The following is a 57,671-nucleotide window of genomic DNA, read 5'->3' as shown; positions in this document are numbered from 1 at the left end:
CGATCGGGTGCGAATAGATGCTGGGGTTCAGCCCTTGCGCGATCGCCTTGGCCCGCGCGCGCGCCAGGATCGCGTTGCCGCTGTCGCCGACGCGGAACGACGTCGTCAGCGCATCCTGGACGCGGTTGTTGGCGGCCAGGCCGTCGCGCAGCCCCTTGGGCGCCTGCGTCTCGCCGGGCCGCAAGACATACGCGTTTTGCTGGGTATCGGTGTGCAGCCGCAGATATTCGATGCCGAAATCGGTCCAGATCAGGTCGCCCGGCGCGATCACCGTGTCACCGTCGAGCGTATCCTTCACCCCCCGGCGGCTCACCGCGACCGAAGGTTGAAACCAGGTATCGAGCTTGAGCGCGGCGATCCGTTCGCGGAACCACCACACCACGTCGTCGGTGGTGGTGACGCCGGGGGTGATGACCTTGTCCGACAGCCCTTCGCCGATGATCGCATGCGCCAGCGCGACGATCTGCGGATAGCGCGCCATTTCGGCAGCGGTGCGCGTTTCGAGCCAGCGCACCGCCAGCGTCTCGTCGCGAACCACGCGCGAGCGGAGCGATTCGGGCAGCGCCGCCATCATCTCGTCATGCGCGCTGAGCGTCATGCCATCGGCATAGGCGGTGCGGCGCGACGAATTGATCGCGATCCGCTTGGGGTTTCGCACCGCGATGATCTCGGTAAGCCGCTTCCATTGGTCGGGTTGGATGTGAGGATCCCAATCGGCTTCGAACAGATCGCCGAGCGGGTAGCGGCTGACCGTCAGCCGCTCGAACGGCAGTCCCTCACCCGAATCGAAGAACACCAGGATCGTCCGCCGCCGCGCCGCCATGCTCTCGGCATCGAGCATCGAGGCGATCACCGGCTCCTCGAAATTCTCGCGCGCGACCAGTACCCACATGTCGACACCCTGTTCGCGCATGATCGCAGGCAGCACGGTATCGAGACGCTCCCTCAGCCAGCCGTCTATCACCGCGGCCCGCTCGCGCAGCGGCAACACCGGCGGGTAGGCCGGGCGCACCTCCTGCTGCGCGCTCGCGGCCACCGGCACGCTCGTCAGGGCAAGGAACAGCGCCGCGCGCCAAGCCATCGTCATCGCAAACATCGCACCCCCGCAGTCGTCCAGTCGGTTCGCAGGCTACAGCAACGCGCGCATTGCGCCACCGTCAAGCCGCCGGTCCGCCGCATCGCTTTGCCGCCGCGTGGGTGGTGCCCTATAGCCCCGCCGATGATCCGCCCGCTTATTCCGATATTCGCCGCGATCGCCCTGGTGCTCACCGGCGATGCCCTTGCCCAGCAACAGCAAGGCGGGTTCGATCTCGACGGGCCGGTGCTCTCGATCACCGTGACGCGCGACGGCGTGACGCTGCCGATCACCGCGGTGCCGTCGCTGCGCGCGGGCGACCGGCTGTCGGCCAAGGCATTGCTGCCCGATACCAAGTCGGCACGCTATCTGCTGATCGGCACCTTCCTGCGCGGCGCCGCCAATCCGCCGCCCAAGGACTGGTTCGAACATGCGGAAACCTGGAAATCGAAGGGCAATGTCCTCGAACTCACGGTGCCCGAGGGCGCCGAACAGGCATTGATCCTGCTCGCACCGCAGACCGGGGGCGGGTTCGACGCGGTGCGCGACGGGGTGCGCGGCCGCCCCGGCGTGTTCGTGCGCGCGGCCAAGGATCTGCACCAGGCCTCGCTCGACCAGGCACGGCTCGAGACCTTCGTCGCAACCGTCGGGACGATCGCCGACACCCGCCCCGGCGAGCTCGCCACTGCCGCGCCGCTGCTTGCCAAGGCGCTGGGGATCAAGCTCAACACCGAATGCCTCACCCGTCCCCGCGCGCTGCAGGCGAGCTGCCTGACACAGAACAAGGAAACGCTGGTGCTGCAGGCGCAGCGCGGCACCACTTTGGCCGAGACGCTCACCGGCACCCCGGTCGACGTCGCCTATCGCATCGCCGCCACCCCCGAGGCGGGCGCCGGCTATTACAGCCCCTATATCGGGCTGGCGCGCGACGTCGCGCGGCTGTTCGGCGCCTTCCGCACCGCGCAATACCAGTATCTTCCCGCGCTGACCGTCGCGCGCGGCGATGACCTCCAGCTCAAGCTCAACGCCCCGCCGTCGTTCCAGAATCCGCGGTCGGTGCTGCTCGCCCCGCTGCCGCCGATCGGCGTCGCCACGCCGCCGAGCTGGCAGCCCGGCAGCCGGACCCCGATCTGCCTCGCACGATCCGACGTTACGATCCCGCTCGACGATGCGTCTTTGCTGTTCGCCACCAACTATGCGCGCGACCTCGCCATCGCGGTCACCGTCGGCGGCAAGCCTAGCGAGATTCCCGTGCTGGTCGATGTCGCCGCGGGCGGCCTTCGCCCCGCCAGCCTCGACGCGGTCGCCGCGCTGACCGGGATCGAAGGCGGGGTGCTCCAGGGCAAATGGGGGTTCGATCGCTTTTCTGGCCCGCGGTTGCCGCTCGTGCTCGACGCGCCCGACGCCTGGCACGCCGAACCCGACGATATGATCGTGGTCGGGCGCGAGCATGGGCTGACGCTCAAGGGCGGCGCGGCGGCGTGCGTGTCGCAGCTGACGCTTCGCGATTCGAAGGGAAGCGAGCGGCACCCGGCCTGGACGGCGACCGCCGCCGACGCGATCGAGGCCAAACTCCCGCTCGGAACCGCGGCGCCCGGCGCCTTCACGCTGACCATCGCGCGCCACGGCGCCGCGCCGATGCAACGCATCGCGCTCAAGGGCCGCGTCGAGGCGAGCCGGCTCGATCGCTTCGTCGTGCATCTCGGCGACCGGGAGGCGGTGCTGCGCGGCAGCCGGCTCGACCAGGTCGCGCAGCTCGATGTCGGCGAGCACCGCTTCGCCCCCGGCGATGTCAGCCGCGGCGAACAGGGGGATCGGATGACGATGCGCGCCGAGACCGCCCTCACCGGCCTGACGCCGGGGAAAGCCGTCCCCGCGACCGCGACGCTGCGCGACGGACGCAGGCTTCGCGTCACCGCGACGATCGCCCCGCCGCGCCCGTCGGCGACGCTCATCAGCCGCGAGGCGGCGTATCAACCGGCGCAGGGCGTGCTGCCGATCGCCCTGCCCGACGCGCTGCTACCCGAACGGGGCAGGCTCGCCTTCTCGTTCCGCGTGGCCAACGGCCCCTTGCGCGAGGGGATCGAGCTTGCCGCCAAGGACGGCAGCGTCGCGCGACTCGATTTCGCATCGGGCGCGCTGCAGCGTGTCGGCGATGACGTCGTCGTCGCCAGCGCGAGCGCCGACAAGCTGTTCGATCACGACGTATCGGGGCCGCTGCGCTTCCGCCTGCTCAATGGCGACGCGCCAAGTGATTGGCAGCCGCTCGCGCATGTGGTCCGGCTTCCCGAGATCACGGGGGTGGCTTGCGCACCCGGTGAGGCCGAATGCGCGCTGTCGGGACGGAGCCTGTTCCTGATCGCCGCGATCAGCCAGACCGCCGATTTTGCCGACCCCGTCGCGGTGCCGATCGGCTTCGTCGGCGCATCGATCGCGCTCCCTCGCCCCGCCGGCGATACCTTGTTCCTGCGATTGCACGATGCCCCCGACGCGATCGTCGGGTTGACCTTGTCAAAGCCGTCCTAAGCCCATCGCTCGGTGGCGAGCGCGTTGCCTTAGTGGCGGTCGGACCCGGTGCGCAGCCGGCGGTGCAGGTAGTTTTCGTCGAAGCCCGCGATCTGGATCAGCTTCACCGGATCGATGATGTCGAGACTGCCGCGCCGGAGCGCCATTGCTCCCGCGAGGCGCAGCTCCTTCAACACGCGATTGATATGCACCGAGGTCATTCCGAGCGCATCGGCCAGCACCAGCTGCGATAGTGGCAGCGCCACTTCGCCATCGGTCACCAGCCCGATGCTGTAGGCGCGTAGGTACAGCTCGCACATCAGGTGCGCGACTCGCTCGATGCTGCTGCGTCGCCCCATGCTGACGATCCACGATCGCATGATGCTCTCGTCGATCAATTGCGCGGTGTACATCGCGCGCGCGATCGCCGGGTGGTCGGCCATGAGCGATTGCATCGTCGCTTTCGGGATCGTCGCGACCGTCGCGGTGGTGATCGCCTGGATGCTATGATCCATTTCGGGCAACAGATTGACGTGCAAGTCGCAGGAATCGCCGGGTATCATGAACGCCATGATCTGCCGCGCACCCGATGGCAGGATCTTGTACCGACACGCCCACCCTTCGAGGATGACGAACACGGGCCCCGGCTCATCGCCTTCGCGGATCAAGTCCTGCCGCGCGACAAAGGTTCGCGTACGCGAAGTCGCAGACTCCAATGCAGCAATGTCGTCGGTGCTTAGGGCACTGAGTTCACGCAATTTTTGTACGAACCGATTGCCCATATCACTGCACTACACCCATTTAACATTTTAGGACATTGATCCGTGTTATAGTCCGTTGTTAAGCTAAGTTGTGGCAGGGTGTCGGGACGGGGCATATCAACGCTGCAAATGTGCGCCAGGGCAATCGGACAACGGGCGCGTTCGATGCCCATGTTTGTAAAAGGTCGATGCATGCCTGAAAACGACAATACCCCGATCGTTTCGATTACCCCGCCCGCGACGCCCGATGCCCATGGCCAAGCCGCGCTGATACTGGTCGAAAGCCTGATCCACGGTCTGATCGAACAAACCGTCCTGACCACCAGCGACAGCGTCGCCATCGTCGATCGGGCGATCGACGTGCAGACCGACATCGCCGAAGCATCGAACGATGCGCGCGAGATGTGGCGATCGCAGGCGCTGCTGTCATCGATCGCGTCCTCGCTCGAACATGATCTCGACGACGATGAGCGGCGCTGAGTTCTTCGGCATGTCACTGACGGCCACCCGCTACGCCCTTGCTGCAGCGTCCGGCGCTGCGCTCCTCTCGGCTTCCCCGGCCCGGCGCCGCGGTGCAGTATGCTGAAGGTACAGGACATCATACTCGGCATGCTGGCCGCGGACGAGCCGCTGGACGCCATCTTGTCGCGCCTGTGTATCGAGGCCGAAAAGGCGTCTCCTGGCGCGATATGCTCGATCCTTTCGATCGATCCGCTCGGCTTGCTTCGCCCATTGGCGGCGCCAGGCCTTCCCCCCTGCTTGGCGGCGGCGCTCGACGGGCTAGCGATAGGCCCCGATTCGGGATGCTGCGGCTCTGCGGTATATTGGCGACAGGAAGTGGTCGTCACCGATATCGAACACGACGCATGCTGGGCGCAGCACAAGCATCTGGTGCTGCCGCTGGGGCTTCGCGCCTGCTGGTCGAGCCCGATCCTGGGCGCATCGGGGATGCCGGTGGGGGTGTTCGCCTTCTACTTCAAGCAGCCCCGCGGCCCGAGCGCAGCCGAGCGCCGGATCGTCCGCCAGGTCTTGCAGATCTGCCAGATCACGCTCGATCGTCACCGCCGAAGCGAAGAACAGCAAAGGCGGACGTTGGTCGACGAGCTTACCGGGATGCCCAACCGGCTGGCGTTCGAAGCCGCGCTCGCTGAATTGCCGGTCGATGATCCCGGAAGCTGGGCGATCCTGATGGTCGATGTCGACAACCTCAAGATCGTGAACGACACCTTCGGGAATCGCACCGGCGACCATTTGCTCAAGATCGTCGCCGAACGCGTGTCGCTCGCGGTCACCTCCGAGCCGATCTTCCGGATCGGCGGCGACGAGTTCGTCGTCCTGCTTCGGTCGCCTGCGCTGCTGTACGACCTCGAGCAGACCGCCGAGCGGATCTTGTCGGCGATCTCGCAGCCTACCGAATGCGGCGACGACACCGTCGTTCCGCGCGCCACGATCGGCGGCGCGGCGCTGTCGATCGACGAACCTGCCGCAGAACGCGTCCGCCAGAACGCCGCCTTCGCGCTCTACCACGCCAAGGAAACGGGCCGCGGCGGCTTTGTCCGCTACTGGCCGGGTCTGGGCACCCAGATGAATCGCCGGCTGGGCCATCTCAAGGACGTCGATTTGGCGCTTCGCGAAGGCCGTATCGATGCGTTCTACCAGCCGATCTTCCTGCTGGGGACCCGCGAGGTGGTCGGGCTCGAAGCGCTTTGCCGGATGCGGATCGGCAACGAGATCGTTTCGGCCGCCAGCTTTCAGGAAGCGACCAAGGACGCCCATATTTCAGCGGCGTTGACCGCGCGGATGGTGGATATCGTCGCCAAGGATGTACGGTCGTGGCTCGACCTTGGCATTCCGTTCCAGCATGTCGGGATCAACGTGTCGTCGGCCGACATGCACAGCGGCGGCTTGGCGCAACTGATCAGCACCGCCTTCGACCGCTACCGCGTACCGCTCAGCCACATCATTCTGGAGGTGACCGAGACGGTCTACATGAACGATGACGACGACTTCGTGCAAAAGTCGATCGAGGTCCTTCGCGCCGAGGGGCTCAAGGTCGCGCTCGACGATTTCGGTACCGGCTATGCCTCGCTGACGCATCTGCTGAGCGTGCCGGTCGACATCATCAAGATCGACAAGAGCTTCGTCGATCGGCTCGCGGTGAACGATGCGAGCGCGATCATCATCCAGGGACTGATCGGCATCGCCAAGGGGCTCGGCATCCGCGTGGTGGCCGAGGGGGTCGAAACCCAGGGCCAGGCCGAGCATCTCGCCGCGATCGGCTGTAAGCTGGGACAGGGCTATCTGTTGTCGCGCGCGGTCGATCGCCACGCGACCACGCGGCTGCTGCTCGACCATGCACAGGCGCGCGCCGCCTGATCCTTGCGTCAGCGGGTACCTGCCAGCCTATCCCCGCGCAGCGGTGAGTTGATCGGCCGAAACCGGGCGACCGAACAGATAACCCTGCACCTGCGTGCATCCCCAGGCGCAAAGCTGTTCGAACTGCGCCTGGGTTTCGACGCATTCGGCGACCACCGGCACCCCCAGGCTCTTCCCCAGTCCGATCGCCGCGCGCACGATCAGTGCCGACGAGCGATGGTCGAGCATCGCCGCGATGAAGCGGCCGTCGATCTTCATCCCGTCGAACTCGAACGCCTGCAAATTGCTCAGCGACGCGTGGCCCGTCCCGAAATCGTCCATCACCACCTTGGCCCCCCAATGCTGCAGCTGCCTGAGCGACGTCAGCACCGCGTCGCGCTGGTGCCCGAGCAGCGTGACGTTCTCGGTCACTTCGAACTGCACGCGCCCGATCGCGACGCCGTGCTGCCCCGCAAGCGCATACAGCGCGTCGGCCAGGTCGGGCTGGCGGAACTGGACCGGTGAAAGGTTCAGCGCAAGCGTGAGGTCGGGACGCCACCGCGCCGCCTCCGCGAGCGCTTCGCCCGCCATCCAGCGACCGATATTGTCGATGCTGCCGGTCGATTCGGCGATCGGGATGAAGACGCTCGGCGCGACATCGCCGAGGTCGGGGTGCCGCCAGCGAAGCAGCGCCTCGTACCCGATGACTTCGAGCGTATCGCAGGCCGCGATCGGTTGGTAGCAGATGTGGAACTGCCCTGCCTGCGCCGCACCCTGCAGGTCGCGCGAAAGGCGGCGGCGCAACCGCGTTTCCGCCTCCATCCCCTCGTCGAAAAACCGCGCGGTGTTACGCCCGTCGGCCTTGGCGCGGTACAATGCGACGTCGGCGTGGTTGTAGAGCTCTTCGACATCCTGTTCGCCGCGCGCGATCGCGACGCCGATGCTCATGCGCACCGAAAGATTGTCGGTCTGGTTTTCGGTGGCCTTGAACAGCCGCGCCAACAATGCCTGTGCCGCGGCGGGCTGATCGGCGGCCACCTGGATCACCGCGAACTCGTCGCCGCCGATCCGCGCGACCAGATCGTCGGCGCGCGCACATTCGACCAGCATCTTGCCCGCGCGCCGCAGCGCTTCGTCGCCGCCGGCATGCCCCAGTCGGTCATTGATCGCCTTGAAATCGTCGAGGTCGATCGCGAAAACCGCGACGCTGTCGGCGGTGCGACCGGTACGCCGCAATTCCTGCCGCAGCCGGCTTTCGAACACCAGCCGGTTGGGAAGCCCCGTCAGCGCGTCGTGATGCGCCAGGAAATCGATCTGGCGCCGTGCCTTTTCCTGTTCACCCACGTTCAGGCGATATTCGAGCAACCCGCGCGCCAGGTCGCCCACCTCGTCGCTGCGATCGACGAAGGGGGGGCACGCGGTCGCGATCCGGTCGAAGCCGGGGTGACGAAGCCCCTTGGCGATCTCGACCATCGGCTTGATGACGCTGCGGCGGATCCACAGCACCAACACGATCAGGATCAAGAGCGCGACGATCGCGCCGACCACCAGCCGCAGCGTGCTACGCCGGCTGCTGACGATGCTCTTCTGTACCGCCACATCGATTTCGCGGACCAGCACGTCGCGGGTCGCGGTGCGCCGCGCTTCGAGCGCGCGGAGCGTGCGAAGGAAGTCGGGCATCACCGTCGTCACGGCATCGGGTCGATCCTCTGCCACCATCAGCAGCTTCGCCGCGACGCTCACGAAATCGCGCGCCGACGCCAGATCGACCTCGATATGCTCGCGCACCAGGCCGATCTCGGCGCTGTCGAGCAGCGCACGCGACCGAACCGACTTGGCGCGGAAGCGCTGCAGCTGCGCGCGCAGCGCTCCCCAGCGTTCGGCGGACACCGCATCGCCATCTTCGGCGCTGCGGGTCGCTTCGCCGATCGCAAGCCGCAGTGCGCGCTGCGCGCGATCGGTATCCTCCTGATCCTTGAGCAGTCCGGTCAGCGCGCTGATCTGCCGGTCGGCCGCCTGGACTTGCCGGCCGACGTCGATGCTCAATCCGAGCAACAACAGCAGAAACGCCAGCATCGCTGCCGCCGCGACGGTTACGCGCGCGGCGATCGAAAATCGCATGGGTCGCGGGATCGTCATCGGGGCGAACGTTCGTCGGCTATGGCGGGATAGGATTGGTCGTTCATGCGCGGCTGCATGATATCACGTTCAGGCCGCCACGGGTCTGGTTTCCACCATCTCCGAAATGATGTCGGCCATGTAGGCAAGCGTGGTGGGGATCGGCTTGCCAATATAGCGTTGCCTGGTATCGAGCACGCACAGCGCCCCGATCCGCGTCCCGTCGCGAAGCGTGATCGGATGGCCGACATAGGTACGGACAAAGGGTTCACCCACCACCAAACGAGTTTGCGCAAAGCGTCGGTCATTGGCAGCGTTGGTGACGATGAAGGTGCCGTCCTGAACGATCGTATAATTACAAAAGGCATCGCATCGCGGCATGTGCAATTCTTGGAAACCATAGGCCGATTTGAGCCACTGGGTGTCGCGATCGATAAAGGTGATCAGGCACACCGGGAAGCCCAGAATTTCGGCGACATAGCGCGTGATCAAATCGAACTGGCGCTCGGCGGTGGCGTTCGCGAGCTGTTTGCGGTGAAGGATCGCAAGTCGAGCGGCTTCGTCGCGTGGAACAGGGAAGCCCGGCGCCGGTCCCGCAGAAGCCGCGGTCGCGACCGATGCGGCGTCCATATTGGTCGGGGCCTGGATAGCGACCCGCTGCTGCGCCTGGCGGAATGCCTCGGCGCGATCGCAGACTGCGTGGAGCTTGGTGAAAAATCCGCGCCGATCGTCGATCACCTCGCGCGTGCCGAAGCATGCCGAGGCGCCCAGCGCTTCTAATCTCGACTGCATCAGCACGCTTTTGGCGAGCTGGTCCGACACGATGATCTTCGTGCCGCGCACCTTCTCGAGCATCTTCAGCAACGCCGCGCCGTCGATATACGGCATACACAGATCGATCGTGATCAGGTCGGGTCCGACCCGGCATATCAGATCATAGGCCGTCTGCGCGTCGCTCGCTACGCCGACGACCTGGAAATCGGGCGACTCCTCGAACGCCGTTTCCAGCATGGTTTGAATCGTTCGGGAATCGTCGACGATGACGACCCGTCTTACGCGCCGCGAACAAGCCTGCATTACGCCTTACCCTAACTCACATCGGCGAGGCGCTGCACAAAGCCACCAATGTTATAAACGCTTGTTATGACAATTCCCTTACCGATCCGTTACGTCGGGCGATCGCCGGGGCGGCGTTTCGAAAGCCCAGCGTTCAAATTGCCAGATGCGCGCGGCTGATCCGCAGCGTCACGATCAGGCCTTGCGCCGACCAGTCATAATCGATCGTCCCGCCCAACTGGCGGTTGACGCTGCGCCTTATTAACAGGCTGCCGAACCCGTCGGGGGCGTCGGGTTCGACGACGGGGGGCCCGCCGCGCTCGACCCAGGTCAGCACGATATCGTCGCCGTCGGATTCGCTCGAAAGATCGAGCGTGCCGGTCGGCGCCGACAGCGAGCCATATTTCATCGAATTCGTCGCCAGTTCGTGCACCACCAGCGCGACGCCGGTTGCAGCGTTCTCGCCGACGCCGATCCGCTCGACCGCGACGCGAAACCAGCCCTTGAAGGCGCCGAACTCGTCATAGGGCGCCAGCAATATCGACAGCAGATCGCCCAGCAGCGCCGCTTCCCCCTGCCGCGATGGCAGCGGCCGGACCAGATCATGCGCACGACCGAGCGCCGACAGCCGACCGGTGAGTTCGCGTGCCATGTCCTGCTTGCAGCTTGCCGAACGCGACGCGATCGCGGTCAGCCCCGACGCGATCGTCAGCAAGTTCTTGACGCGGTGGCTCATCTCCCCGCGAGCAATTCGTGCCCCTCCTCGGCTTGTTTGCGGCCGGTGACGTCGACGAAGATCCCGAACATCGTTCGGCCTACGATGCCGACATCTGCGCCTTCGCCGCGCGCAGCGATCCAGCGCACCTCGCCGTCGATCAGGATCCGGAAATCGGTCTCATAGGCACCCAGGATCGCGCGGGTGGCGGCGAAGGCAGCGCGGACCCGGTCGCGATCGGCGGGGTGGATTCGCGCCGACAGCGTTTCGAAATCGACCTCGTTGCTCCATTCGAGCCCCCATAGGTCGAAGCCGCGCCGGTCCATCGTCAGCAGGTCGGTCTCGACATTCCACGCCCACAGCGCGACGCCGGCGGCATCGACCGCCAGCCGAAGATGTTCGGGTTTCCACGCATAGGCTTCGGGCAATTCGGTGATCAAGGCGGGTCCCTTTTGCTCGTTCGTTACGCAACGACGGCGGATGCCGAAGCCAGCTCCCGCAGCGATGCGAGCCACCCGCTCAGAAAGATGCGGCCTATTGGGCATCGGCGGCAAGGCTGACATAAATCGCGTTCAACAGGTCGAGCGATTCCTGCATCCTGGCCTTGGATTCACCCGCTAGCTCCGCGACTTCCATCTTCACTTCGCAGGTCGTCTCGACGACCTCTAGCGCGGCCCCCAGCGTAAAGACCCGCGCTTCGACCAGCGCGTGCAGCATGCTTTCGACCAGCAACAGCGCGGCTTGGCCGTGCGCGTCGGGTTCGGCCGCGCCGGGAACCACCGGGAGGAAGGCATCGCGGTTGATATCGTCCATGACACGGTCGATCGAAGGTCAGGCGAGAGCGATACGCATCTCCCGGCCGCCGGCGCCTGGGTCTGGTTGCCGGCAATACCACGATAATGCACCACTTTTGGATAGGAAACATAATCGAGGTTAGTGTTAGCATGCGGTCATCGGATACCTCGTCGGAGGGAGCACACAATGTCCAACGCCTTCACCGACCGTCTGCGCGGCCACGGCCCGCTCAGCGATGACGACGTCCGATTGCTGACTGCAGCCTGCCACAGCATCCGCGGCCATCGCGCGGGCCATCATTTGATCCGCGAAGGCGATCGTCCCGATCCGGTGTTCGTGATGCTCGAAGGCTGGGCGGCGCGGTACAAGATCCTGCCCGATGGCGGGCGCCAGATCATGGCGTTCATGCTGCCGGGCGATTTCTGCGACATCCACATCGCGGTGCTCGAGGCGATGGACCACAGCATCGTGACGCTGACCAAGGCCAAGGTCGCCTCGCTCCCGCGCCAGCAGATGGAGGCGCTGGTAGAAGCGCGCCCCGCGATCACCCGCGCCTTCTGGTGGTCACAGCTGGTCGATCAGGGCGTGCTTCGTGCGTGGATCGTCAGCATGGGACGCCGCAAGGCGCAGGAGCGCGTCGCGCATCTGATGTGCGAGCTGTACATCCGCATGCACAATATCGGGCTCGCGACCGACAATCAGTGCGAGATGCCGCTGACCCAGGTGGTGCTCGCCGACGCGGTCGGCCTCACCCCGGTCCACGTCAACCGCGTGCTCCAAGCGCTGCGCCAGGCCGAAGTGATGGATCTGCGATCGGGTTCGCTGACGATCCTCGACCCCGCCAAGCTCGCGCGGATCGCCGGGTTCGACGCAAACTATCTGCACCGCCGCCTGAAACGCGCCGCGTAAAGGGTAGTTAATCGCCTCCCGGAAAGGGAGGAGGGTCAAGCCGCCGCTACCTCGTCGGCGGCACCCACCCGATCTTCGCATTCGCCCAGCTGAGGAAGCGCTTCATATTGGGTTGATCGGTATGCCCGCCATCATGCTGACGCCAGGCGAGCTCGCCGTCGAGCAACCCGCTATTCACCGGCGGCAGCTGCACGCCTCGCCAGTCGTCGCCCAAGCCGAGATCGCGCGCGCCCAGCAGGCGCCAGACGCGCCCCGCCGCCACCGCCGCCATCAACGACCCCCGCTGGTCGAGCCATTTGGCGTCGCCCGCTTCGGGAACGCCATAGCTGATGAAGGCGAGCCGCGGTGCGACCAGCGCGATCAGCTGGTGCGAATCGACCGGGAGGTCGCCGGGGTTCAGCGCGTCTTTCCCCGACTTCGCGTTGTATTTTAGGAAGTTGCCCGCCATCCAATAATGCTGGCCGGTCGCCAGATTCGCCACCCCCTCGCCGAAATTGCGGCGAAGTAAGGTCGCGCCGCCCTTGCCCGACGATCCCACCAGCACCATCGCGAAGCGGTCATCGAACGCCGCGGCGAGCAACGCTGCCTTGCCATAGCGCGACACCCCCTCGATCCCGATCCGGCGCGCATCGATCGTCGGATCGGCCGCCAGCCAATCGAAGCCACGGCTCGCGCCCCAGGCCCAGGCACGAAGCGCACCCCAGTCATCGGGCGCGCGCGCCCTGCCCCGATTGGCCAGCCCGATGATTCCCTGGCGCAGCGCGTCGGCATTGTCGGGCTGGACGCTGGTCGGGTCGAGCAGAGCATAGCCCCATCCCGCGGCGATCAACTGCTCCTCGCGCGGCGGGTCGCCCGGGCCCGGCGGGGTGAACCGCAAGGGCTGTTCGGCTTGGAAAGCGAAGAACGGATGCCGCGCGAAGACCGTCGCCAGCGACGGGTCCTGCCGCAGCAGCAGCGCCTTCATCGCTGCGTCGATCCGCGCGGCTTCGGCGCGATCGGGCTGGGTCGGCGCGGGGGGCACGTCGCGGCCGAACATGATCAGCAACGGTACCGGCTGCGTTGCCCCTGCGGGCGTGACGACGGTCATCCGGATATCGACCGCGGGTGCCGCTGCCTCGGGGCTCGGAACATGACCGACGAGCTGCCGAACCCGAACCGGGCGGAAAAATCCGATCGTCTGCGTCTCTTCGGCAACGACGCGCCATTCGACCGCGGGCAGCCCCTTTGGCACCCGCCCATAGATTTCGCGCGAGAACGCCTCGACGATCTCGGGCCGTCGCACCTTCCACCACGCATCGGCAGTGGCGATCCTGCGCCCGTTCTCCGCCATCAGGACGTCTGGCAGCGCGGGGTACGGATTGGCGCTGGCCTCTTCGTAATTGGCATGGTTGGGCGCCTGCTCGTCGCCGCTCGGCCCGGGGACGAGTGCCGTAATCCCCAATTGCCGCATCATCGCCGCACGATCGGCATCGCCGCTGCCCGAATTTTGCGCGGTCAGGGCTGCGGCGGCCAGCAAGATGCCCGCCATCCGTATCGTCTTGCCAGCCATACGCCGCCTCACCTTCCCGGCCCGATCAGCCGCGCATCCTGCCGTCGGGCGCCAGCTTCACCGTCCGCCCCGCTGCCGCCGATGCATAGATCGCCTCGATCAGCCGGGTATCGCGCAGCCCCATTTCCCCCGGCGTGATGATCGGCGTGTTGTCGCGGATCGCGTCGACGAAGTGGTCGATCTGGCGCGCGAACTGGACGCTCGGGTCGCCCGGCGCGAACTCACGGTCCTCTCCGCCCTCGATCCGCATCTTCTGCCCCGAATAGCTCGTGGCCGGATCCATGATCAGCGCGCCGGTGGTGCCACGGACATGCGCGAAATTGACGCCTGCCGAATCATACGAGGTCACCAATTGCGCCACCGCACCCGAGGGAAAGCGCCATTGCGACGAGACATGCGCGAAGATCTCGGCGAAGCGCGGATCGCCATTGGGGCGGAAGGTGCTGGCGCTAATGCTCTCGGGCATTTCATTCGTCAGATAGAGCGCCGATTGCATGCCGTAGAGGCCGTAATCCTCGAGCGGGCCCCCGCCCGCCAGCGCGCGGCTGGTCCGCCAATTCTCGCTCGGGCTGGTGGGCCCCATCCGATAGGATTGCTCGGTCCGCAGCAGCCGGACGTCGCCGACCGCCTTTTGCCGCATCAGCTTCATCGCCTCGACATTATACGGTTCGAAATGCGAGCGGTACGCGATCATCAGCTTGCGGTTCGCGCGTTTTCCGGCAGCGATCATCCGCGCGCAATCGGCGCTCGTCAGCGCCATCGGCTTCTCGCACAGCACGTGCTTGCCCGCGGCGAAGGCGCGCGTCGCATAGTCGGCATGCAGCCCGGTCGGCAGCACGATGTACACCGCATCGATCCGGTCGTCGGCCGCGATCTTGGCATAGTCGGCGTAGGAATGGCGCGCATCCTGCGGCACGCCATAGGCATCGCCGACGCGGCGCAGCTTCTCGGGGTTGCCCGACACGATCGCGGCGATATGCGCACGCCCGGCCTGTCCGAACCGCGGCATCATCTGGTTGAGCGCATAGCCGCCAAGGCCGACGATCGCGAAGCCGACGCTGTCGGCGCGTTTACGTTTTGGCGGGGTGGTGGGAAGCTTGACGCCGCCGGGCATCGGCTGACCGGCCGCGCGCACCGCGCCGCCCGCCTGCAGCAAGGCGCCGGCAGGACTGGCGGTCAACGCCAGCGATGCCACGCCGCCGCTCGCCCCGATGAACCCGCGCCGCGTAAACTTGTCTACGATCATCGCTTCCCTCCTGTCTTGCCACCCAGCATTGGCAGCCGGTCCAGCGCGGTGTCGCATCTTTTGGCGCGCTGTGCCAACCGATTGCCAGCAACTTGAACGAACCCGACGTCGCGTTTCAAGCCGCGATCAGGTCGATCCCAGCCGCGCGAACCCGACGCCGAGCGAAAGCAGCAGGACGATCATGCTGGCACCCAGCGCGATCGCCGCGTCGCGGCCGCGCGATCGAGCATAGGCGATCGTGATACCCAGCTTCACCGTCATATTGGCGAGCACCGTCCCCCCCAGGGCTAGCGCGGCCAGTTCGGGGGAGATGGCGCCGGGTTGCAGCCCGCCGACGGTGACGATCGCGGCATCGACGTCGAGGCTGCCCATCACCAGCACCAGCGTCGCGATGCCTTGTTCGCCGAACCGCCCCTCGGCCCAGCGCGCGGCGACCGCGGCAAGCGCGACGAAGAGCAGGAAGCCGAGCGCAGGCGCCAGCGCGATCGGGTTTCCCGGCGGCGTGGCGTCATCGCCCGCCGATGCCTTGCGATACAGCCAAACCCCGGCGATCAGCGCGGCGAGCGATGCGGGCAGCAGGACGATCGCGAACGGCGCCAGCACCGACGTCGCCAGCGCCGCCACCAGGATCAGCACCCGCAGGTACATCACCGCGCTGGCCAGCGCGATCCCCGCGCTTTCGGCACCCCCGGGCGAATCCGAACCCAGCCGCTGCGCCAGCGACTGGGTCACCGCGGTCGAGCTATAGGCGCCGCCGATCAGCGCGGTGGCGATCGTCCCGTGGCGCGCGCCGAATATCCGGTTCGCGACATAGCCGGCGAAGGAAAAGCCCGTCACCAGCACCACCACCAGCCACAATTTCTGCGGGTTCCAGGCATCATAGGGCCCATAGTCGCCGCTCGGCAGGAACGGCAGCACCGCCGCAGCGATCACCGCGAAGCGCGCCATAGCCTTGATGTCCTGACCATCGAGCTTGGCGATCAGCGCATGCGCTTCGGTGCGGAGCGCCAGGACGAAGGTGACGAGCGCGGCGCACGCGATGGCGAGCATCGGCTGGCCATGGCCCGCGACGAACCCCAGCGCCAAGGTCAGCAACGCGGCGATCGCGGTAGTCGCGTCGGGCTTCAGGCGCTTTGCAGGGTCCGTGGCATAGCCGATCGCCAGGATGAGCGCGGGCGCGGCGATCAGCAACGCCGCGACCAAGGGTTGCTCGTCGGTGCCGAGCAGGCCGGCGAGACCGCCCAGCAGCCCGAGCAGGACGAAGGTGCGCACCCCGGCGACGCGGGTTCCCTCGCGGGCATCGCGCAGGTTCCATCCGCGTTCGATCCCGATCAGCAACCCGATCGCGATCGCGGCGCCGACTGCCAGATGCTGCGCATTCCAGATCATCCGAGGCTCCCCTTGGCGATCGGGCATATCACATCCAAGGCACATGCAATCGACAAGGATGGATCGAAGAGGGGCTCGCTGCCGTGGCGCGACGCCCGAGCCGCTCGCGAGCGGGTCGCCTCTGGCTGCGCGCGGGCGCTGCCATGGCGGTAAGATGAAGCGGGGGGCGTTTCGCCCCCCGCTCACCGATTAGTTGCTGTCCGAATCGTCGTTGCTGTCGACCACGAGGTAGACACCGCCGGCGATGATTGCTGCTGCCAGCAGCGCCGGGAACAGGCTGACGCCCGCCTGACGGTTGGTCTTGGTTGCGGCAGTGCCGGTGCGGGCCTGCGCGACCGAAAGCTTGGCGGCAGGTGCGGCAGCCGAAGCGGCCGATGCTGCGACCGGTGCAGCGATAAGGGCAGTTGCGGCCAGGCCGGAAAGAAGGCGTGCGATCATATTCGGGTCTCCCTGTGGTGCGCGCGACGGTGCGCTACCCCGTACCAGTAACCGATCGACGCTTAAGTTCCTCCACGATCGACAAAATACGTGGCGAAGGCAGGGTTTTTCACGCGATTGTTGCATTTTGGCAGCACTATCGTGCCACTGCACACTAGTGTTGACGAAGCGTTAAAGACGCTATTGGAAATATGGCGCTGGCGGCTGCGTTGGACTGTCGGCAACTGCGGCGATCCTGGCACACTTCGCGGTGGGAGCCGGGACGACCCGCGGCGAAATCGTTGCGGCTGCTTCCTTCCGGACCTGACCGGGTTGGCGACGACCACGTCCGCCCGACTCCCGAGCGGGCATATGGCGAAGGTTGCGCGGGCGCGCAAGCATTGGCGGCGCGCAGCGCTACCCTACCTCAGGCGAACAGGTCGCCGATCAGCGATCCGACGCGGGCATGCGCTTCGCCGGCCCGAGCGGGGTCTAGGCCGGGGGCGTCGAGATAGCAGGCGATGAAGATCGTCTTGCGCCCCGGCGGGATGGCGACCGCGATGTCGTTGAAATAGCCCTCGCCGCTGGTGCCGGTCTTGTCGCCGACGCGCTAGGTCGCGGGCAAGCCCTTACGCAGCCGCGCGCGACCCGTGGTGCTCGCCACCATCCAGCCGAGCAGCCTGTCGCGCGCGGCCGCCGACAGCGTGCTGGCGGTGAACAGCTGTTCGAGCAACGCCGCCATCGCCTGCGGCGTGGTGGTGTCGCGAACATCGCCGCCGCGTACCTGGTTGAGCGTCGGCTCGTCGCGGTCGAGCCGGGTGACGGTGTCGCGCTGTTCGCGGAAGAAGCGGGTGAGCCCGGTCGGACCGCCCAATTGCGGGAGCAGCAGGTTGGCGGCGGCGTTGTCGCTGACGGTGACCGCGGCTTCGCACAGTTGCTCGATACTGAGGCGCCCGGCGGCGAGATTGGCTTGCACCGTCGGCGAATGGCCGACCAGGTCGCCCTCGCCGAAACGGATCGTCTGCGCGAGATCGAGCCGCCCGGCATCAACGCGCGCGAGGATCGCGGCGGCGAGCGGCGCCTTGAAGGTCGAGCACATCGCAAAGCGGCTGTCGGCATCGAGCGAGAAGCGCCGCCCGGTGCCGCTGTCATGCACCGCGATCCCCAGCCGCCCGCCGGTTTCGGCGCGGATCGCCTCGAACGGGTTGGCGCGCGCCTGCGCGAAGGCGGGTCCGGCGGCGATCGTCGCGGCGGTGCCGATGAGCAGCGAGCGGCGGTCGATCATCTCAGCGCCCCCGCATGTCGCGGCGTTCGGGCGGGATTCGCACCGTCATGCCGTCGAGCGTCTCGTCGAGGTGGATCTGGCACGCCAGCCGGCTGGTGCGGGTGGCGCTGGTGGCGAGATCGAGCATGTCTTCCTCCTCTTCGCTGGCGGGGGGCAGGCGATCAAAATCCTCGGCGGCAATGATGACGTGGCAGGTAGAGCAGGCCATCTGCCCCTCGCACGTTCCCTCGAGCGGCTGGCCGTCATTTTGCGCGACGTCGAGCAGGCGATCCCCCGCGGCGGCGCTGACTTCGCGGACGGCGTCGCCCTCGGCGGCGACGAAGCGGATGCGGATCATGCGGCGATCCGCTGCGCGCGGGCGGCGGCGTCGATCCGGGTAAGCGCGTCGATCAATTCGTCTTCCTTCGTGTAGCGGCCGAAACCGATGCGGATCGATGCCCGCGCCTGCGCCTCGCTCAGGCCGATCGCGCGCAGGACGTGGCTCGACCGCCCCGATCCGCTGGCGCAGGCCGACCCCGCCGAAAAGGCGATGTCGCGACATTCGCTCATCAGGCGCGCGACGTCGAGGCCGGCGCGGTGGAGGTTGAGGTTGCCGGGGTAGCGCGGGGCGGTGGGGGCGTTGGCGTGCCAACCCTCCCCGTGCCCTGGAGCGGGAGCCAAGCCGAGCATTTCGGCCGCCACGCTCGCCAACCGCTCGACATGCGCCGCATCCTCGGCCGCTCGCTCGGCCATCAGCCGCGCCGCGGCGCCGAACCCGGCGCATAATGCCGGCGACAAGGTGCCCGACCGCCCGTCTTCCTGGTTGCCGCCGTGCATCAGCGGCGCCAGCTTGACCCCATCGCGAAGCCACAGCGCGCCGATCCCCTTGGGACCATAAATCTTGTGCGCCGACAGCGCGATCAAGTCGCAGCCCGTCGGCACCGGCACGCGGCCATAGCCCTGCACCGCGTCGCACAGCATCAGCGCGCCGGCGTCGTGCGCCAGCGCGGCCAATTGCGCGATCGGCTGGATCACGCCGATCTCGTTGTTCACCAGCATCGCCGCGACCAACCCGGTGCCCGGAACGATCGCCGCGCGCGCCGCGTCGAGGTCGACCAGCCCGTCGGCGCCGACCGGCAGTACCGTCACCGTCCTGCCGCGCGCCGCCTCTGCCTGTACGGTGTCGAGCACCGCAGCGTGCTCGGTGGCCAACGTCACGATCGGGCCGGTGGTGCCCTTGATCGCCCAGTTGAGCGATTCGGTCGCGCCGCCGGTGAAGGCGACCCGGCCGTCCTCGGGCAGCAGCCCGGCGATCCAGTCGCGCGCGACCTCGACCGCGGCCTTGGCCTTGCGCCCCGGCGCGTGCGGCGAATGCGGGTTGGCGTGCTGCGTCTGGAGCCAGGGCGCCATCGCAGCGAGCGCTTCGGGGGCGAGCGGGGTCGTCGCCTGATAATCGAGGTAGATCACAGCCGCTGATCGGGTGCGGAAGGCTGGGCGCGCAGTTCGCCGGCGATTTCGCGCCAGGCCGCGACGAAGCGCGCAATGTCGTCGGCGCCGGTTTCGCGCCCGAAGCTGACGCGAATCACCTCGCCCGCGTCGGCAGCGGCGATTCCCATCTGCGCCAGCACATGGCTCGGCCGCATCGATCCCGACGAGCATGCCGCCCCCGCCGACACCGCGATCCCCGCAAGGTCGAAGCGGATGAGCTGGGTCGCGGCGGCGACGCCGGGCATCCGATAGGCGCCGATCAGGGGCGTCCGCCGCTCGGCGGTGCTCGCGATCGGATCGCCCCCCGCCTCGGCGATCAGCACGTCGAGATGATCGCGAAGGTCGGCCATGTAGATCAGGTCCTCGGGGGTATCGAGCGCCGCCTGGAACGCCACTGCACCTGGCATATTCTCGGTCCCGCCGCGATAGCCGCGCTCCTGTCCGCCGCTCGGATGCAACGTCGTCAGGTCACGCACCAGCAGCGCGCCGATGCCGATCGGCCCGCCGCGCTTGTGGCCTGAGATCGCGATGAAATCGGCATGGTCCTGCGGCAGGTCATGATCGTCCCAGCCGACGGGCATCTGCGCCGCGTCGGCGAGCAGCAGCCCGCCCGCGGCGTGGACGATCCGCGCGATTTCGGCGAGCGGCTGGAGCACCCCGGTTTCGTTGTTGCCCCATTGCACCGCGACCAGCGCCCGGTCGGGGGTGCGCGCGAGCGCGGCTTCGAGCGCGGCGCGGTCGAGCGTCCCGTCGGCGAGTACCGGCAGCCGTTCGGAATCGGGCACCGCACGCAGCACCGCCTCATGCTCGGTTGCCGACACCAGAACCGCGTCGGCATTGGCACGGGTGCAGGCGATCGCGATCGCCTCCGACGCGCCGCTGGTGAAGATGCACTCGCCCGCCCAGCCATAGGCTGCGGTAATGCGGCCGCGCGCGCGCTCGATCGCCGCGCGCGACGCGCGCCCTTCGGCATGCGGCGACGACGGGTTCGCCCAGCGCGCAAAAGAATCGGCAAGCGCCTGCGCCGCGGCTGGCACCATCGGCGTGGTAGCGGCGTGATCGAGGTTCAGACGGTCGCCCAAGGCGGCTTTCCTTCGATGGCGGCGGATAGATTGCGTGTTCGCAGCAGCCGCCTATATAGCCTGCACGTTTTTATGCGCCACCGCGCCCATCCTTTTGCCGAACAGGTTTGCCGATGCCCGAAGTGATCTTTCCCGGCCCCGAAGGTCGTCTCGAAGGGCGATTCGCCCCCGGCCCGCGTCCGCGCGCACCCGTGGCGATGATCCTGCACCCGCATCCGCAATCGGGCGGCACGATGAACAATCGCATCGTACAGGAACTCTACAAGACCTTCCAGCGCCGTGGCTTCGCCACCCTGCGCTTCAATTTCCGCGGCGTCGGCAAGAGCCAGGGCACCTTCGACAACGGCGTTGGCGAGCTTTCGGATGCGGCGAGCGCGCTCGACTGGGTCCAGAGCTTCCACCCCGAAGCGCAGACGACCTGGATCGCGGGCGTCAGCTTCGGCGCGTGGATCGGGATGCAGTTGCTGATGCGCCGGCCCGAGATTCGCGGCTTCATCTCGGTCGCGCCGCCCGCCAACATGTATGATTTCACCTTCCTGGCGCCCTGCCCGAGTTCGGGAATCATCATCCAGGGTGATGCCGACGAAGTCGTGACGCCGAGCGCGGTGCAGAAGCTGGTCGATAAGCTGCGCACGCAAAAGCACATCACTATCCACCACGACACGATCCCGGGTGCTAACCATTTCTTCGAGCATGAAATGCCGCAGCTGATGGGCAGCGTGGACAAATATCTCGACATGCGGCTCGCGCCCGATTCGCCGATCCGGTGAGGCGTTAGAGCAGCGATATGGCCCGCGCATGCCCGATCAGCCGACGACCCTCGTAAATCTCCCACGTACACCCCGGGGCAATGGGAGGGTCTACGTCGGTTGCGAAATCAACAAGGCAGGTGAATTCTGCGCCAGGTAAGATGAAGCCTTCGCCATCGGGCGTTACTTGACCGATGTGCCTTGGGCCGCTGGCACCGAAGAAGGCATGGTTGGGGCGAAAAGTCTCTCTTAATGGCGTGGTTCGTCCACCCTCTTCGGTAGCCAACAGCTTCACTAGCGCGCGTAGCCGCAACGACATTTCCGTTCACGCCGTCCAGATCAGCACGTTGCCGACCAGCACAAGCGCGACGCCGATCATCAGCGTCCCCTTGAGCCGCTCGGCGCGCTGGATCAGTGCGATGCCGCCGAAGACGAGCGCGAAGGCACCGATCATCGCGATGGTGAGGAGGGTGGTGGCTAGGGTCGAGGTGGGCATTTTCGCGGTATAGCCATTCCTCCCCCGCAGGGGGAGGGGGACCGCGCAGCGGTGGAGGGGGGGCGCCGCATAAGATGCCGGTCGCTTCCTCCCCCTCCACCATGCTCCGCATGGTCCCCCTCCCCCTTGCGGGGGAAGAATTACGCCCCGCCCGCCTACCCCGCCAACACCGCCGCATAGTCCGCCGGATCGGTATTCCCGCCCGACAGCAGCACCAGCGTCCCGGCCTTCGCAGGCAGCTTGCCCGCCAGCAGCGCCGCCAGCGCCACCGCCCCGCCGGGCTCGAGCACCAGCCGCAGCCGCCGCGCCGCAAACCGCTGCGCCACGCGCACCTCTTCCTCGCTCACCGCCACCCCGGTCGCGCCGCGGCGCGACAGCACGTCGAAGGTGCGCTCGGCCACCCGCATCGTCTGCAGCGCGTCGCAGGCGGTGGGCGGCGGGTTCGGCCCGACGGGTTCGATCCAGCCCGCCTCCAGGCTGCGCGTCATGTCATCCCAACCCTCGGGCTCGGCGATCACGATCTCGGCATCGGGGAGCGCCAGCGCGGTGCCTGCCGCCAGCCCACCGCCGCCGCACGGCACGATCGCGCGCAGCGGATCGCCCAAGCCCGCCGCCTGCATCTGCGCCGCCGCTTCGACCGCGGCGCTCCCCTGCCCCTCGATCACCCAGGCATCGTCGAAGCTCGGCACCAGCACCGCGCCGCGCGCATGTGCCAGATGCGCCGCGATCTTGGTGCGATCCTCGGTCATGCGATCATAGCGAACTACTTCTGCACCCAGCGCCAGCGTCGCATCGAGCTTCACCTTGGGCGCATCGGCGGGCATCACGATCACCGCGGGCATGCCCAGCCGCTTCGCCGCCCAGGCGACGCCCTGCGCATGATTGCCCGAGGAGAAGGCGACGACCCCCGCCGCGCGGTCGGCCTCGGCGATCGCGGTGAGCCGGTGCCACGCGCCGCGCAGCTTGAACGCGCCGACCGGCTGCAGGCTTTCGGCCTTGAAGGCGACCTCGACCCCGCCGATTTCGAGCACCAGCAACGGCGATGGCGGAAGGATCGCGGCGATCTTGGCGGCGGCATCGCGGACGCCGGCGCGGGTGGGCTGTCGTAAAAGCGTCACAAATCACCTCGGGCAACGAAAAAACCCCGCAGAATCACTTTACATCCGGGGGGTGCGACCATAGATGCACCCCTCGCTGCCCCATGGGACTTCCAACCGCAAGGCAGTGTTTCTGTACTTATGCCGAAAGGCAATTGGAGGTCCCTTGAATTGGCCAAGCACTATAGCGCGCTGGGGTTAGCTTCTTCCCCGTTCGCCAACGCCATCGGCGTTGCACACGACAATGCACCGGTTCAGCCGGTGACGTTGGTTCGTCCCCACGCGGCTCGTCGCGCGGCTCGGTTCTTCGTCGAGAAGTTTCCGGGCACGTCGATGTATGCGGTGAAGGCGAACCCTTCTCCAGACCTGCTGCAAATCCTGTGGGATAGCGGCATCACGCATTACGACGTCGCGTCGATCGGCGAGGTTCGGCTGGTGGCACGCACGCTGCCCGAGGCGACCTTGTGCTTCATGCACCCGGTCAAGGCCGAGGAAGCGATTGCCGAGGCGTATTTCACGCACGGCGTTCGCACCTTCTCGCTCGACACGATGGAAGAGCTCGACAAGATCGTGCGCGCTACCAAGGCCGCCGAGGATCTGACGCTGTGCGTCCGCATTCGCGTCTCGTCCGAGCTGTCGAAGCTCAGCCTCGCGTCGAAATTCGGCGCGGGCCCCGGCGAGACCAAGGAATTGCTGTTCGCGGCGCGGCAGGCATCGGATGCGCTCGGCATCTGCTTCCATGTCGGCAGCCAGGCGATGTCGCCCGACGCCTATGCCCAGGCGATGGAGCGCGTCCGGCTGGCGATCGTCGAGGCGGCGGTGACGGTCGACGTGATCGACGTCGGCGGCGGGTTTCCCTCGTCCTATCCGGGCATGGAGCCGCCCCCGCTCGAGCGCTATTTCGACGTCATCCACCGCGCGTTCGAAGCCTTGCCGATCTCCTATTCGGCCGAGCTTTGGGCCGAGCCCGGCCGGGCATTGTGCGCCGAATACAGCTCGCTGATCGTGCGCGTCGAACAGCGGCGCGGCGACGAGCTGTACATCAACGACGGCGCCTATGGCGCGTTGTTCGATGCGGCGCATGTCGGCTGGCGTTTCCCGGTCGAGCTGCTTCGCCAGCCCGAGAGCCGCGCCAAGGACATGGCGTTCAGCTTCTATGGCCCGACGTGCGACGACATGGACCATATGGCAGGGCCGTTCATGCTGCCCGCCGACGTGAAGGCGGGCGACTATATCGAGGTCGGGATGCTCGGCGCCTATGGCTGCGCGATGCGGACCGCGTTCAACGGCTTCGGTGTCGATGCCGTGGTCGAGGTAAGCGACATGCCGATGGCGACCTTGTACGACGATGTCGACGAGGATGCCGGGCGCAGCAACGTGGTGCGACTGGGCGCGCGCGGCTGAACGCGGCGAGGGTTGAAGAAAAAGGCGGCGGGAGCAAAAGCTTCCGCCGCCTTTTTTTGTTTGGCTCCCCTCCGTTCTTCTTGCCCCCTCCCTGGAAGGGAGGGGCTGGGGGTGGGTAGGGTCCGGGGGTACGGCTTCCGCGCGCTTCGACGCCACCGTGACGCGAGCACTCGACCCACCCCCTACCCCTCCCTTTCAGGGAGGGGCGATCACGACAATCGGTCGCGGAAGCTTTCCCAGCCGAATTCGCGCACGATCTCCAGGCTGTCGTCGCGGCTGTCCCACAGCGCGATCGCAGGCAGCGGCACGCCGTTGAAGGTCGTCGTCTTTACCATCGAATAATGCGCCTGGTCGAGGAACGCGACGCGGTCGCCGGGCACCGGCATCGCGCCGAAGCGATAGTCGCCGACGATGTCGCCCGCCAGGCACGACGGCCCGCCCAGCCGGACGGTGACGCCCTCCCCCGCCAAGGGCTCGCCGAGCAACGCCGGACGGTAAGGTGCCTCGATCACGTCGGGCATGTGGCAGGTCGCCGAGATGTCCAGAATGCCGATCGGCATGCCGTTATCGAACCGGTCGAGCAGCTCGCCCACCAGGATGCCAGCATCGAGCGCGATCGCCTCGCCGGGCTCGAGGATCACTTCCAGACCAGTGGCTTGCCGTACGTCCTTCAGGAACGCCACCAAATCGTCGCGCTGGTAATCGGCGCGCGTGATATGATGCCCGCCGCCGAAATTGAGCCATTTGAGCTGGCCGAAATAGGGCGCGATCCGAGGGCGCAGCGCTTCCCAGGTGCGGCGAAGCGGCGGGAAATCCTGCTCACACAGCGAATGGATATGGAGGCCGTCAATACCCTCTAGATCGGCGGCGGTGAGCTGGTCGGCGGGGTGGCCGAGGCGCGAATGCGGTTGCGCCGGGTCATATTTCGCGACCTCGCCCTCGGCATGCATCGGGTTGAGGCGAAGCCCGACATCGAACACCGCCCCCGCCTCGCGCGTGGCGGCAATTTCGGCGGCGAAGCGCTTGTGCTGGCTGGGGGAATTGAAGATCACATGGTCGGACAGCCGGCAAACCTCCGCGATGTCGCCGGCCTTATACCCGGCGCAGAAGGTCGCGATCTCGCCGGTATAATGCTCGGCCGCCAGCCGAGCCTCCCACAGCCCCGAGGTCGCGGTGCCGTCGAGATAGCGGCCGACCAGGTCGCCCAGCGACCACATCGAGAACGCCTTCATCGCCAGCAACACCTTGATACCCGCGCGATCGCGGACATCGGCGAGGATCGCGAGGTTGCGCTCGATCGCCGCCTTGTCGACGACGAAGCAGGGGCTCGGCACGCGCGCGAGATCGAAGCGCGCGAAGGCGCCGGGATCGCCGGCCTTGGTGGTCATTGCTTGCATAGCACGTCACCCCAGCGAAAGCTGGGGTCTCCCCGTAACGAAGCGCCGCGATTGCGGCACGAGACCCCAGCTTTCGCTGGGGTGACGATCCTCCCGATCGTCAGAACCGCAGCGGTTCGGGCAGTTCCTTGACCTGCCACGGCAGGCCATGCGCGTTGAGCATGTCCATGAAGGGATCGGGATCGAGCTGTTCGATGTTGAACACGCCCTCGCCCTTCCAAATGCCGCCCAGCATCAACGCCGCCCCGATCATCGCAGGCACGCCGGTGGTGTAGCTCACCGCCTGGTTGCCCGTCTCGGCATAGGCGTCCTCATGGTCGCAGACGTTATAGACATAGACGGTCTTCTGCTTGCCATCCTTCTCGCCGGTGGCGATGTCGCCGATATTGGTCTTGCCCTTGGTCGTTTCGCCCAGCGTCGAGGGTTCGGGCAGCACCGCCTTGAGGAACTGCAGCGGCACGATCTCGCGGCCTTCGAACATCACCGGCTCGATCGAGGTCATGCCGACATTTTCAAGCACGCGCAGATGCGTCAGATATTGCTCGCCGAAGGTCATCCAGAAGCGGATCCGCTTGATCTCGGGCAGGTGCTTGGCGAGGCTTTCGAGCTCCTCGTGGTACATCAGATACATGTTCTTCGCGCCGACCTGGTCGAAGATGAACACCTGACGCTCGCTCAGCGCCGGGGTTTCGACCCATTCGCCGTTTTCATAATGACGCGCGGGCGCGGTCACCTCGCGAATGTTGATCTCGGGGTTGAAGTTGGTCGCGAAATGCTGGCCGTGATCGCCGCCGTTGCAATCGAGAATGTCGAGCGTGTCGATCCGGTCGAGCAGATGCTTCTTGATATAGGTCGCGAACACGCTGGTGACGCCCGGATCGAACCCCGACCCCAGCAGCGCCATCAGCCCGGCTTCCTTGAAGCGCTGCTGATACGCCCATTGCCAGCTATATTCGAACTTCGCCTGGTCGCGCGGCTCGTAATTGGCGGTGTCGAGATAATGGGTGCCAGTCTTGAGGCACGCCTCCATCAGGTTGAGATCCTGATAGGGCAAAGCCAGGTTCACCAGCAGCGCGGGCTTGACCTGTTCGATCAGCCGCGCGGTCGCCTCGACATCGTCGGCATCGACTTCGGCGGTGGCGATCTCGACGCCGTAGCGCTCCATCACCGACTTGGCGATCGCATCGCATTTGAAGCGGCGGCGGCTCGCCAGCGTGATCTTCCCGAACAAATCGGGGTTCTTCGCCATCTTGTGGACTGCAACCGACGATACGCCGCCCGCACCGATCACCAGAACGTCTTTCACAGATGAGCCTTTCGGATAGAAACCAGTTGCGCTGCCCATATGGGAGCGTGTCGAAGGATGCAAAGATTAGGCGCGCGGGGTGACGCCGCGGTGACAGGTGAGACAGCGATGATCGACCGGCGAACGATATTGGGCGCGAGCGCGGCGATGGCGGTGACCGGTGCCGCCGCGGGTGTCGCGCGCGCCACGCCGCTGCAGCGCACGACGCTGCAATGGCCGACGCGCGAGCATTTCAAGCTTTGGCCGGGCGGGGCGCCGGGGGCGCCCGCGACGCTGCCGGTGCCCAAGCGCGACGGCCCCGAGGATGGCCGCGAACTATGGATGCGCGGCGTGGCCGAGCCGACAGTGTCGGTCTATCGCCCCGCCAAGCCCAACGGCATCGGCGTGCTGTCGATCCCCGGCGGCGGTTACAGCTTCGTGTCGGTCGAGAATGAGGGCGCGGGCGTGGCGCGGGTGCTCAATCCGCTGGGCTATACAGTGTTCGTGCTCACCTATCGCCTGCCCGGCGAAGGCTGGAGCCAGCGCGCCGACGTACCGCTGCAGGACGCGCAGCGCGCAATGCGGCTGATCCGCGCGCGCGCGGGCTCGCTCGGCATCGATCCGGCGAAGCTCGGCATCCTCGGTTTTTCGGCGGGCGGGCATCTGGCGGCGTCGCTGACCGTGGGGCATGCCGACCCGGTATACACAGCGGTCGACGCAGCCGATCGCGGCGATGCGCGCCCGGCATTTTCGGGGCTGGTCTATCCGGTGACCGCACTGACCTATGACGACAAGCTCAACGGGTCGGGCCGCAACCTGGTGGGCGACGTCGCCGATCCGGCGATTCTGGCGCGCTACGACACCGTCGCGCGGGTGACCGCGCAGACGCCGCCGATCTTCCTGCTGCACGCCGCCGATGACGGACTGGTGCCGCTCGAGATGGGGCTGTCGATGCTGACCGCAGCGCGCGCCGCGAAAGTGCCGGTCGAAGGGCATTTCTACGAAAAGGGCGGGCATGGCTTCGGGATGGCGGCGGATCCGGCGCACCCGGCGCACGGCTGGGGCGCGCTGTTCGCAACCTGGGTCGCACGGCATATGGCAACCTAAAACCCCTCTCCCGCAAGCAGGAGAGGGTTTTAAGCGAACAACCGCGCGACGCTCTTCTCCAGCATCAGCAATTGCCACAGCGTCCGGCCATGCTCGGCCCTCCCCGCCTTGTGCTCGCTTGCCAGCCGTTCGATCGCCGCCGGCTCGAACCACGTCGCGAGCACCGCCGACCGTGCCAGGTTCGCGGCATCATCGGCCAGCGGCCCACGGAACCACGCGCTGATCGGCGTCACGAACCCCATCTTGGGCCGATACAGGATTTCGCGCGGCAGATACGGCTCCATCGCCTTCTTCATCAGCCACTTGCCCTCGCTGCCTCGTATCCGGAGCGAAGTTGGCAGCGTCGCGGCGAATTCGATCAGCCGGTGGTCGAGCAACGGTTCGCGCGCTTCGAGGCTCACCGCCATGCTGGTGCGATCGACCTTGGTGAGAATGTCGCCGGGCAGCCAATGCTTGAAATCGGCATATTGCGCGGCGTCGAGCCCGTCGCGGGCCGGCGCGGCGCGCATCGTTTCGATATAGCGCCTTTCGGCGCGATGGCCCCCAAGCGCGCGGCGGGTGGCGGCATTGTACAGCCCCTCGCGGATCGCGGGCAACGTCACCCCGACCGACTTGGCATAGGCAGTCGGACCATCTTCGGCGAGCGCGAGCAAGGTCGTCCTGGCGCGCAGCGGACGCGGTGCCCAATCGGCCTTGGGGTAGATCGCCCCGAGCGCGCCGGCACCACGGCGAAGCGCCGCCGGCAACAGCCCGCGCACCCGCTCCTCGGCGGCGTGGAAGCGATAGCGGCGATAGCCCGCCATCGCCTCGTCGGCACCGTCGCCCGACAGCGCCACCGTCACCCGCTCGCGCGCCAGTTCGCAGACGCGATAGGTGGCGAGCGCCGAGGCATCGGCAAAGGGTTCGTCGAACGCCGCCACCAGCGTGTCGATCAACGCGAAATCGTCCGAAGCGACGGTGCGGACTCGGTGATCGGTGGCGAAGCGATCGGCGATCGCCTGTGCGTGCGCGCGTTCGTCATGCCCCGCCTCGTCGAAGCCGATCGTGCAGGTCTGCACCGCGCGCGGGCTCGCCTCGGCCATCAGCGCCACCACCGCCGAGCTATCGACCCCGCCCGACAGGAATGCGCCCAGCGGCACGTCGGCGACCATCCGCGATCGCACCGCGGCGCGCAGGTGATCGGTGAGTTCGGCCTGCAGGTCGCGGGCGCTGCCCTTGGCACGCTGCGAGAAATCGACGTCCCACCATTTGCGTGGTTGCGGCACCGGATGCCCGCGTTCGACCAGCAGGAAGTGGCCGGCGGGGAGCTTCTTCGCTCCGGCGATCAGGCAGGCATCGTCGGGGACATAGCCAAGCCCCATGAAATCCTCGATCGCGCGCACGTCGAGTTCGCGCCGCAGCAAAGGATGCGCGAGCAATCCCTTCAGTTCGGACGCGAATGCAAGCGCGCCGTCGGCAAGTTCGACATAATGGAGCGGCTTCACCCCCATCCGGTCGCGCGCGAGAAACAGGGATTGGCGGCGGCTGTCGTGCAGCGCGAAGGCGAACATGCCGTTGAGCCGATCGAGCAGCTCAGGCCCCCATGCGCGCCAGCCGTGCAGCAGTACCTCGGTATCGCCCGCGGTGCGGAAGTGCGCGCCCTTCGCCTCGAGTTCGGCGCGGACTTCAGCGAAATTGTAGATCTCGCCATTATAGGTGACGGTGATCTCGCCATCGTCGGTCGCCATCGGCTGCCGCCCGCCCGCCAGGTCGATGATGGACAAGCGGCGGTGGCCGAAGCCCACGCCGGGCGCGGTCCAGATTCCCGACCCGTCAGGCCCGCGATGCGCGAGCGCGTCGGTCATCGCGGCGATGCGCGCGGGTTCGACGGGCTTGGGGGTGCCGGGGTAGAACAGGCCTGCAATGCCGCACATTCAGCGCGTGTCCCCTGCCCCGGCACCCACGCTCGTCATCCCCGCAACGGCGGGGATCCAGTGTTGCCGGACCATCCGCCGCGGTTGCAGATATCGATCCCCGCCCGCCCGGGAATGACGATGGATAGCTCTCATCTGCGCCCCGAGGCGCGATCGGCCATCCGTTCGATCGGCCCCGCCGCCGCGACGAAGCGTTCCAGCACCGCGCGGCTGTCCTGCCCCGGCACCCGCACCGTCGATGCCAGCACCGCCACCGCGCGGCTGTCGTCGCCCGTCAATTTCACCCGCAGCGTCTCCAGCTTCACGCGCCTTGCGTCGCCGGTGAGCGTAGCGCCGATGCGGTGCCACGTCACCGTCTCGCGCTCGATCGGGCCGGCATGCGTCATGCGAAGCGCCGCGCCGCCCGCCAGATCGGGCAGGTCGTGAACGCGGATCCAGCGATCATTCTCCCGAATCGCGCCAATGCCGAAGCCGACGAGCTCCTTGCCCTCATGCTGGTTGGCATAGACCGCGATCGCGAGATCGACCGTCGCGCCCGATCCATCGCCATAGCGCGCCATCGCGAAACGGTCGGCGCCGGGGTAATTCGGTACCCAGGGCGCGGCGGTCGCGGTGGGAACGCGGGTCCAGCCTGGAACTTCTGGCAGCGCGATCCGATCGGGCAGCGGCGCGGCGCGCGCGTCGATCGCGTGCGCCCAGCCCGCGGCGGCCACCGCAATCGCGATGACAAAGCCAGTCGCGCGGAAAACGTCGGTGGTACGGCGGGGAATCGCCTGCAGCCGGCTCGCATCGAACCACGCCGCATCGGGATCGCGATCGAACCAGCGCCAGCCGATCGCCAGCACCGCGACCATCACGAAGGCGAAGAACACCCAGCCATAGACGATATGGTCGAACCCCGTCGCCGCCTCGACCGAGGTCAGTTCGGCGGCATAGATCGTCCCCCAGGCGCGCACACCGTTGGCCAGGATCGGCACGACGATCGCGACGACCATGAACGCCGCGCGGCGCGGCCACGACACGAAGCAGACATTGGCGACGAGCACGCCGTAAGCGAGCATCGCGATGAGGAACTTCGCCCCCGAACACGCCTCGGCCACCTCGAAATAGCCCTTGGGGGTGGTGATGAGCACACCGTCGACCACCGCGGGCACCCCCGCGGCGTGGAGCATCGGCATCAGCAGCGCGACGGTGACGTCCTGCAGCGGCGCCTCGAACGCCTCGCCGAAGGGCACGAGGAAGAGCAGATACGCGATCGGGAACAGCAGCGCGCACGCGACCTGCGGTCCCAGGATTGTCACGACCGCGCCCTGGAGCATCAGCACCAGCCCGAGATGCCGTGCGAGCGCGACCCCGGCGATCTCGCCGACGAACCAGCCGAGCGCCCCCAGCGCCACCAGCGCGAGCGCGGGCCACCAGGCGGCCACCGGCACCGCGGGCAGCGCTTCCTTGCGCTGCCACACCAGCCAGCCGACCACCGGCAGGATGAACAGACAATGCCCGAAGGTGGTCGAGTTCCAGTAGATGTCGGCCAAATCGGCGACGTCGCGCGCGAAGATCAGCAGGATCGCCGCCCAGGCGAAGGCCAGGAACGCGGCGTGGCGACGCCAGCGCACGTCGAAGCCGCCGGCGCGGGCGAAATCCGCCGCCGAAATCGCGATCGTCACGCCGCGGCCCTGGTTTCGAGCCCGAGCAACGCATCGAGCGGCCCGAGCCGTGCCGGCCAGCCATAGCGCCGCTCGACCTGCCGCCGCGCCGCGGGGCCGAGGTCGCCGGGGCCGGCGATCAGCGCATCGATCGCCGAGACATAGCCGGCGGGGGTGTCGGCGACGGTGATCGTGCCGGCATGATCAATCCCCTCGGCGGCGGCGGCGCTGGCGAGCACCGGGCGCGCCATCGCCATCGCCTCGAGCACCTTGTTCTGGATGCCGCGCGCGATCTTGAGCGGTGCGACCACCACCGCAGCGGCAGCGAGCCAGCCGCGCACATCGGCGACTTCGCCGGTCACCAGCACGCTCTCGCTGGCCAGCCGCGATACCTCCGGCACGGGCGCCCGCCCGACGATCGCGAAGCGCGCGGTCGGGTGGCTTCGGCGGACCAGCGGCATCACTTCACGCGCGAACCAGATGACCGCATCCACATTCGGGCGATAATCCATCTGCCCGGTGAAGACGATCAACGGGCCGGCTTCCCCTGCCCCCGCAAACCCTGCGGCGGGGTCGAAGAAGCCGGTATCGATGCCGTTCTCGATCACCTGCACCCGCGCGGCGCCGGTGCGCGACCGGAACAACGCAGCTTCGGCCTCGCTGACGAACAGGCTGGCATCGGCACGCGCCGCGACCTGCGCCTCGAACCGCGCGAGCAGGCGATCCTCGCGGCGCATCATTATCGCCATCGGCAGCGACGCGCCCTCGGCATAATCGGCGAACTTGGCCGAATCGACGTCGCAGAAATCCATCACGATGCGCCCGGCAAAGGCGGCGGGGACATATTGCGCCATCTGCCCCGAATAGACGAAGATCGTGTCGATCGGATGCGCCGCCAGCGTGCGCTGCACCGCCCGGGCATATTCGGGATGCGCGAAGGCGGCGATCGAGATCGGCTGGCGGCGCAGCAGTGCAGTCGCAGCAGCCTGCGCGCGCCCCATCGACCGCCAGATCACGGCATGGCTCGCGCAATGCTCGGCGAGCACCGCATCATGGTGCAGGTCGGCCTCGACATCGGCCATCGCGACCAGATGGACGCGCGCGTGCTTCGCCAGATGCTTGAGCACGTGATGCGCGCGGATCTTGTCGCCGCGATCGGGGGGAAAGGGCACGCGATGCGCCAGGAACAGGATGTCGCGCATCAGCCCAGCCCCCGCGCGATCCACGGCCCCAGCCGGTTGGCGATCGGCAGCGGCAGCTTTGACCACGCCCGAACCTGCAGCCGGTATTTGGGGCTAAGCGGATTGATCTCGCGCGGTGCGCTGCCATCGGCGGTGCGGGTATAATAGGTGCGCGGGATCGCCTCGAACCCCCAATTCTTCTTGAACGCGGCCGCGCCGGTGCCGGTCTTCGAGCGTCCGAAATCGAAGCGGGTGCAGCCCCGCGCGCGGGCATGCCCCATCAGCGCGAAATACATCCGGTCATTGGCGCGCAGCGCGCGCGCTTCGGCCGTGCCGCCGCCCCAATAGGGATAGACGGTGCCGCGCCAATACAGGCTCAGCACGCTGGCGACCGCCCTGCCCTGATGCCGAACCGTCAGAATGTCGGCAGCGTCACCGAACGCCACGAGGACCGCGCGGAAAAGGCTCGCCGGAAACACCGGGGTGCCGAGGTTGCGCACCGACTGCGCATAAACGGTATAATGATCGCGCGGATCGGCATCGATCGTCACCTCGAGGTCGAAGCCGAGCGCGCGGCGGACCTCGGCGCGCTGCTTGCGCGGGATCGCGAGCAGTTCGGCATCGTCATCGGGAGCAAGGTCGCGCGCGAAGCCGACATAGCTCGCGGTGTTGCGCACGAACCCCTCGCCCGGATCGCCGCCGCCGCGTAGTTCGAGCGTAGGGCAGCTAAGCTGCTCGGCGAGCCGCCACGCCGCCTGCGCCAACGCAGCGTCCCCCTCCCCCAATATCCCGCCATCGACACCGAAGCCGGTTGAGACGAGCGCCCGCCCGAACAGCGGCGAATGAACCTCGGTAAGCGGCAGCACCCCAACGATCCCGGCATCGCCGCGGTCGGCCACCAGATACTGCGCGACCTGGCCGCAGCCCTTCGCGGTGGCGATGCTCCATTGCGGCAGATGAAAGGGCGTCGCATCGGGCTGCGCCTCGACGAAGGCGATGATGCGCGCGCACTCGCCGGCGTCACGCAGATCAGCCGTGCGGACGGTGGCCGGGGGAAGCGCACGCGCGTTCACGCGATCAGCGGGGCTTGCGCGCCGACCACCGCATCGACCCGGCCCCAGGCATGCCCCCGCGCCAGCCGGCGCAGCTTGCCCGCCATCGCGCCCAGCCGGCTATAGTGGCGAACGCGCGACTTGAGCGGCGCGGCCCTCACGCGCGGCTGCGCAGGGTCGATCTCCCAAGGGTGGAAATAGAACACCGCCGGGCGCTGGTCGTCGGCATTCGAGCGCAGGATCGCGCGTTCGACGACGCGCGACGGCAGCAAGCGGAAGAAGCCGCCGCCCGCAGTCACTTCCTTGCCCAGCACCCGCGCGATCGTCACCGGGAACTCGATCAGCGGCGAATCGGCCAGCGGGCGGTACAGCCCGCGCGGCGCATCGGGCCAGCCATAATGATCATGAGAAATCGGCGCGATGCTCGAGGAATAGGCATAGCCTTCCTCGGCGAGCACCTGATGCGCCCATGGGGTGCGGGTGTCGAACGAGAAGCTCGGCGCACGATAGCCCGTGACAAGCTGCCCGCTGGCATCTTCGAGCGCGGCGCGCGCGCGCGCGAGGTCGGCGCGGAACTGCTCGGCGGTGAGCGTGAACACCCGCGCATGGTCCCAGCCGTGGCTGGCAACCTCATGGCCTTCGCCCACGATCCGGCGCATCAGCGCGGGATTGCGCTGCGCGACCCAGCCTAGCGTGAAGAAGGTGCCCTTCATGCCCGTCTCGGCAAACAGGTCGAGCACCGCATTGGTATTGGCATCGACCCGCTGGTCGAGCGTCGGCCAGCTCGCCTTGTCGATGACCTTTTCGAACGCGCCGACCTGGAACCAGTCCTCGACATCGACCGACATGGCGTTGCGCATCGACATGCGTCCGTTCAGGCGGCGGTGCCGCGAAGCACCGTCTGCTCGGGGCGGCCACCATCACCCTCGACCCACTCGACCAGCAGCGTCAGCACCCGGCGAAGCGCCGCATCCTGTTCCTCGAGCCGCTGTTCGAGCTCGGCGATCCGCGCTTCAAGCGCGCCGTCGCGCGTCGGTGCAGGCGGCGGCGTGGGAGGCGGCGGCACGATGTCGGCGCGGATCGGGCGCGGCGCGGCGCCGGGGCGGCCCGGGCGGTCGGCCATGTCGCAGTCGATATCGGTGGTCACGGTCGCGACGTCGTCGGCGGTGAATCGGTCGATCCCCTCGATCGCGCCGTACAGCATCACCCGGCCCGCAAGCTGGTTGAGCAACCGCGGCACGCCGCCCGACCAGCGGTGCAGCGCGGTGATCGCATCGGCATCGAAGTCGGGGCGCCCTTCCCAGCCGACCACCTGCAAGCGGTGGATCAGATAGGGCTCGACCTCCTCGGCCTCCATCGGCTCGAGGTGGTGCATCGCGATCACCCGCTGGCGCAACTGCTCGAGGCTGCCCGCGCTCTGCAAAACGTCGCGAAACTCGGGCTGGCCGAGCAGGAAGATCTGCAGCAGCGGATAACCGCCCGTCTGGAAGTTCGACAGCATCCGCAGTTCTTCGAGACTGCCGACCGGCAACGACTGCGCTTCGTCGATAACCAGCAGCGTGCGCTTGCCCGAACGCGCTATCGCGTGGAGCGCGCGCTCGATGCTGGCGAGCACATGCGCCTTCGACAATCGCGCGGTATCGACGTTGAGCCCGGCGGCGACGAGATGCAGCAGCTCGGCGGCGTCGATCTGGGTCGACACGATCTTGATGACGTGGAGCCGCTCGCGATCGATCTGGTCCATCAGATGGCCGACCAACGTGGTCTTGCCCGCGCCCGGATCGCCGGTGATGACGATGAAGCCTTCGCCCTGGCTCAGGCCATAGCCGAGATACGCCATCGCCTTGCGGTGGGTGGCGGTCTCGAACCAGAATTTTGGATCGGGGGTCAGCTGGAAGGGCCGTCCGCTCAGTCCGTAATGTTCATCGTACATCGTCGAATCCTCGAAGAAGCCTCTTGCTCCCGTTCAGAACCTGTAGCCCAGGCCGAGCAGACCTTGCGCCGAAACGTCGCTCTGCCCGCCACCTTCCTGGTCGAAGGTATAAATGCCACCTGTCACCACCGCGTTAAGCCTGCCGATCTGGCGGAAATAGGCAGCGGTCGCGCCGGCGCCCCAGATATCTGTGCCCAAACCGACGCCGCTGTCGAAGTAATTGACATAGATATCGGCAGTAACGCCGCTGTTGGGTCCCAGCGCGCGGCTAGCGAAGGTCTGGAGGTAATAGCTCTGATCGTTCAGCCCGTCGATGGTGAAGCCGGCATCGGGCCCCGGATCGGCGGCGAAGAAGCGGCGATTGGTATAGCCTGCCCCCGCCCCCAGCCGAGTCGCGCCGAAGCTGCCGGCATAGACCGCGTCGATCCCGCGCGCGCGGAAGGTGGCGGTCGAGATCGACTGGAACACGTTGTTGAGGCAGCCGCCGACCGCGCCGCCCTGGGTGCCGAAGATGCAGCCATTATACTGGTCGCCAAAGCCGTCGAACGGGGTGTTGAAGCTGGTCGGCAGCGCCGCCAGCCCGTCGGTGAGCTGGCGCCCGAAGGTCTGGACGCTGTCGTAGATATTGACCTGGATGCCTTCGTTCGCCGACATCTGGTGGCTCGCGGTGCCGGTGAAGCTCAGCGATCCATAGCGTTCGCCAACGCGGAACTGGACGCTGGTGCGCGGACTCGGGCGCCACAGGACGCCGGCGTCGTAGAAGATACCATCGATGTCGTAGCCCAGCCGCCGCGGGCTGCTCGCGTCGGTGACGAAGCGACCGTTGCTGTCGAGCACCGGGGTGCCATTGGCGTTGCGCAGCGGGTCGCGCTGGCCCGACTCGATCGATTCATAGCCGACGCCTGCGGTGAGAGCGAGCGTGCGGCTGACCGGCAGCAGCGCCTCGACGCGGCCGAAATAGCCTTCGTAGCGCTGGTCGAGCTGGCCGGCATCCTCGCGGGTATAGGCGCCGCTCAGCGTCAGCCCGACGGGCAGCACGGTGCCCGGCCGCGTGCCGATGCTGCCGGTGACCAGATGGTTGAGCGAATCGTCGTACAGGTCGAACGCGGGCTCGCCGGGCAGCAGCCCGGTGCCGAAGGTCGGCGTCTCGACCTTGGTATAGCCGATCCGATAGGCGGCATTCACCCCGAGATCGCCGAAATTATTGGCGTAGGTCGGCCCGGCATAGGCCGAATAGAGCTGGCTGATATTGGCGACGTTGCCCGCCAGGATTCCCGGCGCGGCGCCGCGGATGTCCGATCGGGTGCGCGTCGCGAGCGCGCCGGCCTCAAGGCTCAGCCCCGGCGCCAGCGCGACGGCGGCACGCGCGATGCCGCTATGGATGTCGTCGTCGCCGATATCGTCGTCCCACGAAAAGCGATGCTCATACTGATAGCTCGCCTGCACCTGGACCCGCCGGGTGTTCACCGTGGCGTCGACCCCCGCCGAGACGGTCGAATAGGTCAGCACGTCGCCGTCGCGCAGATCGGCGGTGAGGACCTGGCCGACCTGGATATAGGGCGAGACATTGACGGTTCGCTGGCGTTCCTGCGCCACCGCGGGGACAGCCACGCAGCCGAGCATGCTGCCGGCGGCACAGAGGATGCGAATACTCATTCGGTGGCTCCATAGCCATAGTAATCGCCAAGGCGCGGACCGCCGGGGCGCAGGGTGACGCCATTCAGGATCAACTGGACATGCTCGCACCCGTCGAGCGCGGCGACCGCGTCGCGCAGGTCGGCCTCGCTGGTGCGATCGGCGCGGACGACGACCACCACCTGCCCCACCAGGGTCGCGAGCACCCCGGCGGGCGAGGCGGCGAGCGCGGGCGGCGAATCGAACACGACGATGCGCCGCGGATCGGCGGCGACCAGCCCCTCGATCAGCGTCCGTGCGCGCGCACTGGCGAGCAGTTCGGTGTCGGCATGGCCGCGCGTGCCCGCGGGCAGTACGGTGAGGTTGGCCACGTCGGTTTCGACGATGCAGCCTTCTATCGCCACCTGGGGATCGCCGATCGCGTCGAGCAGCCCAGGGCCTTCGTCGATCCCCAGCGTCTGGAGCACGTCGGGCTTGGCGATGTCGGCATCGACCAGCAGGATCTCGACGTCCTTTTCGGCGGCGAGCGACAGCGCGAGGTTGATCGCGGTAAACGTCTTGCCGTCGCCGGGCTTGGCCGAGCACACCAGGATCGCGCGCGCCTGATCGCCCGCGATGCCGCGCGCATTGGCGAGCAGCTGGCGCTTCACGAGCCGATATTCCTCGGCGAGCGGCGTGACGGGCGCGCCGGGGACGAGCAGCCCCTTGTCGCCCAGCGCCACCGGATCGATCGCGGCGAAGCGCCGATCGGGGACGAAGGCAGGATAGTGTTCGGCTTCGGTGAAGCCCGAAGGCTCAGGATCGAAGGCTGGCGCGGGCGGCATTTCGGCGCGGCGCGGTGGCGCGGTCGCGGGCTCGAGCGGTGGCAGCGGCGCATAATCGTACAGCTTCGCCGCGCGTTCGAGCAGCGTGCCCTTGAAGCGGCCGGGGGTCTGGTCGTTCATCGTTCGATCCTCATGCCACCAGGCCGCGTTGCAGGAATTCGACCCCGATCAGCACGACGAAGGCGACGACGAGCCCGCCGACCCCGCCCGCGAACATCCGCAGCTGGCGCTTGCGGATCGCGGTCTGCGCCGCGGTCACGACCTCGCCGATCGAGCCGATCACCGGCAGGCCGCTCGCCTTTTCGAGCCGCGCGGCGGTGGGATAGGTGGTCCGCAGCTTGCTCATCGCGAACGCCGCCGCCGCGCCGCCGCCCAGCCCCAGGATCAGGATCGCGGTGAGGAACAGCGGGCGGTTGGGCGCAGCGGGCGCCTGCGGGCGCGTCGGCGGGTCGATTACCGCGAACTTCACCGCATCGGTCTCGGTCTGCACCTGGCTGCGCAGCCGCACTTGTTCGCGGCTGGTGAGCAGCTTGTCATACTGGTCCTTGAGCACCAGATAATCGCGGTCGATCGCCGCCAGCTCGCCCGCGACACCGGGTTCGTTCGCCATCGTATCGCTCAGGCGCCCAAGGTCGCCCTCGAGCTGCGCCTTGCGCTGGCTGAGCGAGGCAACCTGCGCCGCGCGATCGGCCTGCATCGCCTGCAGGCTCAAATATAGCGGGTTCGATGCCCCGCCGCCGCCGCCATAAAGCGGTTCGTTGCCCGCCGCGGCCTGCGCCTGTGCAAGCTGGCTGTTGAGCGCGATCACGTCGGGATGGCTGTCGGTCCAGCCGCGCCCGCGTGCCTCGGCAAGCTGGCCCTGGATCGCCGCCAACCGCGCGCGCGCCGGCCCCGAAACGCCGGCAGCGCCCGGGGTCGATCGCGGGGTGCCCGCCATCTGGCCGTTGACCGCGCCGAGGCTCGATTGCGCCGCGGCGAGGTCGGCATTGACCTGCGCCAATTGGGTGCGCGCCTGCCCTACCCGATCGGCGATCGTCCCCGTGCCGGGCAGCGAGCCGAGGAAGCGCGTCTGGAAATCGGCCTTCTTGGTTTCGGCGGCCTGCAATGCCTGCTGCCGCTGGTCGAGCTGCTGGTCGAGGAAGCGCAGCGACTGGCTGGTCTGGCCACGGTTATTGGCGAGGTTATCCTCGACGAAAATGTCGATCAGCTTCTGCACCACGTCGCGCGCCAGCTTGGCATTGGTCGCGTCCGAGGCACCGGCATTGGCGATCGTCGCCGAAATCTCGAAGATATTGTCCTGCTGCGGGGTGATCTTGATAGCCTTTTGCAGCGCCGCCACGCGGTTGGCGATGTCCTGGTCGCTCGACACGGTGTTGGCGAGGTCGGTCGACAGCACCACCTTCTTGAGGTTCACCGCCGAGGTCAGCGTCTGGCGGACGCGCTCGATATCCTTTTCCTGCTCGTTGCGCGCAACCGACCCGTCCTGCGCGGGCAGGATCGAGCGCAGCTGGACGTCGATCCGCGCGGTCGAGACATATTGGTTGGGGATCTGCGACACCACCAGCCAGCCCGCCAGGCACAGCCCCCAGGCGATGCCCAGCGCCAGCCAGCGGCGCTGCCACACCGCATGAATGCCGGCGCGTACCTCGTCGTACAGCCCGTCCATCAGAACATGCTCTGCGGGATGATGATGACGTCGCCGGGGGCAAGCCGCACGTTCGCGCTGGTATCGCCGTCCTTGAGCAGGCTGTTGAGCCGCACGGTGAACTCGTTCTGCTTGCCGGTATTCTTGTCGAAGCGGATGAGCCGCGCGCGGTTGCCCGATGCGAATTCGGAAAGCCCGCCCACCGCGATCATCGCGTCGAGCAGCGTCATGTTCGCGCGATAGGGTAGCGACGCGGGCTTCTCGGTCGCGCCGACGATGCGGATCTGCTGGCTGAAGGTCCCCGAGAAATTCTCGACGATCACCGAGACGATCGGGTCCTTGATATATTCGCGCAGCGCGATCTTCATGTCGTCGGCGAGCATCGACGGGGTCTTGCCGGTGGCAGGCATGTCGGCGATCAGCGGCGTGGTGATGCGGCCGTCGGGGCGCACCTGCACCTTCGCCGACAATTCGGGATTGCGCCAGACGAAGATCTGCAGCGAATCGAGCGGTCCGATGACATATTCCTCGCCCGGGCCTTCGGTCGCGCCGACGAATTGCGCGGGCGGCAGCTCGGGGCGTCCGCCGCCACCGGCGCAGCCCGCCAGCAACATGCCCAGCACCACCGACGCGGTCGCGCCCCTTGCCCCATAGCCCAAACGCATCGTCCCTCGCTCCCCGTTCGCGCGCGCCGTGCAGGCGGTGCGACCGCCTCCAAATCGCGCAGGATCGCCAGCGCTATGGGACCGGAGAGGTTAAATTACCGTTCAGCGTCAGGGAGGTTGACGAACCGCTCGCGTGCGCTGGGGTGTCCCAGGAACAGCGATGGGCTCGCGGTGAAGCCATACGCACCCGCCAGGAAGATCGCGACGACATCGCCGACATCGGCGTGCGGCAGCGCCACGCGATCGGCAAGGCGATCGAGCGGGGTACACAGGCTACCGACCACCGAGACGGTCTCGGTCTCCTCGGCCCCCATCCGGCGCGCGATCACGACGGGATAGTTGCGGCGGACGACGGTGCCGAAATTGCCGCTGGCGGCGAGCTGGTGGTGCAGTCCGCCATCGACGATCAGGAAGGTTTCGCCCTGGCTCTGTTTGCGATCGACGATCCGCGTCAAATAGACGCCGCACTCGCCCGCGAGCCAGCGCCCGAGCTCGATCGCATACTGCGTGTCGGGATCGCCATCGCGTTCGAAGCATTCGCCGAGCGCCGCGCCGACTGCCTCGACATCGACCGGCTGGTCGCCCGAAAAATAGGGGATACCGAACCCGCCGCCCAAATTCACGTGCGCCGCGCGTGCGCCGGCTTCGTCGGCAAGCCGCCGCGCGAGCGCGACCGTAGCCGCTTGGGTATCGATGATCGCCGCCGCCGACAGCGCCTGCGACCCGGCATAGATATGGAAGCCGCGCCAGTCGGCGCCCGCCGACACCAGCGCGCGCACCAACGCGGGCACCCGCTCGGCATCGATGCCGAAGGGCGAGGCGCGGCCGCCCATCTTCATCCCCGATCCCTTGAGGTCGAAATCGGGGTTCACCCGGATCGCCAGCCGGGGGGTGATCCCGAGGGCGTCGCCGATCGCGAGCGCCCGCGCCGCCTCGCCCTCGGATTCGAGGTTGAGCGTTGCCCCCGATCGCACCGCCAGCTCGAGTTCGTCGTCGCGCTTGCCGGGTCCGGCGAAGCTGACGACCCCCGCGGGCTTCACGACCAGCGCCTTTTCGAGCTCGCCCCCCGACGCGACGTCGAGCCCGTCGACCAGCGGCGCGATCGCCGCGAGCATCACCGGGTGGGGGTTGGCCTTGATCGCATAATGCAGGTGCAGCCGATCGGGCATCGCCGCGCGCAGCCGCGCCACCCGCGCCGCGACGATCGCGAAATCGTACACGAACAACGGGGTGTCGCCCGCCTGCGCGATCCAATGCTCGGCGTCGTGGCCGGCGATCGTCAACGCATCGGCCCCGGCGAATTCGGGCGGGATCGGTCCCATCGGCTTCAAGGCGTCATCTCCTGCTTGAGCGCGGCGCGGTCGAGCTTGCCATTGGCGTTGCGCGGCATCGCCTCGCGCCAGACATAGGCGGCGGGCTGCATGAAGCTCGGCAATTCGCGCCGCATCCGGTCGCGCAGCGCGGCTTCGGCAGCGCGAGCATCGCCATTGGCACGCGCGACGACGGTGATCGCCTGCCCCAGCCGCGGATCGGGCACCCCCAGCGCCACCGCCTCGGCCGCCTCGCCCCCCGACAGCACCGCTTCCTCGATCTCGGTCGGGCTGATCCGGTTGCCCGCCGATTTGATCATCTCGTCGTCGCGCCCGACGAAGTACAACAGCCCCTCGTCATCGGCGCGGACGGTGTCGCCCGACCATACCGCCATCCCGCCCAAGCGCGACCAGGCGGGCGCGGGCTTGAAGCGCTGCGCGGTTCGCTCGGCATCCTGCCAATAGCCCTGCGCGACCAAAGGCCCGGCATGGACCAGCTCGCCCGGCTCATCGGGTGCGGCTTGGCTGCCGTCGGGGCGCACCACCATGATCTCGGCAAAGGGAATCGCGCGGCCCATCGAATCAGGATGCGTGTCGACAAGCTCGGGCGCGAGATAGGTCGAGCGAAAGGCTTCGGTCAGCCCGTACATCGGATAGACGTCAGCCGCGGGGAACCGCGCGCGGAGCTCGCGCACCAGTTTGGGCGTCAGCGCGCCGCCCGAATTGGTGAGCCGCTTCAGGCTCGCGGCGGCAGCGTCGGGCCACTTGGCTTCGAGCAATTGCACCCAAAGCGGCGGCACTCCCGCCAGCCCGGTGATCGCATGCCGCTCGACCGCGCGCACCACGTCGCGCGCGGTGAGGTAATCGAGCGGCACGACGCACCCGCCCCCCGCCCAGGTCGAGAACAGCTGGTTCTGGCCGTAATCGAAGCTGAGCGGCAGCACGCCGAGGACGCGGTCGTGCGACGTGACCTTCAGATACCGCGCGACGCTGACCGCCCCCAGCCACATATTCGCGTGGCTGAGCATCACCCCCTTGGGCCGCCCGGTCGAGCCCGAGGTGTAGAGGATCGCCGCAAGCGTCTGCGGATCGGCCGACGACGGCGGCAGATGACCGCCACCCTGCGCCTCCTCCTCGGTCACGATCCGGCAAGCAGCCGGAACGTCGCCCGGCTCGAGCGCCGCCAACCGCGCGCCTTGCGTCAGCAACAGCGCCGCCCCGCTATCGCCAAGGATATGCGCCACCTGTGCCCGCTTGAGGACCGGATTGACCGGCACATGGACGAGCCCCGCCCTGGCGGCCGCCAGCGGCATCAGGCAGGCGGTACGCGTCTTGGGCGACCACGTCGCCACCCGCGCGCCGGACACCAGCCTTTGCCCCGCCAGCCAATGCGCGAGCGCCCCCACCGCAGCTTCGAGCGCGGCATAATCGAGCGTGCCGTCGCGCGTCACCAGCGCGGGCGCATCGGCGGCACCGCGCAGCGCGACATGGTCGATCGGCAAGGGTTCGGGAATATCGAGCAGCATCGTTCGCCTTTTTCGCGCCGCTGTCCCGCACCGGCAAGGGGCGCGGGGTTGGCAGCGCCCATTTGCGCCTCTAACGCCCGGGGGTAAGCAAATCGTGACGTTGGGGAACAAACTTGCTGCCCGAAAGACATGCCGAAGTCGAAAACGCGGTCCGCGCGGTGTTGCGCGACGTGCTGGGGCTGAGCGACGACCGCGTCGCCGCCTTTGACGACCACACCGCGTTGTTCGGCGCGCTCCCCGAGCTCGATTCGATGGCGGTCGCCGGCGTGCTGACCGAACTCGAGGATCGGCTGGGCATCACGATCGACGATGACGATATCGACGGCGAGACGCTCGAAAGCTTCGGCGCGCTGGTCCGCTTCGCGCAGGACAAATCGCTGACGTGACGGCGGCGGCATGATCGACCGTTATGATTGGACCGGCGGCAGCGAGCCGATGCTGCGCTTCGGCCCCGCGACCGGCCCGATCGTGCTGGCGGCGATGCCGCTGTTCGAGGAAGCCAACCGGCTGCGCGCGTTCATCGTCACGCTGCTGCGTGCGCTCGGCACCCACGGGATCGGCGGGGCGCTGCCCGATCTGCCTGGTACCGGCGAAAGCCTGATGCCGACCGAGGCCGCGATGCTCGACGACTGGCGCCAGGCCTTCGCCGCTGCCGAGGAACGGCTGACGCGGCAGGGCGCGCGCGTGCATGTGCTGGCGATGCGTGGGGGCGCGCTGATCGACACACGCGCCAATTGCAACGGCCGCTGGCATTTCGCGCCCGTCACCGGCGCCGCGCTGGTGCGCGACCTGATCCGCGCTAAGCAGGCCGCGGTGAAGGAGAGCGGCGAGAGCTTTTCGGCCAAGGCGATCCACGAGGATGGCCCGCCGATCGAGCTCGCGGGCAATCTGCTCTCGCGCGGCCTGCTCGCCGAATTGCAGGGTGCGGTGCCGACGGTCGCGCCGCCGCTGCGCACGCTTCGGCTCGACACCGATGCCGGCGAGGCCGACCGCAAGATCGTCGCGCGACCCCTGTGGCGGCGCGCCGAGCCCGACAACAACCCCGCACTCGCGCGCGAACTGGCCGCCGATGTCGCCGATTGGGTGAAGCAATGCGGGAGCTGATCGCCTTTCCCTGCGTGGGCGATACGCTGGTGGGCACGCTCGATGCGGCCGAGGGCGGCACCGGGCTGCTGATCGTATCGGGCGGCAACGAGATCCGCATCGGCGCGCATCGCGGGATGGCGCTGCTCGCCGCCGACATTGCCGCCGTCGGGCACCCGGTGTTCCGTTTCGACCGGCGCGGGATCGGCGATTCGACCGGCGCCAATCGCGGGTTCGAAGCGAGCGGCGACGATATCGCGGCAGCGGTGGCGGCGTTCCGGCGCGCGGCCCCCGGCGTGACGCGGGTCGTCGCGTTCGGCAATTGCGATGCCGCCAGCGCGCTGGCGTTGCACGGCGTGGGCGGCATCGACGCCTTCGTGCTCGCCAACCCCTGGGTGATCGAAACCGCCGACGCACTTCCCCCGGCAGCCGCGATCCGCGCGCGCTATGCCGAGCGGCTCCGCGATCCCAAGGCCTGGCTGCGACTGGTGACCGGCGGGGTGAATATGGGCAAGCTGGCGCAAGGGCTGTCGAAAGTGTCGAAGGCCCCTGCCGAGGAACCCGCCGGACTCGCCGGGCGGCTGGCAGCGGGGATGGCGGCGCGCGCCGAGCCGATCATGATCCTGCTCGCCAAGCGCGACAATACCGCGGTGGCGTTCAACGAAGCCTGGCAGGCAAGCGCGTTCGATCCACTACGCGGACGACTGACGATCGCCGAGCGCGATACCGGGAGCCACAGCTTCCACACCGCCGAAGACAAGGCCTGGCTGCGCGAGCAGTTGCTGAGAGCGATGGCACCCTAAACCTTCTCCCGCCGGCGGGAGAAGGAAGGAGGGCTACTCCGCCGCCTCGCGCACTTCCTCGAATTCCACCTCGGCCAGGAAGCGCTCGGCGTCGAGCGCGGCCATGCAGCCGGTCCCCGCCGCGGTCACCGCCTGGCGATAGACCTTGTCCATCACGTCGCCGCACGCGAACACACCGGGCACGTTGGTGCGCGTCGATCCGGTCTCGACCGCGATGTAGTGATCCTCGTCGAGCTCGATATGCCCGCGGAACAGCTCGGTCGCGGGATGGTGGCCGATCGCCACGAAGCCGCCATCGACGTCGATCGCCGACAATTCGCCGGTCACGGTGTCGCGAAGTTCGATCCCGACCAGCCCTGCGGTGCCGCCGCCGTCGACGAAGCGCTCGACCCCCTTGTTCCAGAGCACGGTGATCTTGTCGTTGGCGAACAACCGCTCCTGCAGGATCTTTTCGGCGCGAAGGCTGTCGCGGCGATGGATCAGCGTTACGTCGTCGCTGTGGTTGGTGAGGTACAAGGCTTCCTCGACCGCGGTGTTGCCGCCGCCGATCACCGCCACCTTCTTGCCGCGATAGAAGAAGCCGTCGCAGGTGGCGCAGGCCGACACGCCCTTGCCCTTGAGCAATTCCTCGCTGTCGAGCCCCAGCCAGCGCGCCTGCGCCCCGGTGGCGATCACCAGCGTCTCGCCTTCATACACATCCCCACCATCCCCAATCAGCCGAAACGGCCGACGTGAGACATCGACCTCGACGATCGTGTCGTACAGCAGCCGCGTTCCGACATGTTCGGCCTGCGCTTGCATCTCTTCCATCAGCCACGGCCCCTGGATGACCTCGCGGAAGCCGGGATAATTCTCGACATCGGTGGTGGTGGTCAGCTGCCCGCCCGGCTGGATGCCCTGAACCACGATCGGCTGCATACCCGCCCGCGCACCATAAATGGCGGCCGAAAGCCCGGCAGGGCCCGAGCCCAGGATCAGCATGCGGGTGGTGTGCGTCGTCATGGCATTCCATCGGATAAGAGGATCGTGCAGCCGGCTTTAAGACGGTCGCATTCAAGATCGCAAGATAGGAGCAGGTTGGCGGACTTCCCAGCAGTGCTGCGCCGCCGCGAAATCGCATCCCGCGCCATCGCACCTGCAGCACCGGACTCGCCGAATCGCTGCAATTACCGTAAGGTTAGAAAAGTTTGCGTTGAGTTTTGCGTCGCACCAGAAGCTCTAACGCGGAGACGGCTCCCATGCATCTCGGGCTGGCTATTCTTGTCATCGTAGCATTGTGTCTTGGCTTGGTCATGCGCCATCATGTGCGCGAACGCGAACGTCGCGAGCGTCGACGCAAACGGCGGCTTGAAAATATTGCGCGTGCCAAGGCGTGGGACGGGGTAATGAAAAGGCCAAACCAGCGATTGCTGACCTATGACGCGAGCAGTTCACAACTGCCGAACACCACGCCGATGGTAGCGGAGGAGGGATTTGAACCCCCGACCCCAGGATTATGATTCCCGTGCTCTAACCAACTGAGCTACTCCGCCCCAAGGGGCCCGCCTATCGGCGAAGGCGCGCTCATAAGTCGGTGTGGCGGGGCGGTCAAGCGAACATATGGCGCGAGAGGGCTTCCCATGGCCCGCCGCGATACCACCATGCCGCCAGCCCTGCGATCGCGAGCCGTCGCGGCGCGAAATCGGCTTCCATCTGCTGGCGCAGCGCCCTGGCGACGGCGGCCTCGACCTTGTTCTGGATCGTCACGTGCGGGCGCCAGCCGGCTAGGTCCTGCGGCACCAGCATCGGCGCGAACGCTTCGGCAAGCCGCGCGCGTATATCCTCGAGCGCGGGCGATTCGATGCGGAAGGCGGTGCCGCGCCCAAGCGAGATCACGCCGGCGATCCGTGCATCTGGCGCCGCGATACCGCGCGTCTCGGCCGCCAGCCGCTGCTTGAGTTCGCGCGCCAGATCGGGCGCAAGATGGTGGAACAGCGTCAGATGCGGGTCGAGCTGGTTGCGCTCGGGTGGGAAATGCTCGGTGCGAAGCCGATTGAGATAGGCGGCGTCCTCGCCACCGAAGACCGCGGTGACGATGATCGGCGCGGGCGGTCCTGCCCCGGTCAAATCTCGACCTGGCTTCCCAGTTCGACGACCCGGTTGGTAGGAAGCCGGAAGAACTCCATCGCGCTTTCGGCGTTGCGCAGCATCCAGGCGAACAGCTTCTCGCGCCACAGCGACATCCCCGGCCGGGCCGAGGGCAGCAGCGTCTGCCGCGCCAGGAAGAAGCTGGTTTCCATCATCCGAAACTCGGCGCCGCAATCATGCACCTTGGCGAGCGCGGCGGGCACGTCTGCCTCCTCCATGAAGCCGTAGCACAGGATCATGCGGTGGAACCCCTGCCCCAGATCGTCGAGCGCGACTCGCTTGTCATCGGCCACATAGGGCACGTCGACGATCTTTACCGTCAGCAGGATGACGCGATCGTGGAGCACCTTGTTGTGCTTGAGATTGTGCAGCAGCGCGTGCGGCACGCCTTCTGGAGTCGAGGTCATGAAGACCGCGGTCCCAGCGACGCGCGTCGCCGAATTGGCCGCCGACTGGATGAACACCTTGATCGGCATCGCGCTCTCGCGCAGCCGGTCTATCATCAGCTTGCGGCCCTTGGCCCAGGTGGTCATGAGCGTCAGGATGATGATCCCCGCTAGCAGCGGGAACCAGCCACCATCGGGAATCTTGGTCATGTTCGACGCGAGATAGGCGCCGTCGATCACCAGGAAGACGAAGGTGACGCCGAAAGCCACCGGGGTCGGCATCTTCCAGACGCGGACCATCAGCACGCCGAGCATGCAGGTGGTGATGAACATTGTGCCCGTCACCGCGATGCCATAGGCGGCGGCGAGGTTGCTCGAGCTGCGGAAGAAGAACACCAGCAGCAGCACCATCACGAGCAGCGCCCAGTTGATGACGGGGATGTAGATCTGCCCCGCCGCGGTCGCGCTGGTGTGGTTGATCCGCATCCGCGGCATGAAGCCGAGCTGGATCGCCTGCTGGGTGACCGAGAAGGCGCCCGAGATGACCGCCTGACTGGCGATGATCGTTGCCATCGTCGCGAGGATCACCAGAGGAAGCCGGAACTCCTCGGGCGCCATGCGGAAAAAGGGGTTCGCCGCGGCGCTGGGGTCGTTCATCAACAGCGCTGCCTGGCCAAGATAGTTGAGGATCAGCGCTGGGGCGACGAAATAGAGCCAGCCGATCGCGATCGGCTTGCGCCCGAAATGCCCCATATCGGCATAGAGCGCCTCGGCCCCGGTGACCGCGAGCACGACCGAGCCGAGCGCAAGGAAGCCCAGGCGAGGATCGTCGGTGAAGAACTGCACCGCATATTGCGGCGACAACGCCCACAGCACTTCGGGGCGCGGCATGATGTTGATGACGCCGAGTACCGCCAGCGTGATGAAATAGACGATGATGATCGGGCCGAACAATTTGCCCATCACCTCGGTGCCGCGCGCCTGGATGAAAAACAGCCCGACCAGGATCGACACCGCGATCGGCAGTACCAGCGGCTCGAACCCCGGCTGGACGGTGGTAAGCCCCTCGACCGCCGACAGCACCGAAATCGCGGGAGTGATGAAGCTGTCGCCATAGAATAGCGCGGTGGCGAACACCCCGAGCATCACCAGACTGCGCGACCAGCGCTGCGCGCCCGAACGGCGCGTGATGAGCGCGAGCAGCGCCAGGCTGCCCCCCTCGCCCTTGTTGTCGGCGCGCATGATCAGGATGACATATTTCAGCGTGACGATGATCATCATCGTCCAGAAAATCAGGCTGACGACCCCGAACACGTGCAGCCCATCGACCGGCAGCGGATGATGGCCGACGAAGGATTCCTTGAGCGCATAGAGCGGGCTGGTGCCGATATCGCCGAACACCACGCCGATCGCGCCGATCGTGAGCTTCCACATGCCGTTCTGGCCGTGCGCGCGCGGCGGTTCGCTATCGTCCGACGCCGGCAGTGCGGCCGACGAAGTCGGGTTGTCGATCACGAACGAAGCGTCCGGGCGGGTAGCGGGCCTTGAACGACCATGCGACCAAATCTCTCGTGTAAGGAAACCGCGCCGTTACCACCCTCGCTGCAGCGCCGCAACGGGGCCGATGGACCCGGTTTCCACCCGCGGGACAAGCGCGAAACGCCGGGCTATAGGCGCGCCATAAGCTTCAAGAGAGGATCGTCATGCGAGTCGGTGTCCCCAAGGAAATCAAGAACCACGAATATCGAGTCGGGCTGACCCCGCCCTCGGTCGCCGAGCTGGTGGCCGCGGGCCACGAGGTGATCGTCGAGACCCAGGCGGGCAGCGGTATCGACTTCGACGACGTCGATTATGTGGGCGCGGGCGCCCGCATCGTCGGCACCGCTGCCGAGGTGTTCGCGAGCAGCGACATGATCGTGAAGGTGAAGGAGCCACAGCCTTCGGAAATCGCGATGCTCGAGCCGCGGCACCTGCTGTTCACCTATCTCCACCTCGCCGCCGACAAGGCCCAGGCCGAGGGGCTGATGGCGTCGGGTGCGACCTGCATCGCCTATGAGACCGTCACGAGCGAGTCGCGCTCGCTGCCGCTGCTCAAGCCGATGAGCGAAGTCGCCGGGCGGATGTCGGTGCAGGTCGGCGCGCATTATCTGGAAAAGGAGCAGGGCGGTCGCGGCGTATTGCTCGGCGGCGTCCCCGGCGTCGCTCCGGCGCGCGTCGCGATCCTCGGCGGCGGCGTGTCGGGCGTCAACGCGGCGCAGATGGCGGTCGGCATGCGCGCCGACGTCACGATCTACGACATCAACAATGACCGGCTGGCCGAGCTCGACATGTTCTTCTCGAGCCAGATCAAGACCGCCTATGCCAGCAAGGCGGCGATCGCGGCCGCGGTAAAGAACGCGCATCTGGTGATCGGCGCGGTGCTGGTGCCCGGCGCCGCCGCGCCCAAGCTGGTGACGCGAGAAATGCTCAAGACGATGAAGCGCGGTTCGGTGCTGGTCGACATCGCGATCGACCAGGGGGGCTGCTTCGAAACCTCGCACGCCACCACCCACGACGATCCGGTGTACGAGGTCGACGGCGTCATCCATTATTGCGTCGCCAACATGCCCGGCGCGGTCGCGCGCACATCGGCCTTCGCGCTCAACAACGCGACCTTGCCCTATGTGCTGCGCCTCGCGCGGTTGGGTGCCGAGGGAGCGATGGCCGCCGACCGGCATCTGGCGAACGGGCTGAATGTGTCGCAAGGCAAGATCCGCCATCGCGCGGTTGCCGAGGCGCTCGACCTCTCCTTCCATGAATGGACGGGAACGAATGCGGAACAAGCTCGTTTGGCGCATGATGCCTAAGTAACGAGGAACCCACGATGTCCGATACTGCGAACCCCAAGAGCGAGCCCTTTTCGAACGCCGAGAAGGACCCAGACGACTGGACCACCGGCGACGAGAAAATGACCGGCGCACAGGCATCGTATCGCAAGACGCTGAGCGAGGAAGCCGGCGAACCGTTCGACGAGACGCTGACCAAGGCGGATGCCTCGAAGCGGATCGATGCGCTGCAGGGAAGGACCGGGCGCGGCGCATAACCGCCCTTCCCCTTCTCTACCCCCCTCCCTCGACAAGGGAGGGGGTTTGCTCACATCCCCGGCGCGCCGCCCATCTCGGCCTGCATGCGCGCGCGCATCGCCAGAAACCGATCGAGCATCGCGATCCGTTCGGCGATCGCCGGTCGGTACGCGGAATTCGCCCGGGATACCGCCAGCGCACGCACCCAATAGGCGCGCGCCGAATCGAACTCGCCCGCGCGCATCAGCGCTGTGCCTTGGAAGAACCACGGCGCGGGATGCTGCGGATTGAGCGACCGCGCCTTGCGGAACGCCAGTTGCGCCGCAGGCGACATTGCCCCTCCGTCTTGCTGGTTCAGCGTCACGCCGAGCCAGGTCCAGAGCGGCAGGCTGTTGGGTGCCGATCGCACGCCGCCGAGCATCGCCAGCGCCGCGCCGCGATCATTGCCCATCCGGTTGAGCGCGTCGGTCAGCGTGAAATAGGTATCGGCATATTGGAAGCGGCCGAACATCTGCTGGCGGATTTCGATCAGCGACGGATCTATCGGCGCGCCGCGCGCCGCCTGGGCGTCGGGCAAGCTCCCCGCGAGCGTGGGCCGGCCTTGCAGCGCGTAGCCCGCCGCCCCCAGCATCAGCACCGCGCCCGCCAGCAACAGCAATCGCGGCGCGATCCGCAGCGACCATAGCAACGCGACGATCGCGGCAAGCAGGAAGGCCAGGGTTACGAAACCCATGCTGGCGTCCGTCGCTGCGATCGGCGCCGCAGCACCGTCAACAGCCGCCGCTCGCCCGCGGCAGCATCATCCGCGGCCGATGAGCCGGCGGGCCTGCGCATCGGCGACGTCCGACGCGGGCAGTCCGGTGCGCTCGCTTTCGTCCCACACATCGACCAACCGGCCAGGAATGAGCGTGATCCGCCGCTCGACCTCGGCGCGGTCGCCATGGCCGAGATATTCGAGGCCGACGCTGATGATGCCGCCGGCGTTGATGACGTAATCGGGCGCGTACAGGATCCCGCGCGCATGCAGCGTCGCACCGTCATCGCGGTGGGCGAGCTGGTTGTTCGCGCCGCCCGCGACCGCCCTGCAGCGAAGCGCGGCGATCGATTCGGGGGTCAGCACCGCGCCAAGCGCATTGGGGCTGACGATATCGGCTTCGATGCCGAGCACCTGATCAGGATCGGCAACCGCAGCGCCGAGCGCCTCGGCGAGTGCCTGCGCACGGTCACGATTGACGTCGGCCAGCGTCAGCCGCGCGCCATCGGCGGCCAGCAGCCGTGCGAGGCCGCCACCGACGCTGCCGACGCCCTGGATCGCGACATGGACGCCGCGCATGTCATCGGTGCCCAGCGCGCGCTTTGCCGCTGCCTTGACGCCGAGATAAACGCCCATCGAGGTGAACGGCCCGGGATCGCCCCCTGCCCCGCCGCTGGCGGTGGCAGGCAGGCCCGAGACAAACTTCGTCTCCCCCGACACGGTGACCATATCGGCTTCGGAAATCCCGACATCTTCGGCAGTGACGTAACGCCCGCCAAGCGATTCCACTGCGCGACCGAACGCCTTGAGCATTTCGGGGGTCTTGGTGCGATTGGCATCGGCGAGGATCACGCCCTTGCCGCCGCCCATCGGTAGTCCGGCCATTGCGTTCTTGAAGCTCATCCCGCGCGACAATCGCAGCGCGTCGGTGATCGCATCAGCCGACCGGGCATAATGCCAAAATCGAGTGCCGCCGGCTGCTGGCCCGAGCGCAGTCGAGTGCAAAGCGATTACCGCCTGCAGGCCGGTGGCGCGGTCGGTGAAGAGGTGCACGCCCTCATGATCGTCGAAATCGGGGAAGCCCCAGTCGGTGAGCACGAACGATGGTTCCGGTGTTGGGGAAGGAATGGGGCGACCGACGGGACTTGAACCCGCAACTTCCGGCATCACAAGCCGGTGCTCTAACCAATTGAACTACGACCGCCGCAGAGTGAGCGCACTTAACGAGGGGTTTCGCCAAACGCAAGATTGCTGCGCGGGTTTCTTCGCATTGGCCTGCGTCAGGCGGTGACCGCCGCGCCGCCACGCGAGATCCGCAGCGCTTCCTCGGGCGTGGTCCGCCCCTCGCGCACCAGCGCGCGCGCCGCCGAGCCGAGATTGGGGGCGGCAACAAAGGCATGGCGCGAGAGGATGGCGGCATCGCCGCCATCGTTGAGCAGCCGGCTGATCGCCGGATCGCACGCGATCGCTTCGAATACCGCGACCTGCCCAGCAAAGCCGCTGCCCGCGCAGGCGTCGCACCCGTCGCTGGTGTAGATCACCGATCCCGGATCGAACCCCAGCAGCGCCGACGCCGCCGCCGATGCCTGGACCGGGCGCCGGCAATCAACGCACAGCCGGCGTACGAGACGCTGCGCGACGACGATCCGCAGCGTCGACGCGAGCAGGAAGCGTTCGACGCGCAGCGCACGCAGCCGCGCGATCGCCCCCACCGCGTCGTCGGCCTCGACCCCCAACAGCAACAGCCGCCGCGTCCGCGCCGCCTCGAACGCCATCTGCGCGGTTTCGCGATCGGGCAAATCGTCGAGCATCACGATGTCGGGGTCCTGGCGCAGCACCAGCCGCAGCGCCGCGGCGGTGCCGCGCGGATCGGCGGCATCGACGGTTACACGGCCGACGCCGGCGTCTGCGGCCTCGGCGGTGCGCTGGATCGCGAGCGATCGCCGTGTCCCGACATTCACTCGCGCAAGGATCGCCCGCAACGTCGCGGCGGAGCCCGAACCCGCGGGTCCCGCCACGACGACGATCCCGCCCGCCGCATCGAGCAACGCGCTGTCGATCGTCCGGACCAGCGCGGGCGACATGCCGATCGCGGCCAGCGGCTCGTCGGCGCTCGGCGTCCCCATATGCTGCAACACGACGCGCGCGCCATCGGTGGTGTCGACCCGATATGCGAGCCAGTCGCGGCCGGCGGCGGTCAGCCGTCCCTCGCCCTGCCCCGCGATCAGCCCGGCGCGGTCGAACAGGCAGCCGCGCAAGGCCGTGGCGTCGGAGCCACGCAGCGCCAGCACTTCGTGCAATGCACCGTGCACGCGGATCCGGATCGCCAGCGCCTCGTCGCTGAGATCGACATGTATCGTACCGCCACGGCGTGCAATGCATTCGGCAAGCACGCGGTCGAGCATTGGGTTTACATCGCCGCCGCCGGTGGGCGCGGGAATTGCGGTCGGGCGCTGAACGACCGGGGACGTCTGCCGCTGCCGTACGAGCAAGTGATCGGTCGCCATATGCCCCCCAACGCGCGACCGATCTGGCCGAGCGTGACGGTCCTGCGACCGCGATGTTACCGTTTCGTGTCAGGCGCCGGGCGAAGTGGGTGCCGAACCGTGCAGCGCTTTTCGTGGTCGCGGCTTTTTGGCAGAATGGCGCAATGGCAACGCTCGCACCCGCCCCGCCGGTCAATCTCGGCTCGGGCTATCCGCCCGAACCGGTGATCGATCACATCCTCGCGCAACCCGGTGTCCAGAAGGTGCCCAGCCCCAAGCTGACGCTGTTCCTGCGCAAACGCTTTCTCACCCCCGAGGTCTGCGCCGCGCTGTGCGCGCAGATTGATGCGCAGCGCCGACCCTCGACGGTGTCGGACTTCAACGGCGATTCGGCGTTCCGCACCAGCGAGACCTGCGATCTGGACACCAGTGATACGCTGGTCGCGCAGCTCGAGCAGGCTATCACCGCGTTTTGCGGGCTCGACGGCGCGCATGGCGAGCCGATCCAGGGGCAGCGCTACGCCATGGGGCAGGAGTTCAAGGCGCACACCGATTATTTCGAGCCGCAGGGCGTCGACTTCCAGAAATTCTGCTCGGTCGCGGGCAACCGCACCTGGACGGTGATGCTCTATCTCAACGAACCAGAGGCGGGCGGTGCGACGCGGTTCAAGGCGATCGACAAGATGGTCCACCCCGAAACCGGCAAATTGCTCGCCTGGAACAACCTGCGTCCTGACGGCACGCCCAATCCGGCGACGCTGCATCATGGGATGAAGGTGCGCGCGGGAACCAAGTACGTGATCACCAAATGGTATCGCGAGCGCCCCTGGGGCTGGGCGTAGAACGAAACGGGCCGCCGGAGGATATCCCCCGGCGGCCCGAAGTGGCGCGATAGCTCGGCGGTTACAGCGTGGCGCTGATCCCTACCGAGAAGATGCGGCCGAGGTCATAGGTGTTGGTGTCGACCCGGACGTCGTTCGGGAATATCTGATATTCCTGGTACCGCGTCTTGGTCAGGTTGCGGCCTTCGAACTTGAGATCGATCGACTGGTTCTCACCGATCGCGATGCCCTGGCGGAACACCACGTCGAGCCGCAAGCCGGGCTCTTCGACGATATCGGGCAGGCGCGTCCCTTCGACCACCGGACCACGATTCGTGACGCGCTCGCTGGCGTAATTGAACAGCACCGTGAACTGCGTCCGGCTCTCTTCGTCTTCGATACCGATCTGCGCGTTCACGAGATGGTCCGACTGGCCCACCAGCGGTGCGCCGTCGTCGAACACCAGCGACGATTGCTGGGGTGCCGCGCCGAGGATCGGGCTGGGAACCAGCTGGTTGCCCGATTGCAGCTGCGACTGGGTGTAGGTGTAGTTTCCGAGCAGCAGCAGCCGCGCGGTGGACCAGCCTTCGCCGACGAAATCGAGCGGAACGTATTTCTGGAACTCGACTTCACCGCCATACAGCGTCGCCTGCGGTGCGTTCGAGAAGCCGGTCTGCAGCGAGGTCGAACCGCCCGCGACGAAGGCGATCGCCTCGATCGGGTTGTCGATCCGCTTGTAGAAGCCGGCGAGGGTGAAACGCTGGTCGCGCTTGAAGAACCATTCATAGCGCGCTTCGAGATTGTAGAGCTCGGAGTCGACGAGCAGCGGGTTGCCGAGGAACTGCCGGTTACTCTCGAAATCCTGATAGATTTGCGGTGCGAGCTCGCGGAACTGCGGGCGTGCCAGCGTCTTGGAGGCATGCACCCGAAGCTGCATGTCTTCGGCGAAATTCCAGGTGATCGTCGAGGCCGGCAGCCAGTAATTGTTGCTCAGGTTGGTCGGGTCGATCGCCCCTTGCGACAAGACCTGCTGATCGGCGGTCTCATAGCGAACACCGACCGACGCACGCAGCCCGTCGAGCACTTCGGCCTCGGCCTGCACATAGCCAGCATGCACTTCGAGCGACGCGTCATACGCCGCAGCGCCCTGGCCTACCGATTCGTTGCGCAGGGTGATACCGTTGGTGCCGATGATGTAGTCGGACAGTAGATAATCGGGGCGCAGCTGCGCGACCGTCGCGTTCACCGGACCATTGTTCGGCCCGATGAAGCGGAAAAAATAGCGGCTCGAGCTGCGTTCGGCGTTCGAATATGCATAGCCGGTTGACACTGACAACGGCCGATCGGCATCGAAATCATAGGTGAAATCGGCAGCCCCGGTCCAAAGATCCTCGTTCAGATCGCTGAACGCGATCGTCGCCGAGCTCGGGGTGTTGAGCGCGTTGGTGTAATCGCGGACCGTGGGATCATAGACGTAGCGGAATTCGCGCTCATAGGGCGCCTCGCGCTTGGTATTGGCATAGGCGCCGCGCAAATCGATATCGAAGGCACCAAAGTCGAGTTCGGCAACCGCCTGGCTGGTGAAGAGCTGGCGCGCAAACCAGTTGGTGTTCTGGACGATGAACGACGGCACACCGAACTGGCCGGGAATGCCAAAATTCTCTTCATCGCCCTGCCCCAGAATGCCCTGCTTCAGGGTATCATGGACATATACGTTGGTGACGCGGAGGCGGTGATCGCCGATCTCGGCGCCCAGCCCGAAAAGGCCGTTGACGATGATCCGGTTGTCGGTGGTCACGCGATCGAAATCACTCACCAGCCCACCATCGGCACCGGTCGCAACCTGTTGGATGGCAGCGCGGGTGCGCCAGCTGTTCGAGATGCCGCCAGCACCGATCAGGCCGATCTTCGCCCCGCCGACATCGAACGACGTCCCGAAGCTCGCCTCGCCCGACCAGTTGGCGGGGATATGATAATTTTCTTCGAGCAACGTCGTGGGGGCGTTCGACAATTGGCCGATCATATTGGGGTCGTTGACCGAGGTGTTGTTCTTGCCCGCGTCCTTGATGAAGCCGGGAACGGTGCGTTCGCCATCGTCGAAGCCGAATACATCGGCCGAGCCGCCGTCATAGACATAGCCAAGCTCGCTACTGGTGACGGTGTCGAAGCCGACCGAGCCGCCGACCTGCAAAAAGCTCTCGTCGGGTATCGCACGGGTCGTGAGATTGATCGCGCCGCCGCCGAATTCACCGGGATAATTTGCCGAATAGCTTTTCTGCACCAGCGCCGACGCGACGACATTGGTTGGGAAGATGTCGAGCGGCACCACGCGCCGCAGCGGCTCGGGGCTCGGCAGTGGCAAGCCGTTGAGCAGCGACGAAGAATAGCGATCGCCGAGACCGCGGACGAAGACGAAGCCGTTACCGACCACGCTCAGCCCGGTCACGCGCGTCAGGGCGCCGGCGATATCGCCTTCGCCGGTGCGCGCGATGTCGGCGGTCGTAAGGACCGACACGACTTGCGGCGTTGCACGAACGATGTTGGGAATGTTGCGACCGAT

51 protein-coding genes, 2 tRNA genes and 1 other RNA gene (2 of these 54 only partly in view) are annotated in these 57,671 nt (G+C 67.1%); 13 read left to right on the top strand and 41 right to left on the bottom strand.

Features of this window, described 5'->3' with window-relative positions:
* Nucleotides 1–1,087, bottom strand: partial view of a M24 family metallopeptidase gene (locus NMP03_RS03275; protein ID WP_256507110.1) — the 5' portion only. The gene continues 281 nt to the left of window position 1, outside the view; 1,087 of the gene's 1,368 nt are visible here — the first part of the coding sequence; its start codon is at nt 1,085–1,087; its stop codon lies off the left edge, out of view.
* A gap of 132 nt (nt 1,088–1,219) precedes the next feature.
* Between NMP03_RS03275 and NMP03_RS03270 the strand changes: the two genes are divergently transcribed.
* A complete protein-coding gene (locus NMP03_RS03270) occupies nt 1,220–3,601 on the top strand; it encodes a hypothetical protein (RefSeq protein WP_256507109.1) in 2,382 nt (793 codons plus the stop codon).
* A 29-nt stretch (nt 3,602–3,630) separates the two neighbouring features.
* On the opposite strand, the gene NMP03_RS03265 is transcribed toward NMP03_RS03270, so the two are convergent.
* Complete coding sequence (locus NMP03_RS03265) at nt 3,631–4,248, bottom strand: Crp/Fnr family transcriptional regulator (RefSeq protein WP_256507108.1); 618 nt, start codon at nt 4,246–4,248, stop codon at nt 3,631–3,633.
* A gap of 285 nt (nt 4,249–4,533) precedes the next feature.
* Between NMP03_RS03265 and NMP03_RS03260 the strand changes: the two genes are divergently transcribed.
* On the top strand, nt 4,534–4,821 hold the full coding sequence (locus NMP03_RS03260) for a hypothetical protein (RefSeq protein ID WP_256507107.1): 288 nt from the start codon (nt 4,534–4,536) through the stop codon (nt 4,819–4,821).
* A 162-nt stretch (nt 4,822–4,983) separates the two neighbouring features.
* Nucleotides 4,984–6,717, top strand: a complete 1,734-nt coding sequence (locus NMP03_RS03255) for a putative bifunctional diguanylate cyclase/phosphodiesterase (protein ID WP_256507106.1) — start codon at nt 4,984–4,986, stop codon at nt 6,715–6,717.
* A 27-nt stretch (nt 6,718–6,744) separates the two neighbouring features.
* Here the strand turns inward: NMP03_RS03255 and NMP03_RS03250 are convergent, their stop codons facing one another.
* From NMP03_RS03250 to NMP03_RS03230, 5 genes are all read right to left on the bottom strand, one after another.
* Nucleotides 6,745–8,817, bottom strand: a complete 2,073-nt coding sequence (locus NMP03_RS03250) for a putative bifunctional diguanylate cyclase/phosphodiesterase (RefSeq protein ID WP_256507105.1) — start codon at nt 8,815–8,817, stop codon at nt 6,745–6,747.
* 87 nt (nt 8,818–8,904) lie between these two features.
* Nucleotides 8,905–9,825, bottom strand: coding sequence for a GAF domain-containing protein (locus tag NMP03_RS03245; RefSeq protein WP_256507104.1), 921 nt, complete (start codon nt 9,823–9,825; stop codon nt 8,905–8,907).
* A gap of 199 nt (nt 9,826–10,024) precedes the next feature.
* The gene (locus tag NMP03_RS03240; RefSeq protein WP_256507103.1) at nt 10,025–10,606 is read right to left on the bottom strand and encodes a sensor histidine kinase; all 582 of its coding nucleotides are present in this window, start codon (nt 10,604–10,606) and stop codon (nt 10,025–10,027) included.
* A complete protein-coding gene (locus NMP03_RS03235; RefSeq protein WP_256507102.1) occupies nt 10,603–11,025 on the bottom strand; it encodes a PAS domain-containing protein in 423 nt (140 codons plus the stop codon). Before NMP03_RS03235 ends, NMP03_RS03240 begins: the two co-directional genes overlap by 4 nt.
* Nucleotides 11,026–11,119: 94 nt before the next feature.
* Nucleotides 11,120–11,398, bottom strand: a complete 279-nt coding sequence (locus tag NMP03_RS03230) for a hypothetical protein (RefSeq protein WP_256507101.1) — start codon at nt 11,396–11,398, stop codon at nt 11,120–11,122.
* Nucleotides 11,399–11,566: 168 nt separating this feature from the next.
* Here NMP03_RS03230 and NMP03_RS03225 point away from each other — a divergent pair, with 168 nt between their 5' ends.
* Nucleotides 11,567–12,289, top strand: coding sequence for a Crp/Fnr family transcriptional regulator (locus tag NMP03_RS03225; protein WP_256507100.1), 723 nt, complete (start codon nt 11,567–11,569; stop codon nt 12,287–12,289).
* 46 nt (nt 12,290–12,335) lie between these two features.
* On the opposite strand, the gene NMP03_RS03220 is transcribed toward NMP03_RS03225, so the two are convergent.
* From NMP03_RS03220 to NMP03_RS03180, 9 genes are all read right to left on the bottom strand, one after another.
* Nucleotides 12,336–13,838: a glucuronyl esterase domain-containing protein gene (locus NMP03_RS03220; RefSeq protein ID WP_256507099.1), complete on the bottom strand. Its 1,503-nt coding sequence runs from the start codon at nt 13,836–13,838 to the stop codon at nt 12,336–12,338.
* A gap of 25 nt (nt 13,839–13,863) precedes the next feature.
* Entirely contained in the window at nt 13,864–15,084 is a 1,221-nt protein-coding gene (locus NMP03_RS03215) for a Gfo/Idh/MocA family protein (protein ID WP_256507098.1), read from the bottom strand.
* Nucleotides 15,085–15,210: 126 nt separating this feature from the next.
* Nucleotides 15,211–16,473 (bottom strand): MgtC/SapB family protein, encoded by a 1,263-nt coding sequence (locus NMP03_RS03210; protein ID WP_256507097.1) that lies wholly within the window; start codon nt 16,471–16,473, stop codon nt 15,211–15,213.
* A gap of 189 nt (nt 16,474–16,662) precedes the next feature.
* Nucleotides 16,663–16,911, bottom strand: a complete 249-nt coding sequence (locus tag NMP03_RS03205; protein ID WP_256507096.1) for a hypothetical protein — start codon at nt 16,909–16,911, stop codon at nt 16,663–16,665.
* Between the two features lie 248 nt (nt 16,912–17,159).
* An RNA gene (gene ffs / locus NMP03_RS03200) (signal recognition particle sRNA small type) lies at nt 17,160–17,253 on the bottom strand.
* 247 nt (nt 17,254–17,500) lie between these two features.
* Nucleotides 17,501–18,175, bottom strand: a complete 675-nt coding sequence (gene bla / locus NMP03_RS03195) for a class A beta-lactamase (protein WP_256507095.1) — start codon at nt 18,173–18,175, stop codon at nt 17,501–17,503.
* A gap of 1 nt (nt 18,176) precedes the next feature.
* The gene (locus tag NMP03_RS03190; RefSeq protein ID WP_256507094.1) at nt 18,177–18,512 is read right to left on the bottom strand and encodes a 2Fe-2S iron-sulfur cluster-binding protein; all 336 of its coding nucleotides are present in this window, start codon (nt 18,510–18,512) and stop codon (nt 18,177–18,179) included.
* Complete coding sequence (locus NMP03_RS03185; RefSeq protein ID WP_256507093.1) at nt 18,509–19,621, bottom strand: cysteine desulfurase family protein; 1,113 nt, start codon at nt 19,619–19,621, stop codon at nt 18,509–18,511. The genes NMP03_RS03190 and NMP03_RS03185 overlap by 4 nt, the downstream gene beginning before the upstream one ends.
* Entirely contained in the window at nt 19,618–20,724 is a 1,107-nt protein-coding gene (locus tag NMP03_RS03180) for a cysteine desulfurase family protein (protein ID WP_256507092.1), read from the bottom strand. Before NMP03_RS03180 ends, NMP03_RS03185 begins: the two co-directional genes overlap by 4 nt.
* A gap of 113 nt (nt 20,725–20,837) precedes the next feature.
* On the opposite strand from NMP03_RS03180, the gene NMP03_RS03175 reads away from it, so the two are divergent.
* Entirely contained in the window at nt 20,838–21,494 is a 657-nt protein-coding gene (locus NMP03_RS03175; protein WP_256507091.1) for an alpha/beta hydrolase, read from the top strand.
* Between the two features lie 304 nt (nt 21,495–21,798).
* Here NMP03_RS03175 and NMP03_RS03170 read toward each other — a convergent pair whose 3' ends face one another.
* Both NMP03_RS03170 and NMP03_RS03165 read right to left on the bottom strand, forming a co-directional pair.
* Nucleotides 21,799–21,969: a hypothetical protein gene (locus tag NMP03_RS03170; RefSeq protein WP_256507090.1), complete on the bottom strand. Its 171-nt coding sequence runs from the start codon at nt 21,967–21,969 to the stop codon at nt 21,799–21,801.
* Nucleotides 21,970–22,124: 155 nt separating this feature from the next.
* Complete coding sequence (locus NMP03_RS03165; protein WP_256507089.1) at nt 22,125–23,087, bottom strand: threonine ammonia-lyase; 963 nt, start codon at nt 23,085–23,087, stop codon at nt 22,125–22,127.
* Nucleotides 23,088–23,237: 150 nt separating this feature from the next.
* Between NMP03_RS03165 and NMP03_RS03160 the strand changes: the two genes are divergently transcribed.
* The gene (locus NMP03_RS03160; RefSeq protein ID WP_256507088.1) at nt 23,238–24,470 is read left to right on the top strand and encodes a type III PLP-dependent enzyme; all 1,233 of its coding nucleotides are present in this window, start codon (nt 23,238–23,240) and stop codon (nt 24,468–24,470) included.
* 209 nt (nt 24,471–24,679) lie between these two features.
* Here the strand turns inward: NMP03_RS03160 and NMP03_RS03155 are convergent, their stop codons facing one another.
* Together NMP03_RS03155 and NMP03_RS03150 are read right to left on the bottom strand one after the other, a co-directional pair.
* Nucleotides 24,680–25,858: a carboxynorspermidine decarboxylase gene (locus tag NMP03_RS03155; protein ID WP_256507087.1), complete on the bottom strand. Its 1,179-nt coding sequence runs from the start codon at nt 25,856–25,858 to the stop codon at nt 24,680–24,682.
* 109 nt (nt 25,859–25,967) lie between these two features.
* Entirely contained in the window at nt 25,968–27,173 is a 1,206-nt protein-coding gene (locus NMP03_RS03150; RefSeq protein ID WP_256507086.1) for a saccharopine dehydrogenase family protein, read from the bottom strand.
* 57 nt (nt 27,174–27,230) lie between these two features.
* Between NMP03_RS03150 and NMP03_RS03145 the strand changes: the two genes are divergently transcribed.
* Nucleotides 27,231–28,259, top strand: a complete 1,029-nt coding sequence (locus tag NMP03_RS03145) for an alpha/beta hydrolase (RefSeq protein WP_256507085.1) — start codon at nt 27,231–27,233, stop codon at nt 28,257–28,259.
* A 29-nt stretch (nt 28,260–28,288) separates the two neighbouring features.
* Here NMP03_RS03145 and NMP03_RS03140 read toward each other — a convergent pair whose 3' ends face one another.
* The 12 genes from NMP03_RS03140 to NMP03_RS03085 form a co-directional block, all read right to left on the bottom strand.
* Nucleotides 28,289–30,172 carry an XrtA/PEP-CTERM system amidotransferase gene (locus NMP03_RS03140; RefSeq protein WP_256507084.1) on the bottom strand — a complete coding sequence of 628 codons (1,884 nt, stop codon included), beginning with the start codon at nt 30,170–30,172 and terminating at the stop codon, nt 28,289–28,291.
* Nucleotides 30,173–30,303: 131 nt separating this feature from the next.
* Nucleotides 30,304–31,839 (bottom strand): exosortase A, encoded by a 1,536-nt coding sequence (gene xrtA / locus NMP03_RS03135; RefSeq protein ID WP_256507083.1) that lies wholly within the window; start codon nt 31,837–31,839, stop codon nt 30,304–30,306.
* Complete coding sequence (locus tag NMP03_RS03130) at nt 31,836–33,020, bottom strand: TIGR03087 family PEP-CTERM/XrtA system glycosyltransferase (RefSeq protein ID WP_256507082.1); 1,185 nt, start codon at nt 33,018–33,020, stop codon at nt 31,836–31,838. Before NMP03_RS03130 ends, xrtA begins: the two co-directional genes overlap by 4 nt.
* Nucleotides 33,020–34,072 (bottom strand): FemAB family XrtA/PEP-CTERM system-associated protein, encoded by a 1,053-nt coding sequence (locus tag NMP03_RS03125; RefSeq protein WP_256507081.1) that lies wholly within the window; start codon nt 34,070–34,072, stop codon nt 33,020–33,022. Before NMP03_RS03125 ends, NMP03_RS03130 begins: the two co-directional genes overlap by 1 nt.
* The gene (locus tag NMP03_RS03120) at nt 34,069–34,911 is read right to left on the bottom strand and encodes an XrtA system polysaccharide deacetylase (protein ID WP_256507080.1); all 843 of its coding nucleotides are present in this window, start codon (nt 34,909–34,911) and stop codon (nt 34,069–34,071) included. Before NMP03_RS03120 ends, NMP03_RS03125 begins: the two co-directional genes overlap by 4 nt.
* Before the next feature lie 14 nt (nt 34,912–34,925).
* Nucleotides 34,926–35,984, bottom strand: a complete 1,059-nt coding sequence (locus NMP03_RS03115) for an ExeA family protein (RefSeq protein WP_256507079.1) — start codon at nt 35,982–35,984, stop codon at nt 34,926–34,928.
* A gap of 33 nt (nt 35,985–36,017) precedes the next feature.
* Nucleotides 36,018–37,640: a hypothetical protein gene (locus tag NMP03_RS03110; RefSeq protein WP_256507078.1), complete on the bottom strand. Its 1,623-nt coding sequence runs from the start codon at nt 37,638–37,640 to the stop codon at nt 36,018–36,020.
* Entirely contained in the window at nt 37,637–38,563 is a 927-nt protein-coding gene (locus NMP03_RS03105) for an AAA family ATPase (RefSeq protein ID WP_256507077.1), read from the bottom strand. Before NMP03_RS03105 ends, NMP03_RS03110 begins: the two co-directional genes overlap by 4 nt.
* Before the next feature lie 10 nt (nt 38,564–38,573).
* The gene (locus NMP03_RS03100; RefSeq protein ID WP_256507076.1) at nt 38,574–40,109 is read right to left on the bottom strand and encodes an XrtA system polysaccharide chain length determinant; all 1,536 of its coding nucleotides are present in this window, start codon (nt 40,107–40,109) and stop codon (nt 38,574–38,576) included.
* Nucleotides 40,109–40,753, bottom strand: coding sequence for an XrtA/PEP-CTERM system exopolysaccharide export protein (locus tag NMP03_RS03095; protein ID WP_256507075.1), 645 nt, complete (start codon nt 40,751–40,753; stop codon nt 40,109–40,111). Before NMP03_RS03095 ends, NMP03_RS03100 begins: the two co-directional genes overlap by 1 nt.
* A gap of 95 nt (nt 40,754–40,848) precedes the next feature.
* Nucleotides 40,849–42,084 (bottom strand): pyridoxal-dependent decarboxylase, exosortase A system-associated, encoded by a 1,236-nt coding sequence (locus NMP03_RS03090; protein WP_256507074.1) that lies wholly within the window; start codon nt 42,082–42,084, stop codon nt 40,849–40,851.
* Nucleotides 42,081–43,589: an acyl-CoA ligase (AMP-forming), exosortase A system-associated gene (locus NMP03_RS03085; RefSeq protein ID WP_256507073.1), complete on the bottom strand. Its 1,509-nt coding sequence runs from the start codon at nt 43,587–43,589 to the stop codon at nt 42,081–42,083. The genes NMP03_RS03090 and NMP03_RS03085 overlap by 4 nt, the downstream gene beginning before the upstream one ends.
* Nucleotides 43,590–43,702: 113 nt before the next feature.
* Here NMP03_RS03085 and NMP03_RS03080 point away from each other — a divergent pair, with 113 nt between their 5' ends.
* The 3 genes from NMP03_RS03080 to NMP03_RS03070 are packed head-to-tail and all read left to right on the top strand — an operon-like array spanning nt 43,703 to nt 45,475.
* The gene (locus NMP03_RS03080; RefSeq protein WP_256507072.1) at nt 43,703–43,975 is read left to right on the top strand and encodes an acyl carrier protein; all 273 of its coding nucleotides are present in this window, start codon (nt 43,703–43,705) and stop codon (nt 43,973–43,975) included.
* 10 nt (nt 43,976–43,985) lie between these two features.
* Nucleotides 43,986–44,693 carry an alpha/beta hydrolase family protein gene (locus NMP03_RS03075; RefSeq protein WP_256507071.1) on the top strand — a complete coding sequence of 236 codons (708 nt, stop codon included), beginning with the start codon at nt 43,986–43,988 and terminating at the stop codon, nt 44,691–44,693.
* Nucleotides 44,681–45,475, top strand: a complete 795-nt coding sequence (locus tag NMP03_RS03070) for a hydrolase 1, exosortase A system-associated (RefSeq protein WP_256507070.1) — start codon at nt 44,681–44,683, stop codon at nt 45,473–45,475. Before NMP03_RS03075 ends, NMP03_RS03070 begins: the two co-directional genes overlap by 13 nt.
* A gap of 33 nt (nt 45,476–45,508) precedes the next feature.
* Here the strand turns inward: NMP03_RS03070 and trxB are convergent, their stop codons facing one another.
* The 4 genes from trxB to NMP03_RS03050 all read right to left on the bottom strand — a co-directional run bounded on the left by trxB (nt 45,509) and on the right by NMP03_RS03050 (nt 49,422).
* Nucleotides 45,509–46,477, bottom strand: coding sequence for a thioredoxin-disulfide reductase (gene trxB / locus NMP03_RS03065; protein WP_256507069.1), 969 nt, complete (start codon nt 46,475–46,477; stop codon nt 45,509–45,511).
* 453 nt (nt 46,478–46,930) lie between these two features.
* Nucleotides 46,931–47,007: transfer RNA gene (locus NMP03_RS03060), tRNA-Met, on the bottom strand.
* 55 nt (nt 47,008–47,062) lie between these two features.
* Nucleotides 47,063–47,581 (bottom strand): 2'-5' RNA ligase family protein, encoded by a 519-nt coding sequence (locus NMP03_RS03055; protein ID WP_256507068.1) that lies wholly within the window; start codon nt 47,579–47,581, stop codon nt 47,063–47,065.
* A complete protein-coding gene (locus tag NMP03_RS03050) occupies nt 47,578–49,422 on the bottom strand; it encodes a potassium transporter Kup (RefSeq protein WP_256507990.1) in 1,845 nt (614 codons plus the stop codon). The genes NMP03_RS03055 and NMP03_RS03050 overlap by 4 nt, the downstream gene beginning before the upstream one ends.
* A 269-nt stretch (nt 49,423–49,691) precedes the next feature.
* Here NMP03_RS03050 and ald point away from each other — a divergent pair, with 269 nt between their 5' ends.
* Entirely contained in the window at nt 49,692–50,834 is a 1,143-nt protein-coding gene (gene ald, locus NMP03_RS03045) for an alanine dehydrogenase (protein WP_256507067.1), read from the top strand.
* Between the two features lie 17 nt (nt 50,835–50,851).
* Nucleotides 50,852–51,070, top strand: a complete 219-nt coding sequence (locus NMP03_RS03040; RefSeq protein ID WP_256507066.1) for a DUF3072 domain-containing protein — start codon at nt 50,852–50,854, stop codon at nt 51,068–51,070.
* Between the two features lie 50 nt (nt 51,071–51,120).
* Here the strand turns inward: NMP03_RS03040 and NMP03_RS03035 are convergent, their stop codons facing one another.
* From NMP03_RS03035 to NMP03_RS03020, 4 genes are all read right to left on the bottom strand, one after another.
* Nucleotides 51,121–51,783 (bottom strand): tetratricopeptide repeat protein, encoded by a 663-nt coding sequence (locus NMP03_RS03035; RefSeq protein ID WP_256507065.1) that lies wholly within the window; start codon nt 51,781–51,783, stop codon nt 51,121–51,123.
* A 66-nt stretch (nt 51,784–51,849) separates the two neighbouring features.
* Entirely contained in the window at nt 51,850–52,902 is a 1,053-nt protein-coding gene (locus tag NMP03_RS03030) for a Glu/Leu/Phe/Val family dehydrogenase (RefSeq protein ID WP_256507064.1), read from the bottom strand.
* A gap of 29 nt (nt 52,903–52,931) precedes the next feature.
* Nucleotides 52,932–53,008, bottom strand: a tRNA-His gene (locus NMP03_RS03025).
* 76 nt (nt 53,009–53,084) lie between these two features.
* On the bottom strand, nt 53,085–54,209 hold the full coding sequence (locus NMP03_RS03020; RefSeq protein ID WP_256507063.1) for a GspE/PulE family protein: 1,125 nt from the start codon (nt 54,207–54,209) through the stop codon (nt 53,085–53,087).
* Nucleotides 54,210–54,454: 245 nt separating this feature from the next.
* On the opposite strand from NMP03_RS03020, the gene NMP03_RS03015 reads away from it, so the two are divergent.
* Nucleotides 54,455–55,132, top strand: a complete 678-nt coding sequence (locus NMP03_RS03015) for a prolyl hydroxylase family protein (RefSeq protein WP_256507062.1) — start codon at nt 54,455–54,457, stop codon at nt 55,130–55,132.
* Nucleotides 55,133–55,193: 61 nt separating this feature from the next.
* On the opposite strand, the gene NMP03_RS03010 is transcribed toward NMP03_RS03015, so the two are convergent.
* A protein-coding gene (locus NMP03_RS03010; protein ID WP_256507061.1) for a TonB-dependent receptor domain-containing protein crosses the window boundary here: on the bottom strand, nt 55,194–57,671 show its 3' portion. 276 nt of this gene lie beyond the right edge of the window; only the last 2,478 of its 2,754 coding nucleotides appear in the window; its start codon lies off the right edge, out of view; it ends in the stop codon at nt 55,194–55,196.

The sequence above is a fragment of the Sphingomonas qomolangmaensis genome (assembly GCF_024496245.1).
In the GTDB taxonomy this organism is placed as follows: domain Bacteria; phylum Pseudomonadota; class Alphaproteobacteria; order Sphingomonadales; family Sphingomonadaceae; genus Sphingomonas; species Sphingomonas qomolangmaensis.
This window is presented reverse-complemented; position numbering and strand designations above follow the sequence as displayed.

Coding starts and splice junctions, on each gene's coding strand:
- NMP03_RS03270 (WP_256507109.1), top strand. CDS start 1,220: ATGATCCGCCCGCTTATTCCGATATTCGCCGCGATCGCCCTGGTGCTC.
- NMP03_RS03040 (WP_256507066.1), top strand. CDS start 50,852: ATGTCCGATACTGCGAACCCCAAGAGCGAGCCCTTTTCGAACGCCGAG.
- trxB (WP_256507069.1), bottom strand. CDS start 46,477: ATGACGACGCACACCACCCGCATGCTGATCCTGGGCTCGGGCCCTGCC.
- NMP03_RS03245 (WP_256507104.1), bottom strand. CDS start 9,825: ATGCTGGAAACGGCGTTCGAGGAGTCGCCCGATTTCCAGGTCGTCGGC.
- ald (WP_256507067.1), top strand. CDS start 49,692: ATGCGAGTCGGTGTCCCCAAGGAAATCAAGAACCACGAATATCGAGTC.
- NMP03_RS03175 (WP_256507091.1), top strand. CDS start 20,838: ATGCCCGAAGTGATCTTTCCCGGCCCCGAAGGTCGTCTCGAAGGGCGA.
- NMP03_RS03205 (WP_256507096.1), bottom strand. CDS start 16,911: ATGATCGCACGCCTTCTTTCCGGCCTGGCCGCAACTGCCCTTATCGCT.
- NMP03_RS03155 (WP_256507087.1), bottom strand. CDS start 25,858: ATGACCACCAAGGCCGGCGATCCCGGCGCCTTCGCGCGCTTCGATCTC.
- NMP03_RS03120 (WP_256507080.1), bottom strand. CDS start 34,911: ATGCGCAACGCCATGTCGGTCGATGTCGAGGACTGGTTCCAGGTCGGC.
- NMP03_RS03035 (WP_256507065.1), bottom strand. CDS start 51,783: ATGGGTTTCGTAACCCTGGCCTTCCTGCTTGCCGCGATCGTCGCGTTG.
- NMP03_RS03100 (WP_256507076.1), bottom strand. CDS start 40,109: ATGGACGGGCTGTACGACGAGGTACGCGCCGGCATTCATGCGGTGTGG.
- NMP03_RS03210 (WP_256507097.1), bottom strand. CDS start 16,473: ATGATCTGGAATGCGCAGCATCTGGCAGTCGGCGCCGCGATCGCGATC.
- NMP03_RS03115 (WP_256507079.1), bottom strand. CDS start 35,984: ATGTACGATGAACATTACGGACTGAGCGGACGGCCCTTCCAGCTGACC.
- NMP03_RS03240 (WP_256507103.1), bottom strand. CDS start 10,606: ATGAGCCACCGCGTCAAGAACTTGCTGACGATCGCGTCGGGGCTGACC.
- NMP03_RS03225 (WP_256507100.1), top strand. CDS start 11,567: ATGTCCAACGCCTTCACCGACCGTCTGCGCGGCCACGGCCCGCTCAGC.
- NMP03_RS03110 (WP_256507078.1), bottom strand. CDS start 37,640: ATGAGTATTCGCATCCTCTGTGCCGCCGGCAGCATGCTCGGCTGCGTG.
- bla (WP_256507095.1), bottom strand. CDS start 18,175: ATGATCGACCGCCGCTCGCTGCTCATCGGCACCGCCGCGACGATCGCC.
- NMP03_RS03190 (WP_256507094.1), bottom strand. CDS start 18,512: ATGATCCGCATCCGCTTCGTCGCCGCCGAGGGCGACGCCGTCCGCGAA.
- NMP03_RS03260 (WP_256507107.1), top strand. CDS start 4,534: ATGCCTGAAAACGACAATACCCCGATCGTTTCGATTACCCCGCCCGCG.
- NMP03_RS03140 (WP_256507084.1), bottom strand. CDS start 30,172: ATGTGCGGCATTGCAGGCCTGTTCTACCCCGGCACCCCCAAGCCCGTC.
- NMP03_RS03250 (WP_256507105.1), bottom strand. CDS start 8,817: ATGCGATTTTCGATCGCCGCGCGCGTAACCGTCGCGGCGGCAGCGATG.
- NMP03_RS03095 (WP_256507075.1), bottom strand. CDS start 40,753: ATGCGTTTGGGCTATGGGGCAAGGGGCGCGACCGCGTCGGTGGTGCTG.
- NMP03_RS03230 (WP_256507101.1), bottom strand. CDS start 11,398: ATGGACGATATCAACCGCGATGCCTTCCTCCCGGTGGTTCCCGGCGCG.
- NMP03_RS03070 (WP_256507070.1), top strand. CDS start 44,681: ATGCGGGAGCTGATCGCCTTTCCCTGCGTGGGCGATACGCTGGTGGGC.
- NMP03_RS03085 (WP_256507073.1), bottom strand. CDS start 43,589: ATGCTGCTCGATATTCCCGAACCCTTGCCGATCGACCATGTCGCGCTG.
- NMP03_RS03170 (WP_256507090.1), bottom strand. CDS start 21,969: ATGCCCACCTCGACCCTAGCCACCACCCTCCTCACCATCGCGATGATC.
- NMP03_RS03220 (WP_256507099.1), bottom strand. CDS start 13,838: ATGGCTGGCAAGACGATACGGATGGCGGGCATCTTGCTGGCCGCCGCA.
- NMP03_RS03050 (WP_256507990.1), bottom strand. CDS start 49,422: ATGTGGAAGCTCACGATCGGCGCGATCGGCGTGGTGTTCGGCGATATC.
- NMP03_RS03105 (WP_256507077.1), bottom strand. CDS start 38,563: ATGAACGACCAGACCCCCGGCCGCTTCAAGGGCACGCTGCTCGAACGC.
- NMP03_RS03020 (WP_256507063.1), bottom strand. CDS start 54,209: ATGCTCGACCGCGTGCTTGCCGAATGCATTGCACGCCGTGGCGGTACG.
- NMP03_RS03215 (WP_256507098.1), bottom strand. CDS start 15,084: ATGATCGTAGACAAGTTTACGCGGCGCGGGTTCATCGGGGCGAGCGGC.
- NMP03_RS03075 (WP_256507071.1), top strand. CDS start 43,986: ATGATCGACCGTTATGATTGGACCGGCGGCAGCGAGCCGATGCTGCGC.
- NMP03_RS03015 (WP_256507062.1), top strand. CDS start 54,455: ATGGCAACGCTCGCACCCGCCCCGCCGGTCAATCTCGGCTCGGGCTAT.
- NMP03_RS03145 (WP_256507085.1), top strand. CDS start 27,231: ATGCAAAGATTAGGCGCGCGGGGTGACGCCGCGGTGACAGGTGAGACA.
- NMP03_RS03130 (WP_256507082.1), bottom strand. CDS start 33,020: ATGCGCGACATCCTGTTCCTGGCGCATCGCGTGCCCTTTCCCCCCGAT.